Raw genomic sequence first — 55,818 nt, 5'->3', positions numbered from 1 at the left:
GCGCTATTGGTGTGGCATCATGAAACATAATCTTGCCCAGGATCTGGAACAATGTGCCCTTCCCGCCGCGCTGGAGGCGATGGGTGAGCGCTGGTCCTTCCTGATCCTGCGTGGCGCCCTGTCGGGCATCCGCCATTTCGAGGAGTTCCAGTCGACGTTGGGCATCGCCCGCAACATCCTGGCGAACCGGCTGTCGCGGCTGGTCGAAAACGGCATCATGCTGCGCCAGCCGATGCAGTGCGACCGGCGCAAGGTCGAATATCGGCTGACCGAAAAGGGCCAGGAGCTTGCCCCGGCGATGATCGCGCTGCGCCAGTGGGGCGAAAAATGGGGCTGTGCGCCGCCTTTCTGTCAGGTGCTGGCAGACAAGCGCGATGGTCAGCCGATCCGGCCGATCGCGGTGCTGGCGCATGACGGCCGCACGCTGGAGTTGAGCGATCTGGTCTGGCTGTGTCGTGACGAGGTCACGCCGATGACGCAAGAGCCGGCCGTGGCGGCCTGACGATCGGATCTGAACCGACGGGACGACTTCACCATGGCGCTGAAATCGCCTAGGTTGGCGGCAATGTCAGTCCATCCCCTTCAGCCCAAACCCTTTTTCGCGGACAAGAATCGCGCCTTCTGGAACCTCCAGTCGCTTGGCTGGGCCGGGGCCTTCCTGCTGCGCGGGTCGTCCACCATCGCCAATGGTCAGCCGCTGTCCAGCCTGATCCCGGTGCTGATCTCCACCGTTACCGGCTATTCGGCGACCCTGCTGATCGCAGTGGCCTTCCGATTCCTGCAGAAACAGCGGCCGATCCTCACCTGGGGCGCATCGATCGTCACCGTGGTCGCGGCTGCCGCGATGGTCGCCTTCATCGATGCCTGGGTCTTTTCGACCCAGAACAAGGGCAGCGACACGGCTGGGCTGCAACTGTTCCTGGGCGCCTTCTATCTGTCGATGACGCTGCTCGGCGCCTGGTCGGCGCTCTATTATGCGATCAATTTCTACCTGACGGTGGAGGAGCAGGCGGACCAGCTGCTGCATCTGGAGAATCAGGCGTCGAGCGCGCAACTCGCCATGCTGCGCTATCAGCTCAATCCGCATTTCCTGTTCAATACGCTCAACTCCATATCGACGCTGGTGCTGCTCAAGGAAACGACACGCGCCAATGCGATGCTGTCGCGGCTGTCCTCCTTCCTGCGCTACACGCTCATCAACGAGCCGACCGCCCAAGTGACGCTGGAGCAGGAGGTCGAGACGCTGAAACTCTATCTGGAGATCGAGAAGATGCGGTTCGAGGATCGGCTGCGGCCGGTGTTCGACATCGACCCGGCGGTGGCCCATGCCCGGTTGCCGTCGCTGCTGCTGCAGCCATTGGTGGAAAATGCGATCAAATATGCGGTGACGCCCAAGGAGGAAGGCGCCGAAATCTCTGTCATGGCGCAACCTGCCGGTGAAAATGTCCGGATCGTCGTATCGGACAGCGGGCCGGGATTGAACGACGGTGCGATGAAGCCACACATTCCCGTCAGCGAGGGGACGGGCGTCGGCCTGCCGAACATCCGGGACCGGTTAATTCAGGCCTTCGGGGAACGACAGAGGTTCGAAACGCGTTCCACGCAAAGCGGTTTTTCGGTCATCATCGAAATTCCGCTTAACATGGATGAAACATCGAAAGTGGCCGCATGACCATCAGAACAATCCTCGTCGACGACGAAAGCCTGGCTATCCAGGGTCTTAAGCTTCGTCTGCAAGCGCATGAGGATGTCGAAATCATCGAGACATGCACCAATGGCCGCGAAGCCATCCGTGCCATCAAGACGCACAAACCCGACCTCGTGTTCCTCGATATCCAGATGCCCGGTTTCGACGGCTTTTCCGTCGTCCAGGGCATGATGGAGGTCGAACCACCTTTGTTCATCTTCGTCACCGCCTATAGCGACCATGCGATCCGCGCCTTCGAGGCGCAGGCGGTCGACTATCTGATGAAGCCGGTGGATGAAGGCCGCCTGGCCGATGCGCTCGACCGGGTGCGGTTGCGCCTGTCGGACAAGAAGCAGGTGCAGGAAGCGGAAAAGCTGCGCGAGGTGCTGGCCGAGGTCGCCCCCCAGGCGATGAGCGATTTCTCCGCCGCCGGGGATGAGGATGCGCCGGCATCCAACCGTTTCGAAAAGCTCATCAACATCAAGGATCGCGGGCAGATTTTCCGCGTCGACGTGGATTCGATCGAGCGGATCGACGCGGCGGGCGACTATATGTGCATCTATACCGCCGACAACTCGCTGATCCTGCGCGAGACGATGAAGGATCTGGAAAAGCGGCTCGACCCGCGCAATTTCCAGCGCGTCCATCGCTCGACCATCGTCAACCTGAGCCAGGTGCGTCAGGTGAAGCCCCATACCAACGGCGAATGCTTCCTGGTGCTGGAATCCGGTGCCCAGGTGAAGGTCAGCCGTTCCTACCGCGACGTCGTCGCGCGTTTCGTCCACTGACGAAACGGCGCCGGCCGCCCGTGCAGGGGCGGCCGGCCGTTTGGTGCGGGATGGCTTGAGCCGATCCCGGAGTCTGTTTGGAAAAATCGCGAAAGAGCGATTTTTCGGTACGGTACCAGCCCGCTCCCCCGCCCAACCACCCGACAGGATGACACTGGATCGGGTGGTTGGGCGGGGGAGCGGGCTGGTACCGCCATTTCTCAAATGCCCTCTTCGTCAGTCCATCGTCCGCACCGGACGGACGATCAATTCATTCACATCGACATCGTCGGGCTGCTCCACTGCATAGGCGATGGCGCGGGCGATTGCGTCCGGCGTCAGGGCGATGGCGCGGAAATCCTCCATCGCGGCGGCGGCGCCCGCTTCGGTAATGGTGCTCGCCAGTTCGGATTCGACCACGCCGGGCGACACGATGGTGACGCGGATGTCGTCATGCTCCATCCGCAGCCCGTCGGAAATGGCGCGGACTGCATATTTGGTCGCCGAATAGACGCCGCAGGTCGGCCAGACGCGATAGCCGCCGATCGACGAGATATTGACGAAATGGCCGCTGCCCCGGGCCTTGAAGCGGGGCAGGGCAGCGGCGATGCCGTGCAGCACGCCGCGGATGTTGACGTCGATCATCCGGTCCCATTCCTCGACCTTCAGGCTGTCGAAGCGCGACAGCGGCATCAGTCCGGCATTGCTGACCAGCACGTCGATGCGGCCATATTCGGCCTCCGTCGCGGCAATGAAGGCCTCGACATCGGCGCGGTCGGTGACGTCGAGCGCGCGGAAGGCGACCTTGCCGCCGGCGGCGTTCAGTTCTGCGGCGAGTGCCGCCAAGCGGTCGGTGCGGCGGGCGCCCAGCATCAGCCAGGCGCCGCGCGCCGCCAGCAGCCGCGCCGTGCCCTCGCCAATGCCGCTGCTGGCGCCGGTGATCGCGATGACCTTATTCTCGATAGCCATGATTCAATCTCCATCCTTGGTTGGATCGAGGCTCGATCCGATAGAGGATTAATGCGCCTGTTCGGCCCCGGAGCGATAGAATGGTCCTGCGCCATGATTGCACGATATTCCGAATGGCTGATCTGGCGTGGTGATTATCGGCTTTGTGCGCTATTTGGATTGCCTGAAATTCCTGGAAGGTGGTGCGCATGAGCCATGAGCATCTGGGCGAGCAGATCGCCCGCCATATGGACGCGGACGGCATAGTCGACACGCGGATCCCGCGGCTGACGCTGGTGCGCTGGTCGCAGCCGGGCGAACCGGTGCACATGCTCCAGCGCCCGGCGCTGTGCATCATCGCGCAGGGCGCCAAGCAGGTGATGATGGGCGATGCGGTCATAGCCTATGGCCCGGCCAGCTATCTGGTCGCCTCGCTCGACCTGCCGATCACCGGCACGGTGACGCAGGCGGATGGGGATAGCCCCTATCTCTGTTTCTGCCTCTATCTCGACCCGGCGATGCTGTCCGACATCGCGCTGGCCCTGCCGGCTGCTGCGGCGGTGGAGGAGGGGCGTGCGCTCTCGCTCCACCCGATCACGCCCGAACTGCTGGACGCGGCGAGCCGGCTGACGGGCCTGCTCGGCCAGCCGGACAGCGCCGCGCTGCTGGCGCCCTTGGTCGAGCGGGAATTGCTGCTGCGGCTGATGATGGGACGGAGTGGCGGGCTGCTGCGGGCGATTGCCAGCGGCGACAGCCGCACCGGCCAGATCGCGCGCGCGATCCGCTGGCTCAAGGCCCATTATCGCGAGCCGTTCAGTGGCCCGGTGCTGGCCGATCTTGCCGGCATGAGCCTGTCGAGCTTCCACGATCATTTTCGCCGGGCGACGGCGATGACGCCGCTGCAATATCAAAAACAACTGCGGCTCCAGCAGGCGCGGCAGATGATGCTGGCACAGCGGATCGACGCGGCCGAGGCCGGCTATCAGGTCGGCTATGACAGCCCGTCCCAGTTCAGTCGCGAATATCGCCGCCTGTTCGGCGCGCCGCCCCAGCGCGACGTCGGCCGGTTGCGCGCCATGCCGAACCGGGCGCTGGCGATCTGAGGGAGGCTCTCGCGCCGTTGCGCTGGCCCACCCCCTTGATGGGAGTCACTTGCCTCCCATCAACCCCTCCCGCCAGCGGGAGAGGGAACTTGTCTTAGCGGAACACCCATTGGCGGTTGAGGCCGAACACCACAGCGGGGGTGACGAAGATCATCGCCGGGATCGGCGACCATTCGGGCCAGCGCATATGGGTGACGCACAGATAGACCCACAGGGCGTTCAGCGCATAGCTGACCAGCGAGACGGCAACGAAGCGGAAGCCGCGCGCGGCATGGCCCGACTGGCTGCCATGGCCGCGGAAGGTGAAGGCGTTGTGCAGCACATAGCCGATGGCCACGGCGCAGAGATAGCCGATGCCGTTGGCGACCTGAGGGTGGATGCCGACGGGCGCCGCCAGCGTCCAGTAGATCGCCGCCTGGCAGGCGGTGATGAACAGGCCGGTCACGCCATAGCGCAATATCTGCCAGAACAGCGCCCGGTGGGCGGGCGTCAATTGGTCGATGATTTTCATGGAGCCCCGTTGCGCTTTGATGCGGAGCGTCTAATCCACCGGCCATGAACTTGCAAAGCTGGCCTGTATTTCGCGCCCGCGCGTCCCATTGGTTCGCGATCCTTACCGCCTATGCCGATCGTCACTGGAAGTGGCTGACCTTCCTGATCTGGATCGCGATCCTGGTCGGCATGCTGGTCGACCGCTGGCCCGCGATCCACTGGCTGACGCTGAGCGATACGGACGACAATATCCGCTTCGTCCAGGTGAAGGACTGGCTGGCCGGGCAGGGCTGGTATGATCTGCGCCAATATCGGCTCGATCCGCCGGGCGGCGCCAATATCCACTGGTCGCGGCTGGTGGATATCCCGCTCGCCGGACTGATGCTGTTCTTCCGCGCCTTTGTCGAACAGGATCTGGCCGACCGGCTGGCCTGCGCGATCGCGCCGCTGCTGCCGCTGTTGCTGCTGATGCTGAGCCTGGGGTCGATCGCACGGCGGCTGGCGGGCGATGCTGTCGGCGCGCGCTGGGCCTGGCTGTTCGCGGTGCTGGCGCCGCTCGCCGCGCAGATGGGCCTGGGCATGTTCGCGCCGATGCGGATCGACCATCATGGCTGGCAACTGGCGCTGGCGCTGACGATGATGGCGGGCCTCATCGATCGCAACTGGCTGCGCGGCGGCGTGGTGGCGGGCGTGTCGAGCGCCCTGTCGGTGGCGATCGGCATGGAGATGATCGTCTATCTGGCCGCCGGTGGCGCGCTGGTGGCGCTGCGCTGGGTGTTCCGCGATGGGGCGGGGCGGCGGATGCTGCCCTATGGTCTCAGCCTCGCGGGGGCGACGTCGCTCTGCTATGTCATCTTCGCCAGCTACGACAATCGCCACATGGTGTGCGACGCCATCTCGCCCATCTGGGTCGCGGTGTTCGGTGCGGCGGGTGCGGGCATGGTGCTTTTGAGCCGCCTGCCGCTGCGGCTCTGGTGGCAGCGGCTGATCGCCGGCATGATCGTCGGCGGCGCGGTGGGCCTGTTCTTCTTCCTGAACTGGCCGCAATGCCTGACCCCCTATCAGATCTCGCCCGAACTGCAGCAGCTCTGGCTCGCCAATATCCGCGAGGCCAAGCCGATCACCGCGCAGGCGCAGAGCCTGGTCGTGCCTTTGATGGCGCTGCCGGCGGTGGGCCTCATCGGCCTGCTCTGGGCGCTATGGGAACTGCGGCGCGACAGCGACCGGCTCTGGGCCTTCGCGACGATCGGCCTGATGATGCTTTTCTCGACCGCTCTGCTCTTCTGGCAGTTGCGCGCCGGGCCGGCGGCGCAGTTGCTGGCGATCCCGCCTGCCGCCTGGGCCGGATGGCGGCTGGTGACGGCGATCTTCACCGGATCGCGCCGGGTGCGCATTCTGGCCGGGATCGGCGCGCTGCTGGTCGGCGCCATCGCCTGTGCCTATCCGCTCTATCCGCAGGTGATCGCGCTGTGGCAGCAGGCGACCGGCACCAAGCCCAAGCCCTGGCGCCCGTCCGCCATCGCCCGCACCGACGCGATCAAGAAGGCCAATGGCCGGTGCCGCACGCTGCCGGCGCTGGAGGTGCTGGACCAGCTGCCGCCGGCGACCATCTTCACCATGGTCGATCTGGGACCGCGCATCATCGCCACGACGCATCATAGCGCGGTGGCCGGCCCCTATCATCGCAATGGCGCGACGATCCTCGACATGCACCATGCCTATGACGGGCCGGCCGATGCCTTCCGCCCGATCGCGGCGAAGCATCATGCGACCTATTTGCTGGTCTGTCCGAATTTCCCGGAAGGGACCATCTATCAGTCGCGCAGTCCGCGCGGTTTCTATGCGGACCTGATGCGCGGCACGATTCCCACCTGGTTGCAGCCGGTGCAGCTCAAGACGGCGATGACGCTGCCCTACACGCTCTACAAGATTGATTATTCAGCGCCGGGCAGCAAAAAAGTCGCGCAGCAGCGCTGATCCTTCCGCCTCGGCCAGCCCGCCATAGATTTCGGGGCGGTGCAGGCATTGCGGCTGTGCGAAGAGGCGCGGCCCCTGTTCGACAGCGCCGCCCTTGGGGTCGGACACGGCATAATAGAGGCGGGCGACGCGCGCGTGGGAAATCGCGCCCGCGCACATCGGACAGGGTTCCAGCGTCACCCACAGGTCGCAGCCGGTCAGGCGAAAGTCGCCGATCCGGGCGGCGGCCGCGCGAATCGCGACCATTTCGGCATGGGCAGTGGGATCATTGTCGCGGCGGTTGCGATTCTCGCCCTCGCCGATGATGACGCCATCGCGCGTGACCACGGCGCCGATCGGCACCTCGCCCGCCGCTTCGGCTTCCCGCGCCAGCGCAAAGGCGCGGCGCATGGGTTCGGGCAAGGGGAAGGGCGAAGTCATGACCCCGCCTTAGTCTGAGAGGAAGGGCCGCACCAGCCCGCACCCCCACCCGGCCTCCCATTCCAGGATATGCTGTTGGGAGGCCGGGTGGGGGCGCGGGCTGGTGCCGTCCATGCGCCGGGAGGCGCATCAAAAGCCCGCGAATCGAATCAGGGTTTCTTCACGTCCACGGTCGGAACCTCGACCGTTTCGTTGCGGCTGCCCACTTCGACCTTCGCGACGCTCGCCTCATATTTGGGCAGGGCGCCCTGTTTTACGGAGACTTCGGGCAGGCGACCCTCCTTGGTCTTCTGCAGGTCGATGAATCCGGTTGCTATCCCGGCGCCGATGACGATAAGCGCGATCAGCAGCAATCCGCCGATGAAACGCATGGCACTCTCCTCTATTGAACGGGGGAATGAACGCGGGGCCCGGTGAAATGGTTGCGATAGTGCCACGAACCGAGCGGAAGGTTGACTGCGAGCGGGAATCCCGCTATCGGCGCCGCTTTCCGAACGAACCCGAATTTCAAAGGTTGATTGACTATGTCGCGCATTTGCGAGCTGACCGGTAAGGGTCGCCAGGTGGGTCACAATGTTTCCCACGCCAACAACAAGACCAAGCGCGTGTTCCTGCCGAACCTGCAGAACGTGTCGCTGATCTCCGAAACCCTGGAAACCACCGTCAAGCTGCGCGTGTCGACCCATGGTCTGCGCTCGGTCGAGCATAATGGCGGCCTCGACAACTGGCTGGTCAAGACCAGCGACGAGAAGCTGTCGCTCAAGGCCCGTCGCCTGAAGCGCGACATCGTCAAGAAGCAGGCTGCTGCAGCCGCCTGATTCGCTTCGATTCGTTTCGGCATAAGAAGCGGCCTGGCAACAGGCCGCTTTTTTGCGTTTTCTGATATTCCCTGCTGCGCGGGGAATGCGCCGCACCAGCCCGATCAATCCAATCCGAATTTCAGCAGCAAGGTGCGCTGGAAGAATTCGTGATTGTCGTCGGATGCGACCCACAGGATCGTCCGCCCCTGTTCCCGGCTGAGCGCAAGTCCTTCGAAATTGTCGGCCAGCAGGGGTGGCGCCAGCCGTGTCAGCGTCCGGGCGCGCAGTTCCGTATTAGGTGCGGGATTCTCCGGCAGCTCGATCATCGCGATCGTCGCGGTGAACAGTTCCTGCAGGGTCAGGCGCCGGTTCAGCACCAGCAGATGGCGATCGTCCAGCGCGACCATGTCGGTCGGACGATAGCCCTGCGGCGCGACATAATGGAGATGGATCGGATCGGCCGTGTCATGCTCGGCGGGATCGCCCGACCAGAGCAATGTGTCATGATGGCCGTCGGCGGTCATGCCCATCTCGCCGATCGCGATGAAGCGACCGTCGGGCAGGCGGGTGAAGGATTCGATTGATCCGGTCTTGGGCCAGGCGACGATTTCCGGCCAGGTCCGGCACGCCTCCACCCGCGCGAAGCCGGGGGAGTAGCGGCAGATCGCCTGGAGCAGTTCGAACCCCACCCAATAGCGGTCGCTGGCCGGGTCATGGGTCAGCGATTCCGAATCCCAGGACCACCAGGGCCGCTCCCTGTCCTGCGCACGCACCGGCAGCGGCGCGATGAACGGGCGCCGGCTGGCCCGGCCGGGGCCGACATGGAAGCCCATCAGCACGCCGGCATCGCTCAGCGCCAATATCTGGCCCGGTCCGTCGACCAGCAGCGAGGATATGCTGCCGAAGGCGGGATTGTCGCTGCCAAGCTGCCAGCCGCCCAGATAGGTGAGCGTGCCGACCCGCCGGCGATCGGGATCGCTGCTGTCGAGCGGCACCGCCCGCGCCGTCACCAGCAAGGTGCCCGGCCGCACGGCGGCGGGCTTGGTGGACGGCGGGGCAGGCAGCAGCAGGATCGCAAGAGCGAGAACGATCAGGATTCGACGCATCGCGCTCCGCCATAGGGGAAATGTCGGCGGGACGCAGCAGGGGAGTGGCGAAGCGTTGCCAGCTGAACGGTGGCTGTCACCGCCATTCAGGCTCCACTCAACGCGAATCAGGCATAAGGGCATCAATCCTGGTGATCGACCCGTCCGGTTCACCGCGGAAATGGCAATTTGAGGAGCAACGCCATGAAGATGAAGTATCTGATCAATCTGGGTGCTGCGCTCGCCATGGGCGCTGCCTCCCTCGCCGTCACCGCGACGCCCGCCATGGCGCGCGATGGCTGGGGCCGTGGCTATGAGCGCGGCGACTATTATCGGGGTGATCGCGGTTATCGTGGCGACCGTGGCTATCGGGGTGACCGTGGCTATCGCGGTTACCGCGGCGACGGCGGCTATCGCGGCAATTATTATCGCAATGATTATCGTGGTGGATATCGCGGCGGCTATCGCTGCCGGGACAATGGCACGGGCGGCACCATCATCGGTGCGATCGCCGGTGGTCTGCTGGGTAATGAAGTCGGCAAGGGCAGTGGCCGCTATAACCGTGGCGACGGCACCACGGGCGCCATCATCGGCGCAGGCGTCGGTGCGCTGGCCGGTCGCGCGATCGACCGCAACTGCTAAGCCGCATTTCTGAAGATGAAGAAAGGGCCGTCCCCGCCAAAGGGGGGCGGCCCTTTTGCTATCGGGCGGCGTTGCCCGTGGTCTGGCGGCGATCGGCGCGGGCGGCCGCGACGGCGGCGGGGTTGAGGCCGGCCTCCGGCGGCGATGCCGCGCCGGCGCGCGCATCCAGCTGCGCCGCGGCGGCATTGAGGGCGCTGGCTTCTGCGGCGGTCACGCTGCCGACACCGTCATCCTCGCTCGCATGGCAGGCCCCCAGCGCCAGCAGCAGCAGCAGGGCAGGTCGCTTGGTCAATCGCCGATCCTTTCGCGCATAAGAAAAGGGCCGCTCCCGTTTCCGGTGCGGCCCTTTTCCAAAAACTCTTCCCGAAAGGGAAATTACATCGCGTTGGCGACGTTGTTGGTCGCGTTCGAAGCAGCGTTCGCAGCGTTGTCGGCAGCGTTCAGCGCGGCGTTCATGGCGTTGTCGGCAGCGTTCGAAGCGTTCTCAGCAGCGTTGGCGGCGTTGTTGGCAGCATTTTCGGCGGTGTGGCCACCGCAAGCAGCCAGACCCAGCGAAGCGGCGAGAACGAGCGAAAGAGCAATCGACTTGGACATGGGCAAACCCCTCTCAGAGAAAAAAAGATGCAGACCACTCTCGGAGAAAAGCTCACCCCCCATTGCGCCTGCGCGCTGATTCGTAATGCTTTGGGCGGAGCAAGGCAATCCCATTCCTGTGCGGGAGGGTCTGATAAGGCGCGGTTTTTGTCGCAAGCGCCGCCAATTGACTGCCATTGACGTATATAAAGATTTCTTTATATGATGAACGAATGAGTGGCGCCCTCGACATTTTCCGGTCTCTTGGAGACCCGACGCGGCTGCGCATCGTCCACCTGTTGCGGGCGATGGAACTGGCGGTGGGCGAAGTGGCGCAGGTGGTCGACCAGAGCCAGCCACGCGTGTCGCGCCATATCCGGATACTGGTCGAGGCCGGCCTGGTTGAGCGGCGCAAGGAGGGCAATTGGGTCTTCCTGCGGCTGGTACAGGCGGAGCCGGTCCAGCCCTTCATCACCCTGTTCGACCAGTTGCAGCCCACGGCCGTCGAGGCCGCCTGGCAGAGCGCAGATCTCGCGCGGCTGGTGGCGGTGCGGGCCGAGCGCGCGCGCGCAGCCGAAGCCTATTTCGCCGAACATGCCGAGGAATGGGACGCGATCCGTTCGCTGCATGTCGCCGAGGTCGATGTCGAAGCGGCGATGCAAGCGTTGCTGGACGGGCAGGTTATCGGCCATCTGCTCGACATCGGCACCGGCACCGGGCGGATGATCGAATTGTTCGGCCCCGCCGCCGATCAGGTGACGGCGCTCGATCGCAGCCCCGATATGTTGCGACTGGCCCGCGCCAAGCTGCCCGAGGATGCCGGCGACAAATATGCGCTGCTGCTCGGCGATTTCGGTGCGCTGCCGATCGATCCGGCCAGCGTCGACACGGTGCTGCTGCATCAGGTGCTGCATTATGCACAGGCGCCTGAGCAGGTGGTTGCGCAGGCGGCGCAGGTGCTGCGGCCCGGCGGCCGGGTGCTGATCGTCGATTTTGCCGCCCATGAACGCGAGGAGCTGCGCACGCGCGACCAGCATGCGCGCCTGGGTTTTTCCGACATCCAGATCGAAAGCTGGTTCGCGCAGGCGGGCCTGGAGCTGGAACGGGTGGAAACGCTGCCCGGCCAGGAGTTGACGGTACAATTGTGGCTCGGGCGCCAGCGTGGCGCCGACATCCTGCCCATCGAAGAACGGATTTCCGCATGACCCAGATTGATCGCGCCCAACATCATTCCGAGGGGCCGCTCTATGCGGATCTGGCCGGCGACCTCAATGTAAGCTTCGAATTCTTCCCGCCCAAGACGGAGAAGATGGAGGAGCAGCTCTGGTCGGCGATCGAGACGCTGACGCCGCTGGCGCCCAAATTCGTGTCGGTGACCTACGGCGCGGGCGGCTCCACCCGCGAGCGCACCCATAATACGGTCGCCCGCATTGCCAGGGAAACGCCGCTGGCCGCCGCCGCACACCTGACCTGCGTGGCCGCCAGCAAGGCCGAGATCGACGAGGTCGCCGATGCCTATTGGGAGGCGGGCGTGCGCCATATCGTCGCGCTGCGGGGCGATCCGCCGGAGGCCGGCACGGCGTTCCAGCCGCACCCCGACGGTTACAAGGGCGCGGCCGAACTGGTCGAGGGGCTGCGCAAGCGCCATGATTTCGAGATTTCGGTCGCCGCCTATCCGGAAACCCACCCGGAAGCGCAGAGCGCGCAGAGCGACATCGACAATCTCAAGCGCAAGATCGACGCCGGCGCGACCCGCGCGATCACCCAATTCTTCTTCGAGGCGGATAGCTTCTTCCGCTTCCGTGACACGGTGGCCGCCGCCGGCATCGATGCGGAGATCATTCCGGGAATTATGCCGGTCAGCAATTTCGCCGCGGTCCAGCGCATGTCGGCGATGTGCAACACCGATGTCCCCGCCTGGATGGGCCGCCTGTTCGACGGGCTGGACCAGCATCCGGCCGCGCGCCAGCTCGTCTCCGCCACGCTGGCGGCCGAACTGTGCCGCAACCTCTATATGGGCGGCGTGCGCGACTTTCATTTCTATACGCTCAACCGGGCGGAACTAAGCTATGCGATCTGCCACCTGCTGGGCCTGCGCCCGCAGGTTGCGGCAGAGCTAATGGCATGACTTTTCTCTTCCCGTTCGCCCTGAGCTTGTCGAAGGGCTCTACCGACCGCAGGGAGGTGTCTTCGCCTCCGCTCAGACAAGGGCTTCGATTTCGCTCAGCCCGAACGGAGTTTTGACGATGAACGCTGAACAGAAATTGCGCGCCCTGGCGGCGGAAAAGATCCTGATCTTCGACGGTGGCTATGGCACGTCGATTCAGAAGCATGGCCTGACCGAGGCCGATTATCGCGGCGACCTGGACCTGGCCAAGGACCAGAAGGGCAATAACGACCTGCTCTGCCTGACCCGGCCGGACATCGTCGAGGGCATTCACACCGCCTATCTCGACAATGGCGCCGACATGATCGAGACCAACACGTTCAGCTCGACCAAGATCGCGATGGCCGATTATGGCTGCGAACATCTGGTGTGGGACATCAATGTCGCGGCCGCCAAGATCGCGCGGGCTGCATGCGAAAAGGCGACGGCCAAGGACGGCAAGCCCCGTTTCGTCTGTGGCTCGATCGGCCCGACCAACAAGACGCTCAGCATCTCGCCCGACGTCAACGACCCTGCCTATCGCGAGGTCGACTATGATACGCTCAAGGCCGACTATCGCGAACAGTGCGACGCGCTGATCGCCGGCGGCGTCGATTTCCTGCTGATCGAGACCTGCTTCGATACGCTGAACGCCAAGGCCGCAGGCATGGCCGCGCGCGAGGCGGAGGCAGCAGCCGGCCGTTCGGTGCCGGTGATGCTCAGCTTCACCATCACCGACATGTCCGGCCGGAATCTCTCGGGCCACACGATCAACGCCTTCTGGTATTCGCTGCGGCACCTGAAGCCGCTGACCATCGGCGTGAACTGCGCTTTTGGGGCGGACCTGCTGCGGCCCTATCTGTCGGAACTGTCGAAGAATGCCGACACGCTGATCCTGGCCTATCCCAATGCCGGCCTGCCCAATGAACTGGGGCAATATGACGAGTTGCCGGAAACCACCGCGAAGCTGATCCGCCAGTGGGTGGATGAAGGGCTGGTCAACATGGTCGGCGGCTGCTGCGGCACGACGCCGGCGCATATCGGCGCGGTGGCGAAGGCGCTGGCGGGGCATAAGCCGCGCCAGGTTCCGGAACTGCAGGTCGTGACCCGGCTCGCCGGTCTCGAACCGATGCACATCGCGGCCTAGTTTCATCCTCCCCTGAAGGGGAAGTGGCTGGCGAAGCCAGACGGAGGGGGATCACCCCCTCGATAGCGTGATACCCCTCCACCATGCCTGCGGCATGGTCCCCCTCCCCTAAGGGGGGAGGATTTTTGGAAGAAACCGATGACCCAGCAATCCACCGCAACCTTCGTCAACATCGGCGAGCGCACCAACGTCACCGGATCGGCCAAGTTCAAGAAGCTGATCATGGCGGGCGACTATGCCGCGGCGATCGACATCGCCCGCGAGCAGGTCGAAAATGGCGCGCAGATCGTCGACGTCAACATGGACGAAGGCCTGCTCGACGCGGTCGAGGCGATGACCACTTTCCTGAAGCTCATGACGTCGGAACCGGACATCAGCCGCGTGCCGGTGATGATCGACAGTTCCAAATGGGAAGTGATCGAGGCGGGTCTGAAATGCGTCTCCGGCAAGCCGGTGGTCAACTCGATCAGCATGAAGGAGGGCGAGGAAGCCTTCCTGCATCATGCCAGGCTCTGCATGGCCTATGGCGCGGCCGTGGTCGTCATGGCGTTCGACGAGACCGGCCAGGCCGATACCCAGGCCCGTAAGGTCGAGATTTGCGAGCGCGCCTACAAGCTGCTGATGACGATTGGCTTCCCGCCCGAGGACATCATCTTCGATCCCAATATCTTCGCCGTCGCGACCGGGATCGAGGAGCATAACAATTACGGCGTCGACTTCATCGAGGCGTGCCGGGAAATCAAGAAGCGCTGCCCGCACGTCCATATCTCGGGCGGCCTGTCCAACTTCTCCTTCTCCTTCCGTGGCAACGAACCGGTGCGCCGGGCGATGCACAGCGTGTTCCTGTACCATGCCATTCCGGCGGGGCTGGACATGGCGATCGTCAATGCCGGGCAGCTCGACGTCTATGACGCGATCGACCCGGCGCTGCGCCAGGCGTGCGAGGATGTCCTCCTCAACAGCGATCCCGAAGCCGGCGACCGCCTCGTCGCGCTCGCGGAAAGCTTCAAGGGCAAGGATGCCGCGTCGGAAAAGGCCGCGCAGGAATGGCGCGGCTGGCCCGTCGCCAAGCGCCTCGAACATGCGCTGGTCAAGGGCATCGACATGTATGTCGTGGAAGACACCGAGGAATGCCGTCTCGCCGCCGACAAGCCGATCCATGTGATCGAAGGGCCGTTGATGGACGGCATGAACGTCGTCGGCGACCTGTTCGGCGCGGGCAAGATGTTCCTGCCGCAGGTCGTGAAGTCCGCCCGCGTCATGAAAAAGGCGGTGGCGCATCTGCTGCCCTTCATCGAGGCGGCGAAGGAGCCCGGCGCCAAGGGCAAGGGCAAGATCATCATGGCGACGGTGAAGGGCGACGTTCATGATATCGGCAAGAATATCGTCGGCGTCGTGCTCCAGTGCAACGGCTTCGACGTGATCGACATGGGCGTGATGGTGCCCTGGCAGGACATCATCAAGGCCGCGAACGAGAATGACGCCGACATGATCGGCCTGTCCGGCCTCATCACCCCCTCGCTCGACGAGATGGTGACGGTGGCGCAGGAAATGCAGCGCGCCAATATGACGATGCCGCTGCTGATCGGCGGCGCGACCACCTCGCGCGTCCACACCGCACTGCGCATCGATCCCGCCTTCACCGGCCCGGTCGTCCATGTGCTCGACGCCAGCCGCGCTGTCGGCGTGGCGACGGCGCTCGTCTCCGAAACGCAGAAGGCCGATTTCGTCAGCAAGACCAAGGCCGATTATGAGCATGTCCGCGTCGCCCGCGCGAACAAGGGGCAGAGCCAGCTCCTGTCGATCGACGACGCCCGCGCCAACGGGTTCGAGATGGACGAGAGCCTGAAGGCACCGCGCCCGCGCCTGCCCGGCACCCACCGCTTCCCCGACTGGGATCTGAAGGATCTGGTCAACTATATCGACTGGACCCCTTTCTTCCGCGCCTGGGAACTGGCCGGCAATTATCCCGCCATCCTGGAGGACGAGATTGTCGGCGAAAGCGCCCGTAGCCTGTTCGCCGATGCGCAGAAGATGCTGGGCAAGATCATCGACGAGAAATGGCTGACCGCGCGCGGCGTCGCCGGCCTGTGGCCGTGCCGTCGTCAGGGCGACGACATCATCGTCCATGTCGAGGATGAGAAGCACTATACCCTGCCGATGCTGCGCCAGCAGATCGCCAAGCGCGAAGGCCGGGCGAACATGTGCCTCGCTGACTTCATCAGCCATGATGGCGACTGGATGGGCGGCTTTGCCGTGTCGATCCACGGCATCGAGCCGCACCTCGCCCGCTTCAAGAATGCGATCGACGATTATTCGGATATCCTGCTCAAGGCGCTGGCCGACCGTCTGGCCGAAGCCTTTGCCGAGCGGCTGCACCATTATGTCCGCACCGCCTTGTGGGGCTATGCCGAGGGCGAGCAGCTGACCAACGAGGCGCTGATCAAGGAAGAGTATCGCGGCATTCGCCCGGCGCCCGGCTATCCGGCCTGCCCGGAACATAGCCTCAAGCCGATCCTGTTCGAGATGCTGGACGCCCATCATGCGACCGGCGCGACCCTGACCGAAAGCTTCGCCATGCTGCCGACGGCGGCGGTCAGCGGCTTCTATTTCGGCCACCAGCAGGCCGAATATTTCGGCGTCGCCCGCGTCGGCCGCGACCAGCTGGAAGATTATGCCCAGCGGCGCGGCATCGATCTGGACACGGCGGAACGCTATCTGCGCCCGAACCTGGACTGAAGTCTGGTATCCCTTCTCCCTCCCGCTCGCGGGCGGGAGAAAGGGCAGGGTGCCACCCTATTTGCTGATAAGCTGAGCTTGTCAGACCCGTGGATCGTTCCGCCTGTAAGGTGGTTCCCCGTTGCGCTAAGGGGACGCGCACCACGCACAGGGGAGATTGATCGATGGCCTATACGCTCATCACCGCCAACCGGAATTATTCGAGCTGGTCGCTGCGGCCATGGCTGCTGATGAACGGGCTGGGGATCGATTTCGTCGATCGGATCGAGCCCTTTGCCGCGCCGGTCAATTACAGCGCCTTTCGCAGCTTTTCGCCGACGGGGCAGGTGCCCGCGCTGATCGATGGCGACCGGACGGTCTGGGATTCGCTCGGCATCCTTCTCTATCTGGCCGACCGGCATCAGGGCGTCTGGCCTGCCGACGCCGATGCGCGCGCCTTTGCCCAGTGCGCGGTGGCGGAAATGCACAGCGGCTTTTCCGCGCTGCGATCGACCTGCACGATGAATGTCGGGGTGCGGGTGGAGCTGAACCTGATCGAACCGGCGCTGAACAAGGATATCGCCCGGCTGCGCGAACTCTGGGAGCAGGGGCTGGGGCGCTTTGGCGGCCCCTATCTGGCGGGTGCGCAATTCAGCGCGCTCGATGCCTTCTATGCGCCGGTCGCCTTTCGGGTGCGCAGCTATGGCCTGGATGTCGGGCCGATCGCGCGCGGCTGGGTCGAAACCATGCTGGCCCATCCCGCGATGCGCGAATGGGAACAGGCGGCGCTGGCCGAAAGCTGGCGCGAGGAGGGCCATGAGGCGGAGCTGGCGGCGGTTGGCCGCGTGGTCGAGGATTATCGCGCGGCGTAACATTATTGCTTCAGCCTTGCGAAAAACGCACATTTTCCATCGCAAGCCCCGTTTCTCCCCCTTTCCCCTGGCGCCTTACGGGTCTAGGGGGAGGGGACCATGGTTAAGCCACGCACCCTCTATGAGAAGATCTGGGACGCGCATGTCGTTGAACGGCGTCCCGATGGAACCTGCCTGATCTATATTGATCGTCACCTCGTGCATGAAGTGACGAGCCCGCAGGCGTTTGAAGGCCTACGCCTTGCCGGGCGCAAGGTGCGCCGGCCCGACCTCACCCTTGCGGTGCCCGACCATAATCTGCCGACCACGCCGCGCCGCGACGCCGACGGGCATCGCATCCCGATCGCCGACCCGGAAAGCGCGCAGCAGCTTGCCGCGCTGGAACGCAATGCGCCGGAATTCGGCGTGCGCCTGATTGGCGACGCGGACCCGGAACAGGGCATCGTCCATGTCGTCGGCCCGGAACAGGGCTTCACCCTGCCGGGCACCACTTTGGTGTGCGGCGACAGCCATACCAGCTCGCATGGCGCGCTGGGTGCGCTGGCCTTCGGCATCGGCACGTCGGAGGTCGAGCATGTGCTGGCGACCCAGACGCTGCTGCTGAAACAGTCGAAGACCATGCAGGTCGTGGTCGAGGGCGAGCTGGGCTATGGCGTCACCCCCAAGGATGTGGCGCTGGCGATCTGCGGCACGATCGGCACCGCCGGCGGCACCGGCTATGTCATGGAATATCGCGGGTCGGTGTTCCGCGACATGTCGATCGAGGGCCGCCTGACCGTTGCCAACATGTCGATCGAGGCGGGCGCCCGGTCCGGCCTGTTCGCGCCGGACGAAAAGACCTTCGCCTATATCGAAGGCCGTCCGATGGCGCCCAAGGGCGCCGACTGGGATGCGGCCGTCGCCTGGTGGAAGACGCTGCACACGGATGAAGGCGCGACCTTCGACAAGACCGTCGTGATCGACGCGGCGGACATCGTGCCCAACGTCACCTGGGGCACCAGCCCCGAGGATGTCGTGCCGGTGACCGGCGTGGTGCCGGACCCGGAAAGCTTCGCCGATGCGTCTAAGCGCGCCGCCGCGCAGAAGTCGCTCGACTATATGGGCCTGTCCGCAGGGCAGAAGATGGAAGATGTCGCGATCGAGCATGTCTTCATCGGCAGCTGCACCAACAGCCGGATCGAGGATCTGCGCGCCGCCGCCGGCCTGCTGAAAGGGCGGCACATTGCCGCCGGCATCAAGCATGCGATGGTGGTGCCGGGATCGGGCCTGGTCAAGCGCATGGCCGAGGCCGAGGGGCTGGACCGCATCTTCCTCGACGCTGGTTTTGAATGGCGCGAGCCGGGCTGTTCGGCGTGCCTGGGCATGAACCCGGACAAGGTGCCGGCCGGCGAACGCTGCGCATCGACCAGCAATCGCAATTTCATGGGCCGTCAGGGTCCGGGATCGCGCACGCATCTGGTCTCGCCGGAAATGGCGGCGGCCGCCGCGCTGACCGGCCGGTTGACCGATGTGCGCGCATTGATGGGTGAAAAAGAGGGGATGGTCGCATGAAGAAGGTATTCTGGGTGCTGGCGCTGGGCGCGCTGGCCAGTGCGGCGATGGCCGCGACGCTGGGCCGCGCCGAGGACGGTCCCGCGGTGGAGGCGAAGCGGGCGCACTGATGGACAAGCTGACCACTGTCGACGGCCGGGCCTATCCGTTCGGGATGAAGAATGTCGACACCGACATCGTCATTCCGGCGCACTGGCTCAAGACGATTTCGCGCGCGGGCCTTGGGCGCGGCGCGTTCGAGGTGCTGCGCAAGGAACCGGGCAATGTCTTTGACGATCCCGAATATGCCGGCAGCCCGATCCTGATCGCGGGCGACAATTTTGGTTGCGGCTCCAGCCGTGAACATGCCGCCTGGGCGCTTGGCGATCTGGGCATCAAGGTGGTGATCGCGCCGAGCTTCTCCGACATCTTCTCGGGCAATGCGTTCAAGAACGGCATATTGACCGTGGTGCTGCCGCAGGACGCGATCGACCGGCTGATGGAAGTGGCGAAGAGCGATCCGATCCATGTCGATCTGGAGCAGCAGAGCGTCACCACCCAATATCAGGATCGTTTCCACTTCGAGATCGACCCCTTCCGCAAACATTGCCTGCTCGGCGGTCTCGACGAGATCGGCCTGACGTTGGACGAAGCCGATGTGATCGATGCCTTCGAGGCGAAGGATGCGGTCTCGCGCCCCTGGCTGGTTCCGGCCGTTGCCTAAAGGCGCGGTTCCGCCTATCTCCCGATCAGACAGACGTAATTCGACAGGGCTTCATCCATGACCACTTTCGACGACCGCGAGCGCGCATTTGAAAATATGTTCGCGCACGACCAGGAGATGCAGTTCCGCATCCAGGCGCGCCGCAACCGCCTGCTGGGCGAATGGGCGGCGGCGAAGATGGGCCTGACGCCTGAGGAAACCGACGCCTATGCCAAGGCCGTCGTGCAGGCCGATTTCGAGGAAGCGGGCGACGAGGACGTCATCCGCAAGCTGGTCGGCGACATGACCCAGGCGGGGCTGGATATCGACGAAGCCGGCGTGCGCGCAGCGCTTGACGAGCAGGCGGTGGTCGCCCGCCGCATGTTCATCGAAGCGCAGTAAGGCAGGTATCGCCATGCCGATGGCTGCAGACGATATTGCCGAGATGATCAAGTCCGCGATCCCGGATGCGGAGGTCGAGATTACCGACCTGGCCGGCGACGGCGATCATTATGCGGCCAAGGTCGTGTCCGAAAGCTTCCGGGGCATGACCCGAGTGGCGCAGCAGCGCGCAGTCTATGCGGCGCTGGGCGGACGCATGGGCGGAGTGCTTCATGCCTTGCAACTGACCACTGCCGTTCCCAACTAACCGCCATAGCGACATTCGCGTCCCGCCGCGCGGCGACGCCAGACAAGAGAATTGGACCCAGGAACATGACCGACGCCGTGCAGCAGCGGATCGCCGAGATCGTAAACGGCAATGACGTGGTGCTCTTCATGAAGGGCACGCCGCTCTTTCCCCAGTGCGGCTTTTCCAGCCGTGCGATCGCGATCCTGGAGCATCTGGCCGTCAATTACGAGACGGTCGACGTGCTGCAGGACCAGGCGATCCGCCAGGGCATCAAGAGCTTCTCCGATTGGCCGACCATTCCCCAGCTCTATGTGAAGGGCGAATTTGTCGGCGGCAGCGACATCATGATGGAAATGTATGAGGCTGGCGAACTGCAGCAGCTGATGACCGACCAGGGCGTCGCTGCGGCGAACTGATCGCAGCTTCAGGGCGAAAGATCATGGGGCGGTCCGCTGGTCGGGCCGTCCTTTTTTCTGGACTTAAGCGCGGCGAGCGATGGCGCGCAGCGCCGCGACCAGCGCGTCGAGTTCGGCGATCGACGTATAGAGTTGGGGCGTGACGCGCACGCCCTGCACCGTGCCGCGATCGATCGCGACGGTGTAGATGCCATATTGGTCCATCAGGGTCGCCGCGAGCTGCGCCGGGGCGATCCCCTCCACACCGACATTGGCGATGGCACAGGTGCGGGCAGGATCGGCCGGGGTATTGAGCCGGACGTTGGGCAGGGCGCTGACCTTGCCGGTCCAGTAGCTTTGCAGATGGCGCAGCCGGGCGAGCTTGCGCTGTGCGCCGATCGTCTCGTGAAAGGCGATGGCGGTCGCCAGCGTCAGGTCGCTATGGATCGGGTGGGTGCCGCGATGGTTGAGCTTGCGGATATCGTCGTCCGCCATGCTGGCGTCGCCGAACATCGGCCAGAGCGCGGGAATGCGATCGCGCCGGACCCAGAGCAGGCCAAGTCCCAGCGGCGCCGACAGCCATTTGTGCAGCGAGGCGCCGTAATAGTCGCAACCCAAGTCGGGAATGGCGAAGTCGAGATGGGCGAAGCTGTGGGCGCCGTCGACCATCACCGGCACGCCGCGTGCGTGCGCCATCGCGCAGATCGCCTTGACCGGCAGCACCTGCCCGGTGCCACCGACGATGTGCGAGACCATCAGCAGCCGGGTGCGATCGGTCAGCGCGGCGCGATAGACATCGACGATCTCGGTATCGCTATTGGGGTGGAGCGGCACTTCGACGATGCGGTTGATCATGCCATGGCGCCGCGCCTGCAGCGCGAACATATCGATCATCGACCCATAATCCTGGGTCGCCATCACCGCCTCGTCTCCCGGCTTCCAGTCGATGCCGTTGATGATGGTGTCGAGTGATTCCGTGGTGTTGCGGGTGACGACAAGTTCTTCGACCGGGCAGCCGGCGAGCCGCGCGACCCGACCGCGCACCTTCAGCACATCGGCGTCCAGCTTCGTGCGCATATAATGTGACGCCTCACCATTGATCGCGCGGATATTGGCGACCTGGGCGTCCAGGATCGTATCGGGCTGGAAACAGTAGAAGCCATTCTCCAGATTGATGAAGCGATTGTCGGTCCGGTAATGCGCACGGAGCGCTGCCCAGAAGGGCTCATCCTGGGCCAGTTCGGCCTGTGGACGGGCCAGGGCCTGCCCCATGGCGCTTTTGCCCAGTATCAGGCCGATCGCGGTCGTGGCACCTGTCTTCAGCATCTCTCGCTTGTTCAACCCAGCATCCCCTTCGCCACGCATAACGAACGAGATGGAGCGATCCGCGCGGCAAGGAAGAAGGAGAGAGGCCACCGGGTGGGGGATGCCTGCGGAGACCGTGCCGGCATCCCCCGGGTAGTTGAACGGTGGGAATGCGTAATGAGGAGCAATCGCCGTGCCAGATCGCAAGGGAGCAGGAAATGCGGCCTGTTGGAAGGTTAATGGCGAATCGGTGACGATGCGATCTGTAAAGCGAGCCGACATTATGGCGGTTGGGTGGTGACCTGCGGCCTGTCATCGCCCCTGACCGCATCGGCGCGGCTGCGCTGGCGTGCGCATAGTGTAGATTTTTCGATAATTGTGAAATTCAAATAATTATTCAGAAGATGCAGGGGCGTAACTTTTTCGACGAAAAATTTTACCAGTTTTTTGGAGTGTCGGTGAAGTTGCCTACCTCTCTTTAATAGGGCATTATCAAATAGGGGGTGATCCATGACAAGGCCGGGGCGGAGTCATGGTGGCAATGGGCGCCTCCGGCACGGTTGGGGTTCTGTGCGCTTGGCAATGGGAGCGAGCCGATTTGAGGGAGGGGGACGCCGCTGCTGGCGCGGCGCGGCGCTGCTTTTTGTCCTCGTCGGGGCGCATATGCCGTCATCGCGCGCGCAGGACCGGTTGGTGGTTCCGCCCAATGCCCATCCTTTTTCGGCCCCGGCGCAGAATGATCCGATATTGGCGCTGATTGACCAGGCAAGCAGTCATGCCCTGTTCCGATCAGAGGTGGCGGCAGCGGTCGAGCATAATGCGCTGGTCGCCGAAGGCCTGGCCGGCGAGCGGGAGGCGCAGGCGGGCCGCGTGCAGGCGCGATCGGCGCTGTTCCCGACGGTGGATATCAACATCGACGCCAATCGATCGCTGGCGCGCAATTTTTCCAACGATCCCGACAATGTGATCGAACGGTCGCGGCCGCAAGGGCGCACCGATGCGACCGCGTCGGTGCGTCAGCGCCTGCTGGATTTCGGTTCGGCGTCGAGCCGGATCAGCGCCGGCAATGCGCGGGTGGAGGCAGCGCGATCGACCACTCGGGGCTATGGCCAGGATGTGGCGATCCAGACGATCACGGCGTGGTATTCCATCCTTGCCCATCGCTGGATGGAGCAGGCAGCGATCGAATATATCGAACGGCAGAAGCGGTTTCGCGCGGCACTCGAAACCCGGATCGGACGGGGCTATTCGGCGCGGGGCGATTTGCCGCGGCTGGACAGTTCTATCGCCAGTGCGCAACTGCGCCTGGCCGGCTTCCGCCGCGACCGAGGCGGTGCCGAAGCGCAATTTCAGGCGCTGACCGGTCATGAAGTTCCAGCCGGGATTGGACGGGCGCCCTTGCCGCGGATCGATGTCGATGACTCCGACGCGCTGGAGGCGCTGGTGCTGCGGTCGCCAGCCGTATTGCGCGCCGATGCGCAGGCCCGTGCTGCACGACAGGACGCTCGCGCGGCGCGGGCGGAGCGATTGCCGACCATTGCCGCAGGCGTGGATGCAGGGCGTTATGGCGTGTTCGAGAATGCCGACGATTATGACGTCCGCGGTCGCATCATCGTGCGGGCACAACTGGGCGCCGGGATCAACGCCAAGGCGGATCAGGCGACTGCACGGGCCGACGCTGCCGATGCCTATGCTGCGCGTGTCCGGCAGGAGGCGCTGCGCGACGCGCAGATATCGCTGACCGATCTCAAGGGGCTGGAGGCGCAACTGCTGGCCGCCAAGGCCAGCTATCTGGCCAATAGGGATGCACGCGATGTCGTCGCGACCCGGTTCGAGGCGCTCGACGGCACCCTATATGACCTCATCTATACCGAAGACAGCTATTTTGCCGCGATCACGGCCTTCATCCAGACCCTGGCCGAGCGGGACGTGTCGCGCTTTTCGGTGCTGGCGAAGAATGGCCAGTTGCTGGCCGATCTGAACATCGACATCGATTCCGACCGGATGGTGCAACCGTGACCGACCAGCCTCTGCTTGTTGCTGCCAAGGAGCGTTTCGCGCCCTGGTTGATCGAACCGATGCTGCGCAATCGCCAAACCTATATCAAGGTGGCGATGGCCGCGGCGATGATCAATCTGTTCGCGCTGGTCTCGTCGCTCTTCACGATGACGGTCTATGACCGGGTCGTGCCCAATGATGCCTCCTCCTCGTTGGTCGGGTTGAGCATAGGCCTTGGCATCATCATCATCTTCGACTTCATCCTGCGCCTTCTCCGTGTCTATTTCGTCGATATAGCTGGTGCCAATATCGATTATGAGGTTGGCGACAGGCTGTTTGCCAAGATCGTGGCGCTGCGGCTCGACCAGCGTCGCGGCTCGACCGGCACGTTGACCGGCTTGATGCGCGAATTGGAGACGTTGCGCGATTTCTTCGCTTCGGCAACGCTGACCGCCTTCATCGATGTGCCCTTCATCCTTGTGACGCTTGGCGTGATCGCTATGCTGGGTGGTGTCCTGGTCCTGTTGCCATTGGCGATGATACCGCTCGTCATCCTGGCCGGTCTGTTGACCAACCCGGCGCTCGACCGGCTTTCGGCCCGGAGCCTGGGCGACGGGCTGGTCAAGCAATCGGTGCTCGTCGAAACCATCGGCAATCTCGAAACCGTCAAGGCCAGCGGGGCGGGGCCGATGCTCAACGAAAGGTGGCGGGAAGCGCTCAACCGCCATTCGCACAGCTCGCTGGGACAGCGCCTGTTGTCCTCGATCGCGGTTACGGTCGCCAGCAGTGCGAACACCATCGCCTATTGCGGCACGATCATCGTCGGCGTCGGGTTGCTGCGCAACCATATGATCACCACCGGTGCTCTGCTGGCCTGTTCGGTACTGTGCGGCCGGTCGATCGCGCCGCTGGCGCAGATCGCCACCCTGCTGTCGCGCCTGTCGGCGACGCGGGTCGCCTATCGCCAGATCAATGCGCTGATGCAGACGCCGAGCGAAGGGCCGGCCGGTGATGCGTTGAAGCCGGTGGTGCAAGGACGGATCGAATTGCGCAATATCGCCTTCCGCTATCCCGGCGCGTCGGAAAAGGCGCTGGATCAACTCAGCCTGACGATTGCGCCGGGGGAACATGTCGGCTTTCTGGGGCGGGTAGGATCGGGAAAATCCACCCTCGCCCGCATGGTCCTGGGCCTGTACGAGCCGACAGAGGGGGCGGTGCTGATCGATGGCATCGATGTGCGGCAGTTCGATCCCGCCCATCTGCGCCACCAGGTCGGCGCATCGATGCAGGATCATGCCCTGCTGGCCGGGTCGGTGCGCGAGAATATCTGCCTGCAGCGGGCACATGTCGATGTGGACGAGATGCTTCGGGTGGCGGAGATTAGCGGCACGCATCGCTTCATGGGGCAGATCACCAATGGCTATGATCTGCGGCTGGCGGACAGGGGGGATGGCCTGTCCGGTGGCCAGCGCCAGTCGATCTCGATCGCGCGCGCCCTGGCGGGGCGTCCGCCGGTCCTGGTCTTCGACGAACCCAGCAGCGCGATGGATGCGCAGACCGAAGCCGATCTGATCGGCCGGTTGCAGGAGGAAATCCAGGGCCGGACCTTCCTGCTGATCACCCATCGCACCCCCCTGCTGCGGCTGGTCGACCGGATCATCCTGTTGGAGCAGGGGCGCATCGCCGCCGATGGGCCGCGCGACGCCATGCTGCAGCGTCTGACGCGCGGGAAGGTGGCATGAGCATGAACCAGCAGGCGCAGGCGGCGGGCCATATTCGTCCCGCCATTCCGGCCAATATCTTCCTGTGGCTGATCGGCGCATTTCTGGTCATCTTCCTGTTGTGGGCCGGATTCACCGAAATCGATCGCACCATCCGTGCCGGCGGCAAGGTCATTCCCAGCGCGCAATTGCAGGTCATATCGAATCTGGAGGGCGGGATTATCGAGTCGATCCTGGTGCGCACTGGGCAGGAGGTGAAGCAGGGGGCGGCGCTGATCCGGCTCAATCCTACCCAGCCGGGGGCGGAATTGGCCGCGAACCAGGCCAGTAGCGATGCGTTGTCGTTCAAGATTCTTCGCTTGGAAGCGGAAATGGTGGGGCGGATTCCGGTCTTCCCGGCTGCTCGCAACGCTGCAATGGCCAGCCAGATTGCCGTCGAACAAAGTTTGCACCGATCGCGTATGGCGGAGTTTTCCAGCCTTGCCCTGGTTGGCGGAACGCGGGTCGACCAGGCGCAGCGTGCCGTGGCTGAGGCCGATGCGGCACAGATGGCGCGGATTTCCGCGCGCGACACGGCGCGCGCCGAACTGCAACTGGTCCGCCCCTTGGTGCAGGAGGGGATCGAGCCGCGCCGGTCGCTGTTGCAGGCGGAAAATGGCTATAATGTGGCGGCCGCAGACGCCGCCGCCGCTGCCGCTGCGCTGGGCCGATCCCATTCCGCGATGGCGGAGGCGCGGGCCAGCGTCGAACAGCAAAAGCGGGACTGGTTCGCCCGAACGGCCGATGAACTGACGGCGGCACGGGCCGAGGCGGCGACGCGCCAGGCGAGCTTGCCGGCCTATGCCTATAAACTGGAACGCACCATCGTTCGGGCACCGATGGATGGACGGATCAACCGGGTCTTTGTCACGACGATCGGGGGCAGCGTGCGACCGGGCGATCCGTTACTGGAAATGGTACCGGGCCGGGACAATCTGCTGGTCGAGATCATGGTCGATGCCAAGGATATCGCCTCTGTCCATATGAACCAGCGGGCCAAGATCGACATCACGGCCTATGACAGCGCGATCTATGGTTCGATGGATGGTCAGGTGGTTGCCATTTCCCCCGATGCAGTGGTCAATGAGCGGACCGGGGAAAGCCATTATCTGGTGCGGGTGCGGACCAGCCGCAATGCGATCACCGATCGCTATGGCCATCGGCTGCTGATCGGACCGGGCATGGGGGCCGAGGCGAAGCTGCTGGGCGACAAGCGGACGGTGCTGGCCTATATCCTGACGCCGCTGACACGCTTGCGGGAAACGGCGTTCCGTGAGTGATGGGGCGATAAGGGGGCAGCGTCCGGCCCTCTCCCAAAAAAGGGCGCCCGGTGAACGGACGCCCTTATTCAGCCCCTTTCCCTGAGCGTCAGACCACGACGAACTCGCTCGCCACCAGAGCAAGGCCGGTGCTGAGCGTCGCGAACTGGACGGCCGCGCCAGCGCCATTTCCGTCGGCATCGAACAGCAGCGCGCCGGTGCTGCTGTTGTAGATGATCCGGTCGGTCGAATCATGGGCTGCCGTGCCGATGTAGAAGGCGCCGGCGGACAGGGCGCCGAGTGCCAGGCCGGCAAAGACCGAATCGTCGAGCTGGATCGTGTCGTTGGCGACCGTATAATCGGTGATGGCATCAATATTGCCGCCGCCCAATGCGCTCGAAAAAGCGAACAGGTCGGAACCAGCGCCGCCGGTCAGCGTGTCGGCGCCCAGGCCACCGTTGATCGTGTCATTGCCGCCATTGCCCTGGATAACGTTGTTGCCGCCATTACCCGTCAGGATATTATCCTGATTATTGCCGGTGGCGCTGATGTTGCCCGATCCGGTGAGGGTCAGCGTTTCGACATAGGCGCCGGATAGGCTGAAGCTGACCGAACTGAACACCTTGTCACTGGTGCCGCCGGTCGAATATTCGACCACGACGTCACCGCTATTATCGACATAATAGGTATCGTTGCCCGTGCCACCGATCATGCGGTCGGCGCCCGCTTCGCCACGCAGGACATTGTTGCCGCTATTGCCGGTCAGCGTATCATCGAAGGCGGAACCGGTGAGGTTTTCGATATTGGACAATGTATCGCTACCGGCGCCGCCGGTTGCCTGCGCACCGGCGATCGCCAGACTGACGGTGACGGCAGCGGCGGCCGAGGCATAACTGGCGGTATCCGTACCGGTCCCGCCTTCCAGACTGTCATCCCCGAGGCCGCCTTCCAGCACGTCGTTGCCGGCACCGCCATCGAGAATATCATTGCCCCCCATGCCGAGCAGTGTGTTGATTGCGCCATTCCCGATCAGTGTGTTCACCTGGTTATTGCCGGTGGCATTGATGGCCAATGCTCCGGTCAGTGTCAGTGTTTCGACATAACGGCCCGACAGGCTGTAGCTGACCGAGGAGAAAATCCGGTCGCTGGCGCCACCTGTCGATGAGCTTTCGACGACATTGTCCCCGATATTGTCGACATAATAGGTGTCATTTCCATTGCCGCCGGTCATCGTGTCGGCGCCGATGCCGCCGTCCAGCACGTCATTGCCGTCGCCAGCGCTCAGGACGTCATCGCCACCCATGCCCAGGAGGGTGTTGGCGCCACTATTGCCGACCAGCGTGTTGACCTGATTATTGCCAGTTGCGTTGATGTTCGCAGATCCGGTCAGCGTCAGGGTTTCGACGTGTCGGCCCGACAGGCTGTAGCTGACCGAGGAGAAGATGCGGTCATTGGTTCCGCCCGTCGACGATCCTTCGACGACATTGTCACCGACATTGTCGACATAATAGGTATCGTTGTCATTGCCGCCGGTCATGACGTCGATACCGGCGCCGCCGTCGAGAATGTCATTGCCCGCACCGCCGTCGAGGCTGTCGTTGCCAGCCAGGCCATAGAGGGCATCATTGCCGCCATTGCCGGTAAGGGCATTGGCTTCGCCGGATCCGGTAATGTCGTCCGCTCCCGAGCCGCCAATCACATTTTCCACGCTGGCGAGCGAGATCGGGCCAAAGGCCGGGAAGTTGATGTCCCAGAATTCGCCATCTGTCAGGTTGACATGGGCGTCGAGGCCTGCGGTCCCGGAAAAGTCGAACGTATCGATCCCTGCGCCGCCGACGAATATTTCGCCATAGCCGCCATTCCAGCCATTGACGATCTTCAGCGTGTCGTTGCCACCTTCGCCATAGAAAATGTCCTGGCCGCTGCCACCGTCGAAGACATCATTGCCATCGCCGCCGCGAAGCTGGTCATTGCCGGCCCCGCCGCTGAGTATGTCGTTCCCGCCGCCGCCGACGAGCAGGTCGTTGCCGCCATTGCCGTTGAGGATATTGGCACCACTGTCGCCGGTGATCACGTCATCCAGTTGTGTGCCATTGACATTCTCGACGCCGGTGATCGTCCATGGGCCGCCATAAAGCGGATTATATTGCCAGGTTCCGCTGCTCAGATCGACGATCGCACCATAAGTGTTGCTGATCTGGCTGAGGTCGAGCAGATCGATCCCGGTGCCACCGTCCGTGTTGTCGCCATATTCGGTATCGGTGCTCGTCTGACGGATGACAAAGCTATCATCACCTGCTTCGCCATAGACGGTATCCGTGGTCCAGCTGCCATAGATGATGTCGTTGCCCGATCCGCCATAGATGAGATCAAAGCCATAGGAGCCATCGATGATGTCGTTGCCGGCCCCGCCGTAGAGCGTGTCATTGCCCTCGCCGCCAAACAGATAGTCGTTGCCGCCACCGCCGGTCAGCACATTGTCGAGATAATTGCCGACGATCGAATCGTCGCCCGAACCGCCGGTCGCATTCTCGATCATCGAGGCGCTGTTGCTCTGATAGAGCAGGGCGTTGAAGATATTGCCGCGCGCATAATTGCCGGCGCCAAGATAGGCGAGCTGGACATCGCTGAACACCGAATAGCCGCCCGGATTGAGGTCGAGCGTCAGGTCGGTGCTATAGTTGGACAGGTCATAGGTATCGATGCCGCCACCGTCCCAGATCGTCGCAAAGATACGGTTGCCGCCTGGATCGATCGCCAGCGACCCGTTGATATAGGTTTCGCCCGTGGTTGGGCTCCAGCTGTAGACCGTGTCGCCCGACTGGACCGAATAGTCCGCGCCATACATGGTTTGCAGCGCGGCGATGTCGAGCATCATGTAGGTCTGCGGCGCGCCCCATTGTTCATAGCTGTAGCCGCTGAGCGGTGCGCCGACATAGCTGCGATAGGTCATGACCGAAAATTCGACCGAATCCCAAGCATAGGGCAGGGCGACATTGGCGGGGCCGCCTGTTTCCTGGCCATGTTTCAGGCCGAGCGAATGGCCCAGTTCGTGCAACATCGTATGCCAGGCGTAATTGCCGGCGACCGGGTTCTTCAGCGTGTAGATCGAACTGTCATAGGCGTTGCCGAAGAATGTATCGCCGCCATAGATGCTGTTGTTGGGATAATAGGCATAGGCCGTGCCGGGGTCGCTGGAATTGGCGGCCCGGATCGTCGCGGTGCTGGCGCCGGCGCCAACATAGTCGATCGTCAGATTGGTGAAGCCTTCGATCGAAAAACCCCAGGCGGCCGCCAACTGCGTATAGGTTGCGTTGTTGAGCGCCGTATGCATGGCGAGGGTCTGCTGCGCGGTGAACTGGGAAAAGCCTTCATTCTGTGCGCTGATGCCGTCGTTATCGGCGTCGGAAAAATAGCCGGCCTGATAGTCTGCCGCCGCATCCGTATCGCTGTAGGTAATGCCTGCCGCCCATTTGACGCCGCTCAATATGCCGTCGATCTTGGCATCGCCGGTCGCGGCCTGGCTGACGGTCGTGGACAGGCTGCCATTTTCCTGTGGGGCGCCCGGATTGCCGGCGCTTGTGGTGTCCGGCGGCGTCATCACATCCTGCGGGTAGAGCAGTAAAACCTCGCTGCGGATCTGCGCCTCGCGCGATACAGCCCAAGTGACCGTATCGACACTGGTCGCATCATTGTCGGATGCGATCGGGGTGGAATAATCGGGGGTCAGCTTTGCTTTTGCCGGGCCTGTTCCAGTAACTTTGAACATACATCCTCCCAAGGGTTAGAGGCTGACACGTTCGCTGTGTCGGTCGGCGACCGTTTATTTTGACCAAGTAATGTCACTATTCATAATGGAATCCAAGCGAAGTGTTTCCCATCGAAAACATGGGCTTGGCCAATGTGTATCGTCATCATTATGAAAAGCTTCGGATTTTTAACGAAGGTTATTTTTCGATAAAATATATTTTTGTTTCATCGCATTGAAAAGTGACAGCTTTTATTTAAGCTGAAACGGGTTGGAAACAATCAGCCGGGCGTGGCTCGGGCGAGCGCGGCGGCCCGTCTGCTGGCTTCCTGTGCAAGCGGGTGCTGTGGGTGGCGCTGGACGAAAAGCAGGTAGGCGTCCCGCGTGCCGCGTTTCTCCATCGTCCTGAATTCCGATCGGATGGCTTCCTCGGCATCGCCCGGGGGCGCCATGATTCCTCCGGTGCCCGGGGGCGCTTTCGTCCCCGAGGGCAGGGCGGGCACCTGAGTGCCCTGCGGCGCTTCGTCCTTCGCGGCGGATGGCGCGGAGCCAAGGCACGCGATCAATGGGGCGGCGAGCAGGCCGGCACGATAGACGGGGGGCATCGGTATCTCCCAGATGTGCGCGATTGGCCAAGGGATCGATCCCGGGCCAATCGGAGAAACGGGCTGCAACCGCAGCGTCGCTGCGCGCGGCGATGCCCGTATCGGCGCCTATTTCATACCATGGCCAAACCAGGCCGGCAACGATCGGCCTGGGTCATATGCAAGCCTGTTGACTACATTCGTAATCGATGCGACTACATGTGTAGTTGGAGAGTCGAGGCAGGGTCGGGATCAGGCAGTGAGCGAGAAGATCAGCGAAGCGGAACTGGTGGTGATGGAAGCGCTGTGGGAACAGGCGCCGGCAACCGCCAATGATGTCGCCGATCGCGTCACAGCCGAACGCGACTGGAGCCTGCAGACGGTCAAGACATTGCTGTCGCGGCTGATGGCCAAGGAGGTGATCGCCGCCGACCAGGATGGCCGCCGCTTCCTCTATCGCCCGCTGGTGGCGCGCGAGGATTATGTGGCGAGCGAGTCCGGCCGGCTGGTCAATCGCCTGTTTGGCGGTCGCATCTCTCCCCTGGTCGCCCAGCTGGCGAGCCAGGACCAGTTGAGCGCAGATGATATCGCGGAGCTTGAGGAAATCCTGAAGGGGTTGAAATCATGAGCGTCTGGATGGCCGAAACGCTGATCGCCACGACCCTGCTGATGGCGATGGTGATGATGTTGCGACGCCCGGTGGCGCGCTGGCTGGGGGCAGGAGCGGCCTATTGGCTGTGGCTGTTGCCGCTGGCCCGCATGCTGTTGCCGACCTTGCCGCGCGAGGTTGCCGCGCCTTCGCCGCTGCATAATGTCGTGGACCAGGCGGGCCTGCCGGCGCTGCTGGAGATTGCGCCTTCGCCCGCGACACAGGCCGCAGCGACGAGCATCCCCTGGCTGGAAATGGCGATCGGCCTGTGGGCGCTGGGCGTCGTCCTGTTCCTGGTCGTACAGGTGATCGGCTATACCCGTTTCCGTCGCGACATATTGGCCGGGTCGACGCCGCTGGGCGAGGAGGGGCGGCTCCGCCTGATCACCAGTCCGCAGGCATCGGGGCCGCTCGCCTTCGGTATCTTCCGCCCCTATATTGTCCTGCCGGCCGATTTCGGGCTGCGCTATGACGCGCAGGAGCAGGATATGGCGATCGCCCATGAACGCGCCCATCATGAGCGCGGCGACCTGGCCGCCAATATGGTCGCCTTGCTGCTGCTAGCGCTGCACTGGTGCAATCCGGTCGCCTGGATCGCCTATCGCGCCTATCGCGCCGATCAGGAAACCGCCTGCGACGCGCGCGTCCTCTCGCTCTACGGCCAGGATCAGGCCCATGCCTATGGCCGCGCCATATTGAAGGCCGCCGGTGGTCGCCAATTTGCCGGCGCCTGCCATCTCACCCGCATCACCGCGCTCAAGGGGAGGCTGAAAATGCTTTCGAGCCATGACACATCGTTGAAGCGCATCAGCTGGGGCATGGCCGCCGTCGCCATGGTCGTCGCCACCGGCCTCGCCCTCACCGCATCGGGCAGCCGCGCCGCGCAGCAAATGGCGGCGATCACCGACAAGGTCGATCGGGCCGATTTCGCCAAGCTGACCGACCTGGTGTCGCAGCCCGTATCGGCGCGGGAGGCCCTGCCGCAGGCCGCGCCGGTTGCCGTCGCCGCGCCCATGCCGGCGGCTGCGCCCGCGCCGATCGCCCATGCGGACCGCGTGCCGCCCGCCCCGCCCGTGCCGCCGGTTCCGGCCGCCGACATCGTGCCCCCGGTTCCGCCGGTCCCGCCCGTGCCGCCGGTGACGGTGCGCAGCGAGCCGGGCCGGGTGATCGTCACCCATGCCAATGGCCGGGTCGAAACCCATCGCATCCCGACCGAGGCGGAGATCGCCCGCATGGTGCCGGTGGTGGATGTGCGCGAAGGCTGCGAGGGCGATAAGGTCACCAGCCACCGCGAATTTGTCGATGCCAATGGTCGCCGCAACATCCGGGTGCGCATCTGTCAGCGGGCGATCGAGGCGCAGGCCCGCAAGGCGGAGCGGATTGCGATGATCAGCGCTCGTGACGCCGAACGCATGGGTCGCGATGCCGAACGGGCGGGGCGCAATGCGGCACGCGCCGGGCTGAACGCTGCCCGTGCCCAGATCGCCGCCAGTCGCATGCCCGAGCGCGACCGGGACGACGCGCTGCGCGACATCGACCAGGAACTGGCCGACCTCGACCGCAATCAGGACTGATTTTTAGACGGCCACCACTTCGGGCAGGATCGCGTCGAGCAACAACATGCCCGCCGGGCTGACCTGAAGCCGGTTGCCGGTCCGCCAGACCAGCCCCAGGTCATTCATCCGGTCGACCGCCCGATCATCCACCAGCGCGCCGATCGGCAGGCCCGACAAGCCAGCGATCCGGGCCAGATCGACCCCTTCGCCCAGACGCAATCCCATCAGCAGCGCCTCGCGCGCCTTGTCCTCGGCCTGCAGCGGCACTTCCTGTTGCAGGCCGTTGCCGTTGCGATCGACCGCGCTCATCCAGTTTTCCGGCTTCTTGTGGCGCAATGTCGCCATGCCGCCGCGGCGACCATGGGCGCCCGGACCGATGCCGACATAGTCGCCATAGCGCCAGTAGATGAGGTTGTGGCGGCTTTCCTGCCCCGGCCGGGCATGGTTGCTGATCTCGTAGGAAGGAATGCCGGCCTGCGCCGTCATCGCCTGGGTCATCTCATAAAGGGTGGCGCCATGGTCCGGGTCGACCGGTGTCAGCTTGCCCTGCGCGGCCAGTGTGGCGAAGCGCGTGCCCGGCTCGATCGTTAACTGATAGAGCGACAAATGGCCGGTGCCGAAGGAAAGGGCGCGCGCCAGCTCCGCTTCCCAATCCGATTCGCTCTGGCCGGGACGCGCGTAGATGAGGTCGAAGCTCACCCGGTCAAAAATGCGACGAGCCGTGTCGAGTGCGCCCAGCCCCTCATCGACGTCATGGGCACGCCCAAGGAAGGCCAGGGCCTCATTGTCGAGCGCCTGCAGGCCGAGCGACACGCGGTTGATCCCGGCGGCCGCCAGATCGCCAAAACGCGCGGCTTCTACCGAGTTCGGGTTCGCTTCAAGCGTGATCTCTATGTCGTTGGAAAAGCCCCAATGTCTTTCCGCCGCCTCGATCAGGGAAGCGGCGATATGGGGCGGCATCAACGATGGCGTGCCGCCGCCGAAGAAGATCGAACGGAGCGGTCGCCGGCCGGTTTTTTCCGCCTCATGGGCAAGGTCCGCAAGCAGCGCCGCCTGCCACGCATCGGCATCGATCCGGTCGCGCACATGACTGTTAAAATCGCAGTAAGGACACTTCGAAACACAAAATGGCCAATGAACATATAGGCCAAGAGCCTCGGTGAAAGCCGGTGGGGCGAGAAGGACTTCGGGTGACATGAGTGGACATATCTTTAGACGCGTTCAGCGCGGGCCGCTAGCGGCTACGCTGCTGCTTTTCGGCGGGATGGTCGCAGGGGCGATCGCGCCGGCATCGGCCTCGGTCAATCGCGACGTGTGGAATTATTATAATATCCAGCCGGCGCCGCGCTCCGACGCGATGTTGCGGCAGGTCGTGATGGATGTGCATAATCGCGAGCGTCAGTCGCTGGGCGTGCCCGCGCTGGCCTGGGACGATGGCCTGGCCGCCGATGCCGCCGGCTATGCGCGGCAGATGGTGCATACGAACGCCTTCCGTCATTCGCACGGCGCCGAGCGCGACGAGGAGATTGGCGAAAATCTGTGGATGGGAACGCACCGGGCCTATGGCTATACCGCCATGCTCGACGCCTTCATGGACGAACGCCGTGCCTTCGTGTTCAAGGCCCGCTTTCCCGATGTCAGCACGACCGGCAACTGGGAAGATGTCGGCCACTATACCCAGATGATCTGGCGCGGCACCCGCCGGGTCGGCTGTGCGCTGGGCGAGGGCGCCCAATATGATTATCTGGTCTGCCGCTATTATCCGGCCGGCAATGTCTATGGCATGAGCCCGTTCGACCGCGACTTCGGCGGCTGGCAGGGCTGAAAGGCTTCATTCCAGGCGGATCATTTTTCCTCTCTGTCGATTATGCCCTGAAGCGCAGTCGGCAAAAGGGGGGAGGAAAAATGCAGCCCGTTTCAAGAGCAAGGCCATGGGCCTGCATGGGCACGGCGATCACGCTGCTTGCCCTTTCCGCGTGTGGTTCGCCGTCCCCGACGCCTAACAATCAGGGCGCTGCGCCTGCCGCGTCCGAACATTCCTCCGCCAATGAAATCCAGCCGGATAAAGCGCCGGCTTCCCAATCCAGCCGGGCCGACCGGTCGCCACTATCCTGCACCGCCGAGATCGGCGCTGCAGCGGCCGAGCGCCGCGTGAAGCTGTGCATCAGCGTGTCGCCCGCCACCCATCCACCCTGCAATGCCGCCAATAGCTGTGCGATGATCGAGGACGAGATTGCGCGCAGTTGCGCCCTGTTCGACGGTCAGGGCGAGCCGATGGCCGGATGCACGCCCGATCCCAAGAGCATGGCGGCCGCGGCGGCGGTGGTGCAGCGTTATTATGCGGCGATCAACGCGCGCGATTATGGCACCGCCTGGAGCCAATGGGGCGAGAATGGGCCGGCGGGGCAGACGATGGAGAGATTCCAGGCCGGCTTTGCCGCCACCCGCGCGACCCATGTGACGATCGGCCGGATGACGCCGGGCGATGCAGGGGCCGGCTCCATCTATCAGCCGGTGCCGGTCACGGTCGACGCGGAACTGGCGGATCGCACACGTCAGCATTTTGCCGGCACCTATGTCGTGCGGCGCGTCAATGATGTGGATGGGGCATCGGCCGCGCAGCGGCGCTGGCACATCGATTCGGCGAAGCTGCGACCCGTTTCATCGGAGTGACGTGGACAGGCAATCGCCTGTACCGAACTATTCATCCCTCCTTCACACGATCGGGCGTTTAGCCGCAGCATCGCGTTCCGAACCGGCCTGGCCGGGGGAGAGGCGCGGGCTATCGGGTCGAAAGAAAAAAGGCGATGCGCGGGTGGAAATGGGGGCTGGCCGTTGCGACGGCCGCCATGATGCTGGGGATTATCGTTGGCAAGGGGCAGGCGGCGCCGGCGCGGCGGGCGCCCAGCCCGGCCGAACAATATGGCATGGAAGAGGCCGATCGGGACGATGGGCTGCTGCAGGACGTGGTCCTGGGCATGCATAATGACGAACGCAGCCGCTGGGGCCTGAGCCCGCTCGCCTGGGACCGGACGCTGGCGGCCGATGCGGCGCGCTATGCGCGGCAGATGGCGCGGACCAATATCTTTGCCCACAGCCCGCGCGCGACCCGCGCGGTGCCGAGCGGCGAAAATCTGTGGATGGGGAGCCGGGGCCTCTATGATTATGAGGTGATGGTCGGCGCGTTCCTCAATGAACGACGCTATTTCCGCCGGGCGGCCAAGATGCCCAATTTCAGCACCACCGGCCGCTGGCAGGATGTCGCCCATTATACCCAGATCATCTGGCGCGGCACCCGATCTGTCGGCTGCGCGCTGGCCGAGGGGCGCAGCTTCGACTATCTCGTTTGCCGCTATTATCCCGCCGGTAACATGTTCGGCATGGGGCCGCTGGATGCGGCGCCGGTGCTTGCGGGCGGCGAGGAATAGGGGCGGCCGGGACCGCCCATATTCCGTTCAGAGCACCGCCTTCACCAGCTGGGCGAAGGCATCGGCGCGGTGGCTCATCGCGTGCTTGGCGTCCGGGTCCATCTCGCCGAAGCTGATGTCGTGGCCGAGCGGCTGGAACATCGCGTCATAGCCAAAGCCATTTGCCCCGCGCGGCGGCCAGACCAGCAGGCCGTCGACCCGGCCCTCGAACGCTTCGACATGGCCGTCGGGCCAGGCGAGGGCGAGGGCGCAGATGAAATGGGCGCCATGGCCGGCGTCCGGCCCCTTGGCCTGCACCCCGTCCCACACCTTCTGCATCGCGAGCCCAAAATCCTTGTCCGGCCCGGCCCAGCGGGCGGAAAACAGGCCCGGATCGCCGTTCAGCGCCTCGACGCAGAGGCCACTGTCATCAGCGAGCGCGGGCAGGCCGCTAAGGTCGGCGGCCTGCATCGCCTTCAGCTCCGCATTGGCGATGAAGGTGGTGCCGGTCTCCTCCGGCTCGGGCAGGTCGAGCGACGCGGCGGAGATCGGCTCGATCCCATAGGGGCCGAGCAGGGCTGCGATTTCGCGCACCTTGCCGGCATTGTGGCTGGCGATCACCAGCTTGCCGGGCTTCAGCTTGCGGATCGCCTGTTCCTGTCCGTAGTCGTCGCTCATCTGGCTCTACCCTGTGTCGTTCGTTTCAAGCGTAGTCGAGAAACGCATGAATGCGCTATCTGCTTCTCGACTTCGCTCGAAGCGAACGGATTTCAATTACCGACCCGTCGCGACATCCTGCGCGGCGAAGATCTTCGCGCAGCCGATGCGGGCGAGGCGGAGCAGGCGGAGCAGCTCTTCCTCGTCATAGGCAGCGCCTTCGGCCGTGGCCTGCACTTCGGCGAACTTGCCGTCGCCGGTCAGGATCAGGTTGGCGTCGGTTTCGGCATTGCTGTCCTCGGCATAGTCGAGGTCGAGCACCGGCGTGCCTTGATAGATGCCGCAGCTGATCGCCGCGACCTTCTGGATGATCGGGTCTTGCGCCAGCGCGCCCGAGGCGAGCAGCTTGTCGACGGCGATGCGCAGCGCAACCCAGCTGCCCGAGATCGCGGCGGTGCGGGTGCCGCCATCGGCCTGGATCACGTCGCAGTCGATCACGATCTGGCGCTCGCCGAGCTTCTTCAAGTCGACGACGGTGCGCAGCGAGCGGCCGATCAGGCGCTGGATTTCCTGGGTGCGGCCCGACTGCTTGCCCTTGGCCGCCTCGCGGCTGCCGCGGGTGTGGGTGGCGCGGGGCAGCATGCCATATTCGGCCGTGACCCAGCCCGATCCCTTGCCGCGCAGGAAGGGGGGCACCTTTTCCTCGATCGAGGCGGTGCAGAGGACGCGGGTGTCACCGAAGCTGACGAGGCACGAGCCTTCGGCATGGATGGTGAAGCCGGGTTCCATGGTGATGTCGCGCATCTGGTCGGGCGCGCGGCCGGAAGGACGCATAATATTCTACTCCGAAGCGGTCAGGTGGCGGGGGATAGCGCCGGGATGCGCGTCATGCCAGTGCCATCCGCCAAAAGTTGCGATAAGAGGGGCGCCATGAAGAGAGCGATGATGATGGGGCCGGTTGCGCTGTTGGCGCTGGCGGGATGCGTGACCGACCGGGAGAAGGTGGAGCTGGAGCCGCCGACGGCCGCCGGCGACACAATCCGCTTCACCGCCGGCCGCTGCTTTGGTGCCTGTCCTGCCTATAGGCTCACGGTGACGCCCGATGGATCGGGCCTGCTGGAGCCGGAGCGCTTCACCTCCGTCCCCGGTCCGACCCGCTTCACCGTCAGCGCCGCGCAATATCGCCAGCTGCGCACCGGCCTTGCCCCGTGGAAGCCGGCGACCGGCACGGCAAAGCGCATCGCCCAGGGCGAGAATTGCACCCGCTTCGCCACCGACATGCCCAGCTACACGATCGAATGGACGCGTGGTGACGCGAAGGGCGGGGGCAAGGGGGCGAAACCGACCCGGCTCGATTTCCAGTCGGGCTGCATGGACAGCCGCTATGCCAGGCTGCGCACGACCATTGGCGCCATCCCCAAGACGCTGGGCATCGAACCGATGCTGAAGCCCAAGCCAGCAAGCTGAACCACCGCCCCGCGACGCGACAGCCCGAAGTTCACAGTGTCGCAGGGGTAAATTGCGTCGATTCCGGCGAATTGCGCCTGCCACGCGCCAGCGAAGCGACAGGCACGTCACACGCGGGTCACGCCGACGCGACAGTCGCGCGCCTCTGACGCGACAGTGAGGCGACACTGAAACGACAGCGACGCGACAGGTTCGCGCGTGGGGCAGGGGTGTTAAGCGGGGCGTGAGAGCGGCCTGTTCCATCGCGCAGGGTAGATCAGAAGAGCCGCGAGTAGGAAAGAGAAGGCGGGGTTGCGCCCCTAGTTGGTCGTTCAGAGAGGCAGCCGCGATACCGAATGCGGACGTTCGTCCGGGTGTCACGACCATCTCTTCTGCCGGGGAAAGCGGTCGCGATATTTGTAGTCGGGTCGATTATTCGGCATTGCAAACCGGATTTTGCCGGGGCACATCGTCACTATGGCGGCCCAGGACAATGAGCTTTCAATCAGGTCGCGTTACGGGCTGTTGCGCGACTTGGTGCCAATCTACAGCCTTTATCAACTGCTTCCCAATCTGATTGCCGTCGGGCTTTTTCTTTGGCTGAACGATAGGCTGGGACATTTCCCGCCGATCCTCATTCTACTCCTGATGCTAGGGTGGGTGTTTCAGTTCGTCCTTAGACCCTCCTTGATGATCGTCTCGACGGATCAGGCAGCGTGGCTGGAGGCCGTGCTGGAGGCGCAGGGCTTTTTCGTCAAATCCGAAACCGATGCCCGCTGGCGCATTGTCGGAAAGGAGTGGTGGCAGCGGTGGCCGCATCAGTTCATCGAATTTGTCCCCGGCGACACTGTGACGGTGATCGCGCCGGGCGAAGTGATGGAGGCGCTACGTGGCAGCCTTGAACTGGTGGAAGAACATGGTGAACTGCTGTTCGCCTCGGATGCCCAGCCCTTCGCATTCGAACCGCCCGAACCCGAGCCCGAGCCCGAGCTATCTTGGCAAATGAAGGTGCCTGCGGTGGTGCTTGGTGCAGGCTGCGTGGTCTCGATGGTCTGGACAACATTCACCGGTGGACGGGAGGGCTTGCTCCGCTGGGGGCTGTCCGCCAAAGCGCTGTCCGAGGGACGATTCGAGACGATCTTCCTACACATGTTCGCGCATGGCAGCGCGATGCATCTGATGATGAATATGACCGCGCTGGCAGCAATCGGCCCCATGCTTACATCGCGGCTTGGACCCGTCCCGATCAACGGTCTGCGCTTCGGGCTATTATTCTTTCTCAGCGCATTGGCCGGGGCTACCACCTTTCTGGCGCTGCACCCTTTCGGCGCAGTGCCGATGCTCGGTGCGTCGGGCGGCCTGTACGGCCTTATCGGCCTGATGATCCGGACGCCTTCGGATGGGGGCGGCGTGCTGGCGGTCAGGTCAAAGCGGGTAAAGCGGATCGCCTTGGACTTGATAAAGCAGAATGCATTCCTCTTTTTGATGCTTGCGTTGATGGCATGGGAGAGCGGCACAGCCGGAGGTCTGGCGTGGGAGGCACATCTGGGCGGCTTCCTGTTCGGCTTGTGCATCGGCCCGAAGCTGCTGCCGCGCGCTGGGGCGACCATGCCCGATGAAGCACTGCCTCCTGAAACTTTCGTGCCTGCTAGATAAGCGTTGAGAGCCAGACCGGCAGCGATGGAAGTGGTCCGGTAAACTCCGTATCGGATCGGGTGCTAACATCAATTCCGCGTGCGGACGAACGGCCGGAATTCCTTGTTCCAGCTCTGAAAGCGGAAAGGCCGCAATCGGCCATTTGCAGGCATCACCACCTCGGCTTCGAGTTGCGGCCCCCCGCTGCTTTCCTGCTTGGGCCAAGAAAAGCGGGATGCCGGGTCGAGCCCGGCATGACGGATAGGGCGATCGGCCAATCTCCCCCGTTGAGCCCAACCCCAAAGCCGCCTACATCATCGCCATGGCCGCCACTGCCTCCATCGCCGAACTGAATGACCGCGCCCGTGACGTGTTTCGCATGGTGGTGGACTCCTATCTGGGCACCGGGCTGCCGGTGGGGTCGCGCACGATCAGCAAGATGGGGCTGAGCCTATCGGCCGCCTCGATCCGCAATGTGATGCAGGATCTGGAGGAGCTGGGCCTGCTCGCCGCGCCGCACACCTCTGCCGGGCGGATGCCGACCGAAACCGGGCTGCGGCTGTTCGTCGACGGGATGATGCAGGCGGCCGAGCCGTCGGTTGAGGAGCGCCGCGCGATCGAGGCGGGGCTGGCTGAAGTGGGGCTGGCCGAGGGCGGGCCGATCGAGGAGGCGCTGTCGGCGGCGACGGCGACGCTGTCGGGTCTGTCCGCCTGTGCCGGCATCGTCATGGTGCCCCGGCGCGAGCCGGTGCTGCGCCAGTTCGGTTTCGTGCCCTTGAACGATCGGCAGGCGCTGGCCGTGCTGGTCGGGCAGGACGGATCGATCGAGAATCGCGTGCTCGACCTGCCGCGCGGGGTGACGCCATCGATGCTGAACGAGGCGGCCAATTTCATGTCGGCGCGCTTTGGCGGGCTGACCCTGCGCCAGGCGGGCGACCTGCTGGCGCGCGAGATGGAAGCCGAGCGCTCCACGCTGGAGGGCGCGGCGCGTGAGCTGGTGGCGCGCGGCATCGCGATCTGGAGCCATGACGCCGATGACAGGCCCGTGCTGATCGTGCGGGGGCAGGCGCATCTGATCGACGATGGCACCGCTGCCGACCTCGACCGGGTGCGGCAATTGCTGGAGCAGCTGGAGGGCAAGCAGGAGATTTCGCGCCTGCTGGAGAGCGCGCTGGCGGGCAGCGCGACCAAAATCTTCATCGGTTCGGAAAACAAGCTCTTTTCCCTTTCCGGTTCATCGGTCATAGCCGCCCCCTATCGCGGCGGGGACGGCCGGGTCGTCGGCGTGGTCGGCGTGATCGGCCCCACGCGCTTGAACTATGCCCGAGTGATCCCCATGGTGGATTTCACCGCACAGACGCTGTCGAGATTGATGAGATGAGCGAAGACAAGCAGACTATCGAAAATACCGAAACCCTGGACCAGCTGCCCGAGGAGGAGACCCCCGTGGAGGCCCCTGTGAACGCCAATGCAGAGCGCATCGCCGCCCTGGAAGCCGAACTGGAAACGGCCAAGCAGGACATTCTCTATGCCCATGCCGACACGCAGAATGTGCGGCGCCGGCTGGAGAAGGAACTGGCCGACGCACGCGCCTATGCCGCGACCAGCTTTGCCCGCGACATGCTGTCGGTGGCCGACAATCTGGGCCGGGCGCTGGCCGCCATCCCCGCCGATCTGCGCGAGGACGACAAGTTCAAGGGGCTGGTGACCGGCCTGGAAGCCACCGGCCGCGAGCTGGAGGCGGTGTTCGGCCGCAATGGCATCACCAAGATCGAATCGGTCGGCCAGCCGCTCGACCCGAACAAGCATCAGGCAGTGATGGAACTGCCGTCGGCTGACGCCGAGCCGGGCACCGTGCTGGTGGAAATGCAGGCCGGCTACAGCATCAAGGACCGCTTGCTGCGTCCCGCCATGGTCAGTGTGGCGAAGAAGCCGGACTAAGCATGTTCCTCTTCCCGCAAGCGGGAGGGGATAGGGTGGGCTTGCGCAACGTTGCATATGCCCACCCCGCTGCGACTAACCTCGCCTTCGGCTCGGCAAGTCTCGCGCCCCTCCCGCTAGCGGGAGGGGGAGTCAGGAGGTTTACCTGACGGAGACTATGTTGATCCACGACCTCAATCTCACCACCGATCGTCCGACCTTTGTCACCCATCTCGAATGTTCGCTGACCGGCGAGCGATACGAGGCGGACCGGCTGCATGGGCTGTCGGCGGCGGGCAAGCCGCTGCTGGTGCGCTATGATCTGGACGGCGTGCGCGCCACGCTGACCAAGGAAGCGCTTAGCAGCCGGCCGATGGACCTGTGGCGCTGGCGCGAATTGCTGCCGGTGCGGCAGACGTCCAACATCGTGAGCCTGGGCGAGAATGCGACGCCGCTGATCCCGCTGCCGCGCACGGCAAAGCGGCTGGGCGGCGCGCATCTGCTCGCCAAGGATGAGGGGCGGTTGCCGACCGCATCGTTCAAGGCGCGCGGGCTGGTGATGGCGGTCTCCATGGCCAAGGAACTGGGCGTCACGCAGGTGGCGATGCCGACCAACGGCAATGCCGGCGCTGCGCTGGCCGCCTATGCGGCGGTGGCCGGCATGGAATCGGTGATCTTCTGCCCGGCCGACACGCCCGAAGTGAATGTGCGCGAGATCGCGGCGCAGGGCGCGCGGGTCTATCGCGTCAACGGCTATATCGACGATTGCGGCGCCATCGTCGGCCAGGGCGTCAAGGAGCGCGGCTGGTTCGATTTTTCGACGCTGAAGGAACCCTATCGGATCGAGGGCAAGAAGACGATGGGGCTGGAACTGGCCGAGCAATTGGGCTGGGAACTGCCGGATGCGATCTTCTATCCCACCGGCGGCGGCACCGGCCTCATCGGCATGTGGAAGGCGTTCGACGAGCTGGAGAAGATCGGTTTCATCGGCGCCAAGCGGCCCAAGATGTTCGCGGTCCAGGCCGAAGGCTGCGCGCCGATGGTCCGCGCGTTCGAACAGGGCGTGGAATTTGCCGAACGCTGGGAGGACGCCCAGACCATCGCCATGGGCATTCGCGTGCCAAAGGCGGTGGGCGACTTCCTGATCCTGCGCGCGGTGCGGGAAAGCAGCGGCGCGGCGCTGGCGGTGTCGGACGCGGCGATCGCGGCAGCGGTGCGCGACGTGGCGCGCGACGACGGGCTGCTGCTCTGCCCCGAAGGCGGGGCGACGCTGGCGGCCTATCAGCGGGCCTTGGATGAGGGGCTGATCGGCCGCGACGAGCGGGCGGTGCTGTTCAATTGTGCCAGCGGCCTCAAATATCCGCTGGAGGATCAGAGCCGCACGCTCGACCGGCACGCGCCGATCGATTTTGCGTCGCTTTGAAGAATGGGGAGGGCGGGTCTGCACCCGCCCGTTCACCCTTAGAAACGATAATCCCAGCCCAGGGTGAAGAGCCGCCCGCGACCGGCGAAGAAGGCCAGATTGTCGTTGGGCAGGCGCGTGTCGCTATTATAGTCGATATAGAATTTATCGAACAGATTCTGGACGCTGAGATAGACGCCACCCATGGATGCGGTGTCGTAGCGGAGATAGGCGTCGGTGACCGCATAGCCGCCGAAATTGTTGCGCCGGTCCGGGTTCGCCTTGCCATGGAAATTGCGCGACAGATAATATTGGGTCTGCAACCGCGCCGAGATGGCGCCATGGCGATAGTCGGCGGCGACGTTCAGGCGATCGGGCGAGATGTTGGTGCCGTCCAGATCGGTATCGACGATGCCGTCGGGATTGGCGCTGTCGCTGTCATAGCGGCCCTTGAGATGGGCATAGCCGGCGGAGAGCTTGAGGCCCGGCAGCGGCGTCTGCACGCCGAGGTTGATTTCCAGCCCCTCGATCTCGACCCGCTGGCGCTGGACGGTGAAGATGCCGTCGCCCTGTGCGATCAGGATCTGGCCCTTGTCGCTGGATGACCAGAAATAGGTGGCGCTGGCGTCGATCGGGCCGCGCTTCACTTCCAGCCCGATTTCGCGGTTGTTGGAAACGATCGGGCTGATGTCGAGATAATCGTCGAGGTCGACGCCCGCGACGCCGATCGACCGGGTCACGCGGCCGACATCAGGCATGGTGAAGCCTTCGGCATAGCTGGCATAGGCACGAATGCCCTCAAGCGGCTCGAAGATGAGGCCGCCATTCAGCAGCGCGTCGGAGAATTTGGGCTTGCCGCCGGCGACATCGACGCCGCCATAATTGGGCGCGGTGGTGGAGGCGAGGGTGTGGAAATCGTCGATCTTCACCTGCACATTTTCCCAGCGCACGCCGCCGGCGACGCGGACCAGCCCGTCGGCGATCTTGAGATTGGCCTGGGCGAAGGGGGCGATGGAACGGAAGTCGCTGGGCGGCACCCAAGTGCGGCCGGTGACCATCAACCGCTGTTCCGTCTTGTCGAACAGGACGTCGAGGCCGACCGTGGTGGTCAGCGCCTCGAAGCCGGGCAGCGCGCGTTCATAGCTGATCTTGCCGCCGATCTTGCGCGACCGGTTCTGCGACTGGTCGAACAGGGTGCCGACCGGGGCGATGGCGGGATCCTGGAAGGTCGCGATCGCGGCGAATTCGCCGCCGAAAATGTCGCGGCTGCGGTTGAAGAAAAGCTGGGTGACGAGGTTGCCGCCGGCAACATCGCTGTCGGTGTAGGAGAGGGACGCGCTTTCGGTGCGGTTCGATCCCGGCGTGCCGGGAGCGTCGCCCTTGATCGCGGTGGTCGGCAGGCCATTGGCGCGGCTGCCGGCGAGCGGGACATAATCGCCATCGCCTTTCAGTTCATAACGGTTGAGGATCAGGTCGAGCCGGCCGGTATCGCCCACGGCATAGCCCAGCCGCGCGAAGATATCGGTGGTCTGCGATGCCTGGGTCTCGCCCTGGGTCATGTTGATGCCGATGCGGCGGTTGCGCGCATCATAGAAGGCGCCGCGCTTTTCATAGGAGGCACCGACCGTGGCGTCGAAATCGCCCACCTTATACTGGACCAGCCCGGCCGCCTTGCCGCCGAAGCCGTCCCCGTCGAAATCGTCGCTGGCCGATCCCTGCAGCAGCACCCGGCCGCTGATGCCCTCTTGCTTGGGCGCGCCGACCGTCACCTGGTTGACGATGCCGCCGGTGCCACCAATCCCCTGCAGCGCGTTGGAGCCATAGATGAGTTCGACCCGGTCGATGAAGAAGCCGTCGATGGTGAAGCCGTCTCGGCTGCCGTCGCGCAGCGGGGTCGACTGGGGGATGCCGTTGATGGCGTAGAGCGGCGAGCGGCCGCGCAGCGTTTCGCCTGCGCCCGACAGCTTGCCGCGGGTCGGCGAGAAGCTGGGGGTGAGGGTGGAGATGGCATCGGTGACCGAGCCGGAAATCGCGATCTGCTGGTCCAGCATCTGCTTGTCGATCAGGTCGATCGTCAGCGGCAGCGCATTGGGTGGCAGGATCGAGCGGGCCGCGGTGACGACGATCGATTCGCTGTTCTTGTCAGCGTCGGCCTGCTGCGCCATGGCTGGCGATGCGAGGGCGATGGTCAGCGCCGCCAGCGCGATTGCAGAGTGACGAATTTCGATATGACGCATCATCGCGATCCCCTGATCTATGTTGGGCAGGGCTGCTAACGACAATCGATCGCAAGAACAATCCCATTCTGCATGATGCTTATACCATAGGGCGATAAGCCCGATTTTCCTGCGTTCCGGAAGGATGCTTCTATTATAAGATGCATAAAGATATATCGCATCTATTGACGCTGGTGATTTTTAAGATATATCACAATGCATCATGAAGCATTTTGAAAGAGAGAATATGCATTTTTCCCATTCCGATCGCGGCGCAGGCCGCCGGGGTTGCCGGCCAGGCCGGCACATGGATGACGCCATGGCCGATCGCGGTTTCGACCCGCGCGGTGCCGATCCGCGGGGCTTTGGCCATCGTGGCGGACGCGGCCATGGCCGCTTCTTCGGGCCGGGCGGCTTTGGCCCCGAGGGGTTCGGGCGCGGTTTCGGCGGTGGTCGGGGCGGTCCGTTCGGTGAGGACGGCTTTGGCGATGGTCCTTTCGGTGGCGGCCGGGGTGGTCGTGGCGGCGGACGCCGGCGCCTGTTCGGCAATGATGCGCTGAAGCTCATCCTGCTCAAGCTGATCGCCGATGCGCCGCGCCACGGCTACGACCTGATCCGCGAGATCGAGAGCCTATCGGGTTCGGTCTATGCGCCCAGTCCGGGCGTCGTCTATCCGACCCTGACGCTGCTGGCCGACATGGACCTGATCGCCGAGCAGCCCGGTGAAGGCAGCCGCAAGCTGTTCGCCATCACCGACGCGGGCACCGCCCATCTGGCCGAGCATGAAGCCGGCGTTGCCGAGGTGATGGAGAAGCTGGCGCATCTGGCCCGCAAAGCCGAACGCAATGATGCCGCGCCGGTGCGCCGCGCGCTGCAGAATATGCGGGTGGCGATCCAGCATCGGCTTGAAAAGGAAGGGGCCGATTCCCAAACCATGTTCGATGTCGCGGCCCTGATCGACGAGGCCGCCAGCAAGATCGAGAGGCTCTGATCCCATGACGCTGACCGCCACCGTGCCCACCACCCATGGCAGCCGTTACCTGCAGCAGCTCTGCAAGCATTGGAGCCACAAGTTCGAAACCAGCTTCGACGCGGACAAGGGCGAGATCGCCTTTCCGATGGGGCCGATCCACCTGAGTGCCGATGCCGAGCTGCTGACCGTGGTACTGGAGCCCAATGCGGACGCCGATGTCGAGAAGTTCAAGCAGGTGGTCGCCGACCATCTCGACCGCTTCGCCTTCCGCGAGGCGCCCTTGCCCTTCCACTGGGCCTGAAGGAATGCTTTCCGGCTGCTCGACTATCTTCCGTCATCCTGACGAAAGTCAGGATCCATTCGGCGCTACACCTGTAGGGAAGCGCTGAATGGATCCCGGATCAAGTCCGGGATGACGGCGGTGACTTGGGCGCGGGGGCGCAGGCGAAAGGGGTCGGGTCTGCACGGCCCGGCCCCTTCCCCGGTAAGCTCCATGAGGACCGGTAACCCCGGTCCTTCTTTGTGTCAGCTGTCGGTCTTGGCGCGCATCGCGGCCATGCGGGCGTTGGTCGCCTGCACGTCGGCGGCGGTGACGATGCCGTCCTTGTCGGCATCCTGCTCGGCAAAGGCGCGCGCGCCCGACGCGTCATATTCGGCCTGCGCCATCTTGCCGTCCTTGTCCTTGTCGAGGACGTTGAAGCGGACATGGGCCTGGCGGATCTGGCGCTGGCGTTCCTCGGTCTTCTTTTCTTCGGTCAGGCTCGACTGGGCGAGCTGCTGTTCGAGGCGGGCGGCATATTCGCCGACATATTCATCCTCCGACACCCAGCCGTCGCCATTGGCATCGGTTGCCTTGAAGCGTGTGACGCGCACTGCGTCGAATTCGGCGCGGCTGACCTGGCCGTCATGGTTGCTGTCATAGTCATGGACGAAGGCGCCGCCTTCATGCGGGGCGGCGAAGGCGGGCGTGCCGGCGGCGGCAACGACGGCGGCGATCAGGATGGAACGGGTCTTCATGATGTGTCTCCGGGATATCAGGCGGCGTCGAAGGCCAGCGTGTAGGTGTAGCTGCGATAGGGTGTTTCCGACCCGGCCGGCGCGGCGCCGCGATGGCGAACCAGGATCAGATAGGTGCCGGCGTCTTCCGGCTTCAGGCTGAAGCGGCCCTGTGCGTCGCTCTTCGTCTCGGTCGCGACCTTGCGGCCGTCATGCACGCCGGCGCTGCGGAACAGGGTGACCTGTGTCGCGGGCAGGGGCTTGCCGTCGAACAGCAGCACGAAGCTGGCATCGCTGCCCGACACGATGGCGTTGGGATGGGTGACCGGCTGGATTTCCAGGCCCGTGCCGACCGGCTTGAGCGCCGCCTGCGTCGCCTGGCCACGGGTGACATAGGCGTCGGCAAGCGTCATGCTCTGCACCTCGACCTCCTGCGTGCCGGGCTTGGGATCGCCGCCTTCGCCGCGCATCTGCCATGTGTCGCCGACGCGGAACATCTTGCCCTTGCGCCCGGCGCGCTGGCCGGTGGTGACGCGATAGGTGCCGTCCGCCTTCAGATCAGCCTCGAACACCGACAGGTCGCGCAGATAGGTGACCGGGCCGGTTGCGGCCTGGCTGCCGTCCGGCGCGACCAGGTGGAAGGGCGCGTCGCGCATCGCGACTTCGGGGACGAAGGCGTCCTCGGCAAAGGCTGATGTGACGGTGACATGATCGGCCTTTCCGGCGTCGAACAGGGTCGGCAGCACATAGGGCATATGCGCCTGGGCGGCGGTGCCGCCGGCCAATAGCAGCACGGGCAAGGCGGCGGCGAACAGGGCGTTCGCCGGGCGACGATGATTGGACAATGGGGTTCCCCTTGGTTTCGTTACGCCTCTCTATAGTGTATAGTGAGAATCACTTGCAATAGCATTTAATCGGAGTAGAGAGCGGCCCGACCCGGCGCGTGATGCGCCGCAACAATGATACGGGGGCATTTTTCATGACCAAGTCCAAGACTCTGCTGCTGCTGGGCACCGCGCTGATCGCACTGCCGCTGCCGGCGATGGCCCAGGAGCAGAGTGACGATATTGCGGTGGCAAGCGATTCGCAGTTCGCGCTCGACCGGATGATCATCTCCGCTGGCGTCGAGAAGGTTGCGCTGGACACGCCGCAGGCTGTGACCGCGCTGGACCAGGAGGATATCGACCAGCTGCAGGCGACGACGATCGGCGACCTGCTGGAAGGCATGCCGGGCGTCAATGTGCAGGGCGGCGTCGGCCAGCTCGGCCAGGGCTTCAACATTCGCGGCATGGGCACGGCGATCGGCGACAGCGACAACCGCATCCTGATGACGGTCGATGGCGTCACCAAATTCTACGAACAATATCGCATGGGGGCCTTCTTCAGCGAACCCGAACTCTACAAGCGGGTCGAGGTGCTGCGCGGCCCGGCATCCTCCACCCTCTATGGCGCGGGCGCGCTGGCGGGCGTGATCAACTTCACCACCAAGGATGCGTCGGACTTCCTGCGCGACGGCGACAAGCTGGCCGTGCGGTTGAAGGGCGCGACCGAAACCAATGCGCAGGGCCATACCCTGTCGGGCATCGTCGCGACCGAGCCGGTCGACGGCGTCGAACTGCTGGGCAGCTATAATTATCGCCGCACCGACGATTACAAGAGCGGCAATGGCGACACCGTCGCTGCCTCCGCCACCGAATCCGACAGCTGGCTGGTCAAGGGCCGGGTCGCGATCGGCGGCAACAAGAAGCATGCGATCTGGGCGTCCTACCAGGACTGGATCAGCGACGCGCCGCAGGTCTATGACCAGATTTCGGCCGCCACCGGCAGCTCGTTGATGCGCCGCCGGGTCCACGACAAGACCGCCGTGCTGGGCTATGTGAACGACTTTGACGGCAGCAAATTCTTCAATGTCGAGGCGCAGGTCGCCTATTCGCTGTCCAAGGTCCACCAGACCGAGACGACCTTCCTGGGTGCGAACCTGGAATATTCCGATTTCTCCTATGAAAGCTGGCAGGCGAAGGTCCAGAATACCAGCGAGTTCGCCATGGGCGGCGACTGGACGACCTTCCTGATCCTGGGCGGCCAGTGGAGCACGCAGGAACGGCGCAACCCGCGCGTCAATTTCGACGGCACGGTGACGCCGGGCGCGGGCACCCATCCCGAAGGCGACATGGACCGCTATGGCCTGTTCGGTCAGCTGGAGATCGTCTGGTCCGACAAGCTGACCATCATGCCGGGCGTGCGCGTCGACTGGACCCGGCTGACGCCGGGCGACACGGTGGTCGGCGGCACCGTCCTCACCGACAAGGTGAAGGATAGCGGCGTATCGCCCAAGCTCGCCGCGCTCTACAATATCACGCCCTGGTTCGGCCTGTTCGGGTCGGTCGCGCGCACCGTGCGCATGCCCAATATCGACGAAATCTTCACCCGCAGCGCGACCCGTCCGAACAATCCGGACCTGAAGCCGGAGAAGTCGGACAATTATGAAGCCGGCTTCACTTTGTCCTTCGACGATACCCTCGGGAAAGGCGACCGCTTCCGCGCGAAGACCACCCTGTTCCAGAACGACGTCAAGGATCTGATCGTCAATGTCTCGGCAGCGGCGGGCACGCCCTATTTCCAGAATATCAACCGGTCGCGCTTCAAGGGCATCGAGCTGGAGGCCGAATATGGCATTGCCGGCTTCTATGCGCGCGGCAATGCCAGCTTCATCGATGGCAAGAACCGCCTGACCGGCGATTATCTCAACACCATCCCGGCGAACGACTATCGCCTGACGCTGGGCTATAATGATGTGGCGAGCGGCCTGTCGGGCGGCTGGACCGGCGAATTTGCCGAGCGGCAGGACAAGGTGACGCCGGGCAGCTTTGCCTCGGCCGGGTCGGGCCTGGCGACGCCGGGCTACAGCGTCCACAACCTGTTCTTCGCCTTCAAGCCGCAGGGTGGCGTGGCCAAGGGCTTCGAATTCCGCATCGCCATGGATAATATCTTCGACAAGCAATATCGCCGCCATCTGTCCTCGCTGGCCGCTGAGGGGCAGAGCTTCCGCTTCACCGTGGCGAACAGCTTCTGACGCCATGACGGGCGTGCGGCGTCCCTTTCGTGTCACGGGGCCGGCGGCGGCCTCGCTCGGGATCAACGCGCTGCTGATCGCGGCGCTGCTGAACCTGGGCATGGGCCGCGCGCCGAAGCGCGAGGAGGGGGCTGCACTGACCGTCATGTCGCTGGCGGCGCTGAAGGGCGTGGAGCAGGGGGCGGAGCAGGCCGAGGCGGCGCAGGCGACGGCGCAGCCCGAAGCCCCGGTGCCGACGCAGGCGCCGCCCCCCACGCCGGTCAGCCCGCCGCAGCCGGTGCCGCCGCCGATGGTGGCGATCCCTTCCGCATTGTCGCTGCCCGTCGCGGTGGCGCCGGCTGCTCCGTCCACGCCGACGGCCGCAGCGGCGCCGTCAATGCAGCCCGCGGCGAGGGCGGCGCCGGTCATGGCCGCCAGCGCCGGCGCGCCGCCGGCCCGGCGCGGCATTGCCGACGGGCTGGACGCCAATGCCCCGGCCGGCAACAGCCGCGCCTATGCCGCGCGGGTGCGCTCCTGGCTCTATGCCCACAAAATTTATCCCCGCCGCGCCAGGATGCGGCATGAGGAAGGGGTGGTGAAGGTCCGCTTCGTGATCGACCGCGCCGGCATGCTGATCGAAGGGCGGGTGATCAGCAGTTCCGGCCGCGTCTCGCTCGACGAGGAAGCCGCCGCCATGCTGCACCGCGCCTCACCCTATCCCAAGGCCCCGGCCGACATATCCGGCGACCGCATCGAATTCACCGCGCCGGTGGAGTTCGTGCTGCCGGTGTAGGAAGGGGGTAGGTGGTCTGGGGGTGGCCAAGAGCGGCTGTAAATTCCTCCCCTGCAAGGGGAGGGGGACCACGAAGTGGTGGAGGGGTATCACCCTATCGAGAGGCGGACACCCCTCCGTCTGGCCTTTGGCCATCCACCTCCCCTTGCAGGGGAGGTGGATGGCCTGAGAGCGACCATTTGGAGACTGTTCCCCCTCCCGTAAACGGGAGGGGGTTAGGGGGTGGGCTGGACGTCGCACAAGCCCACCCCGCTGCGACTAATGCGCTTCGCGCCTAAGTCTCGCTACCCCTCCCGTTTACGGGAGGGGAATGGCGGGAAACAACCCATCCAAGCCATTGAGCGCAGAGCGACTGTGCATTCGCGCAACCGGGCGCGTAGGGAGGCTCAGCCCTTGGCCTTGGTGGCCGCGATATAGGCCTGGACCTGTTCGCCCAGCACGTCGAGCGGCAGGGCGCCATTGGCCAGCACCACTTCATGGAAGTCGCGAATGTCGAACCTCGCGCCGAGCGCCTGTTCGGCTTCCTTGCGCAGCTGGGCGATGCGGATCTGGCCGATCATGTAGCTGGTCGCCTGGCCCGGATTGTTGATGTAGCGATCGACTTCCTTGACGATGTCGCGTTCCGACAGGGGCGCATTGTCGCGGAAATAGTGGATCGCCTGTTCGCGCGTCCAGCGCTTGGCGTGCAGGCCGGTGTCGGTGACCAGCCGGATCGCGCGCCACATCTGCAGCGAGAGCATGCCGAATTCCGAATAGGGATCCTGATAGGCGCCCATTTCCTTGGCCAGGCGCTCGCTATAGAGGCCCCAGCCCTCGGTATAGGCGCCATAATAGCCGAAGCGGCGGAATTTGGGCAGGTCGGGCAGTTCCTGCGCACGCGCGATCTGGAAATGATGGCCCGGCGCGCCTTCATGATGGGCGATCGCCGCGACCTGGGGCTTTTGCACCTGGTTCATGTCGGCGAGGTTGACGTAGAAGATGCCGGGGCGCGATCCGTCGGGCGCGGGCTGGTTGTAGAAGGCGACCGAGGCGGTTTCCTGCCGCCAGGCCTCGACCGCGCGCACTTCCAGCTTCGCCTTGGGCAGGACGCGGAAGAAGCGCGGCGCGGCGTCCATGGTCTGGGCGATGGCGGCGCGGGCGTCCGCCAGATAGGCTTCGCGGCCGGCGGCATCATTGGGATATTTGAACTTGGGATCGGTGCGCAGCGCCTGGAAGAAATCGGTCAGCGATCCGGCAAAGCCGATCCGCGCCTTCACCGCCTCCATCTCCGCCCGGATCGCCTTCACCTGATCGAGGCCGATCTGGTGGATCTGGTCGGCATTGAGGCTGGTGGTGGTGTAGAAGGCGAGGCGGGCGTTATAATAGGCTTCGCCGCCCGGCAGGCTCCAGGCGCCGTCATTGCCCTTGGCCTTGGGCTCGATCGCATCGAGCGCGGCGAACAGGGTCTGGAAGCCCTTGGCGAAGGGGCCGGTCAGCGCCGCCTGTGCGTCCGTGATCAGCTTCGCCTTCTCCGCGTCCGATGCCTTGAGCGCGCCGACCTTCTTCTTGAAGTCGGCGAATAGGGTAGAGTCTGGCAGGGTCGAGTCCGGCCCCTGGTCGAAGGGCGCGCCGCTGATCACCTTCTTCGCGTCGGCACGGGCGGGGGCGAACACCATCTTGGGCGGGATGATGCCTTGCGCCGCCTGATCGCGCATCTTGGTCGCGACCTCGTTCATCACCCGCTCGCTGTCGCGCAGGCGGGCGATATAGGCCTGGGCATCCGCGACGCTGTCGACGCGATGCTCGTTGATCAGGAAGACGGGGATATTGCCCGCGGGGCTGCCATTGGTGGACACGGGGAAGGCATATTTGGCAAAGGGCGCCTGCTGCTTTGAGGTTGCCACCTGTGCCTCGAACAGGCGATAGCTAAGGCGCGCCGAGGGGCCGAGCCGTTCGGGCGAGAAGCGGCGATGCAGCTGTGCAAGCTGCTGTTCCTGCAGCGCCAGGCTGCGGGCGTCGGCCCGCTCGCTATAATCGTCCAGCTTGCCATAGTCGGTCTTGAGGCCAAGGCTGGTCATCGATTCCGGGCTGAGCGCGAGCTGCTGTTCGAACGCCTGGTCGAGGAAGGCGAGCAGCGCCTTGTCTTCCTGTGCGGTGGCAGCGGCGGGCGCCGCAGTGGGGGCCTGGGCCAGGATCGGGGCGGAGGCGCTAAGGGCAAGGAGCAGCGCGAGCGAGATACGGACGGTCATGGCAATTCCTGTCGCGAATAGGGATGGTGAGGGAGAGACAGGCGGGCGGGCGCCAAGTCAAGCCGGGCCTTGCCAAAGCGATCGCTTTTCCGGGGCTTGGGTCGCGACGATTGAAGCCTCTGGACAGGCCGTGCCTTTCTGCCATCTATTTTGCGGGCGACAACAGGGGGTAGCGCGATGGCGATCAGTCTCAAGGTCAATGGACAGACACGGTCGGTGGAGGCCGATCCGGCCAAGCCGCTGCTATGGGCATTGCGCGAGGATCTGGACATGGTCGGCACCAAGTTCGGCTGTGGCGCGGGGCTGTGCGGCGCCTGCACCGTGCATATCGACGGCAACCCGGCGCGCGCGTGCCAGACGCCGATCGGCGAGGCGCAGGGCATGGCGATCACCACGATCGAGGCAGTGGCGAAGAGCGATGCGGGCAAGCGGATATCCGATGCCTGGGTCAAGCTGGACGTGCCGCAATGCGGCTATTGCCAGGCCGGGCAGATCATGAGCGCGACCGCGCTGCTGGCGACCACGCCCGATCCCAGTGACGAGGACATCGATGCGGCGATGATGGGCAATCTGTGCCGCTGCTCCACCTATGTCCGCATTCGCGCCGCGATCAAGGATGCGGCCAGGGCGGGGGCGAAGGCATGAACGCGCCGATCCTGTCGCGCCGCCGTTTCCTTAGCGCCTCGCTGGTCGCGGGCGGCGGCTTGCTGTTCGACCTCAACATCCCGCTGGCGGGCGCGGCCGAGGGCGCGCCCCAGATATTGACCGCCTTCGTGCGCATCCTGCCCGACAATCGCGTCATCATCGGCGCGAAAAATGCCGAGATCGGGCAGGGCGCCAAGACCATGCTGCCGATGCTGATCGCCGAGGAACTGGATGTCGACTGGGCGCAGGTGACGATCGAGCAGACCCATGCCGACCAGAAGATATTCGGCGGGCAGACGGCCGGCGGCAGTCGCACGACGCCGCGCGAATGGCTTCCGACGCGCAAGGCCGGTGCCGCCGCGCGCGCGATGCTGGTCGCGGCGGCGGCGCAGATATGGGGCGTGGCGCCCGCGACATTGAAGACCGGCAGCGGCAAGGTCAGCGATCCCGCGTCGGGCAAGAGCATCAGCTATGCCGCGCTCGCCGCCGCCGCCGCGCAGCAGCCGGCGCCCGATCCGGCGACATTGACGCTGAAAGACCCCAGGGATTTCCGCATCATCGGCCAGTCCATCGGCGGCGTGGATACGCCCGCGATCGTCGCGGGCAAGCCATTGTTCGGGATCGATTTCAAGCTGCCCGGCATGCTCTATGCCGTGCTGGAAACCTGCCCGGCCTTTGGCGGCACCTTCAAATCGGCCAATCTGGACGAAGTGAAGGCGCTGCCGGGCGTGGCCCATGTGCTGACGATCAAGGGCGACGGCACGCCGGAATCGCTGTTCGACGGCGTCGCCATCCTGTCGACCAGCTGGTGGAGCGCCAACCAGGCGCGCGAGGCGCTGAAGGTCGAATGGGACATGGGCGCGGTCAGCGGCTTTTCGACCGAAGGCTATGCGGCGCAGGCGGCTCAGCGGCTGAAGGGCAAGGCGGATGGCGATATCGTCCGCGCCGGTGAC

General features: G+C 64.4%; 53 protein-coding genes (1 of these 53 cut by a window edge). 36 read left to right on the top strand and 17 right to left on the bottom strand.

The genetic code is table 11. The features are described 5' to 3' along the window. Nucleotides 1-19: 19 nt before the first annotated feature. The 3 genes from GGQ90_RS15510 to GGQ90_RS15500 all read left to right on the top strand — a co-directional run bounded on the left by GGQ90_RS15510 (nt 20) and on the right by GGQ90_RS15500 (nt 2,475). Nucleotides 20-502, top strand: coding sequence for a winged helix-turn-helix transcriptional regulator (locus GGQ90_RS15510; protein ID WP_188082984.1), 483 nt, complete (start codon nt 20-22; stop codon nt 500-502). Nucleotides 503-565: 63 nt separating this feature from the next. Next, nucleotides 566-1,672 (top strand): sensor histidine kinase, encoded by a 1,107-nt coding sequence (locus GGQ90_RS15505; RefSeq protein WP_188082983.1) that lies wholly within the window; start codon nt 566-568, stop codon nt 1,670-1,672. Further along, nucleotides 1,669-2,475: a LytR/AlgR family response regulator transcription factor gene (locus GGQ90_RS15500; protein WP_007713350.1), complete on the top strand. Its 807-nt coding sequence runs from the start codon at nt 1,669-1,671 to the stop codon at nt 2,473-2,475. The genes GGQ90_RS15505 and GGQ90_RS15500 overlap by 4 nt, the downstream gene beginning before the upstream one ends. 216 nt (nt 2,476-2,691) lie before the next feature. Here GGQ90_RS15500 and GGQ90_RS15495 read toward each other — a convergent pair whose 3' ends face one another. Beyond that, nucleotides 2,692-3,423 (bottom strand): SDR family oxidoreductase, encoded by a 732-nt coding sequence (locus GGQ90_RS15495; RefSeq protein ID WP_188082982.1) that lies wholly within the window; start codon nt 3,421-3,423, stop codon nt 2,692-2,694. A gap of 188 nt (nt 3,424-3,611) precedes the next feature. Here GGQ90_RS15495 and GGQ90_RS15490 point away from each other — a divergent pair, with 188 nt between their 5' ends. Beyond that, a complete protein-coding gene (locus GGQ90_RS15490; RefSeq protein WP_188082981.1) occupies nt 3,612-4,505 on the top strand; it encodes an AraC family transcriptional regulator in 894 nt (297 codons plus the stop codon). A gap of 94 nt (nt 4,506-4,599) precedes the next feature. Here GGQ90_RS15490 and GGQ90_RS15485 read toward each other — a convergent pair whose 3' ends face one another. Next, nucleotides 4,600-5,016 carry a GtrA family protein gene (locus GGQ90_RS15485; protein WP_188082980.1) on the bottom strand — a complete coding sequence of 139 codons (417 nt, stop codon included), beginning with the start codon at nt 5,014-5,016 and terminating at the stop codon, nt 4,600-4,602. 44 nt (nt 5,017-5,060) lie between these two features. Between GGQ90_RS15485 and GGQ90_RS15480 the strand changes: the two genes are divergently transcribed. Beyond that, the gene (locus GGQ90_RS15480; protein ID WP_188082979.1) at nt 5,061-6,974 is read left to right on the top strand and encodes a hypothetical protein; all 1,914 of its coding nucleotides are present in this window, start codon (nt 5,061-5,063) and stop codon (nt 6,972-6,974) included. Here GGQ90_RS15480 and GGQ90_RS15475 read toward each other — a convergent pair. After that, nucleotides 6,936-7,394, bottom strand: coding sequence for a nucleoside deaminase (locus GGQ90_RS15475; protein ID WP_188082978.1), 459 nt, complete (start codon nt 7,392-7,394; stop codon nt 6,936-6,938). The two genes, GGQ90_RS15480 and GGQ90_RS15475, sit on opposite strands and share 39 nt — an antisense overlap. 149 nt (nt 7,395-7,543) lie before the next feature. Beyond that, nucleotides 7,544-7,765 (bottom strand): hypothetical protein, encoded by a 222-nt coding sequence (locus GGQ90_RS15470; RefSeq protein WP_188082977.1) that lies wholly within the window; start codon nt 7,763-7,765, stop codon nt 7,544-7,546. Between the two features lie 153 nt (nt 7,766-7,918). Here GGQ90_RS15470 and rpmB point away from each other — a divergent pair, with 153 nt between their 5' ends. After that, a complete protein-coding gene (gene rpmB / locus GGQ90_RS15465; protein WP_188082976.1) occupies nt 7,919-8,212 on the top strand; it encodes a 50S ribosomal protein L28 in 294 nt (97 codons plus the stop codon). A 104-nt stretch (nt 8,213-8,316) separates the two neighbouring features. On the opposite strand, the gene GGQ90_RS15460 is transcribed toward rpmB, so the two are convergent. Then, nucleotides 8,317-9,300, bottom strand: a complete 984-nt coding sequence (locus GGQ90_RS15460) for an esterase-like activity of phytase family protein (protein WP_188082975.1) — start codon at nt 9,298-9,300, stop codon at nt 8,317-8,319. A gap of 183 nt (nt 9,301-9,483) precedes the next feature. On the opposite strand from GGQ90_RS15460, the gene GGQ90_RS15455 reads away from it, so the two are divergent. Then, a complete protein-coding gene (locus GGQ90_RS15455; RefSeq protein WP_188082974.1) occupies nt 9,484-9,921 on the top strand; it encodes a glycine zipper 2TM domain-containing protein in 438 nt (145 codons plus the stop codon). Between the two features lie 58 nt (nt 9,922-9,979). Here GGQ90_RS15455 and GGQ90_RS15450 read toward each other — a convergent pair whose 3' ends face one another. Together GGQ90_RS15450 and GGQ90_RS15445 are read right to left on the bottom strand one after the other, a co-directional pair. After that, entirely contained in the window at nt 9,980-10,213 is a 234-nt protein-coding gene (locus GGQ90_RS15450; protein WP_188082973.1) for a hypothetical protein, read from the bottom strand. A gap of 83 nt (nt 10,214-10,296) precedes the next feature. Further along, entirely contained in the window at nt 10,297-10,515 is a 219-nt protein-coding gene (locus tag GGQ90_RS15445; RefSeq protein ID WP_188082972.1) for a circumsporozoite protein, read from the bottom strand. Nucleotides 10,516-10,727: 212 nt separating this feature from the next. On the opposite strand from GGQ90_RS15445, the gene GGQ90_RS15440 reads away from it, so the two are divergent. The 10 genes from GGQ90_RS15440 (at nt 10,728) to grxD (ending at nt 20,657) form a co-directional block, all read left to right on the top strand. Continuing rightward, nucleotides 10,728-11,699 (top strand): ArsR/SmtB family transcription factor, encoded by a 972-nt coding sequence (locus GGQ90_RS15440; RefSeq protein WP_188082971.1) that lies wholly within the window; start codon nt 10,728-10,730, stop codon nt 11,697-11,699. Then, on the top strand, nt 11,696-12,622 hold the full coding sequence (gene metF, locus GGQ90_RS15435; RefSeq protein WP_188082970.1) for a methylenetetrahydrofolate reductase: 927 nt from the start codon (nt 11,696-11,698) through the stop codon (nt 12,620-12,622). The genes GGQ90_RS15440 and metF overlap by 4 nt, the downstream gene beginning before the upstream one ends. A gap of 118 nt (nt 12,623-12,740) precedes the next feature. Then, nucleotides 12,741-13,787 carry a homocysteine S-methyltransferase family protein gene (locus GGQ90_RS15430; protein ID WP_188082969.1) on the top strand — a complete coding sequence of 349 codons (1,047 nt, stop codon included), beginning with the start codon at nt 12,741-12,743 and terminating at the stop codon, nt 13,785-13,787. 138 nt (nt 13,788-13,925) lie between these two features. Continuing rightward, a complete protein-coding gene (gene metH, locus GGQ90_RS15425; RefSeq protein ID WP_188082968.1) occupies nt 13,926-16,526 on the top strand; it encodes a methionine synthase in 2,601 nt (866 codons plus the stop codon). A 164-nt stretch (nt 16,527-16,690) separates the two neighbouring features. Continuing rightward, entirely contained in the window at nt 16,691-17,377 is a 687-nt protein-coding gene (locus GGQ90_RS15420; RefSeq protein WP_188082967.1) for a glutathione S-transferase family protein, read from the top strand. 99 nt (nt 17,378-17,476) lie between these two features. Further along, entirely contained in the window at nt 17,477-18,928 is a 1,452-nt protein-coding gene (leuC, locus tag GGQ90_RS15415; RefSeq protein ID WP_188082966.1) for a 3-isopropylmalate dehydratase large subunit, read from the top strand. 109 nt (nt 18,929-19,037) lie between these two features. After that, nucleotides 19,038-19,631 (top strand): 3-isopropylmalate dehydratase small subunit, encoded by a 594-nt coding sequence (gene leuD, locus GGQ90_RS15410; protein ID WP_188082965.1) that lies wholly within the window; start codon nt 19,038-19,040, stop codon nt 19,629-19,631. Between the two features lie 57 nt (nt 19,632-19,688). After that, nucleotides 19,689-20,012, top strand: a complete 324-nt coding sequence (locus tag GGQ90_RS15405; protein WP_188082964.1) for a DUF1476 domain-containing protein — start codon at nt 19,689-19,691, stop codon at nt 20,010-20,012. Nucleotides 20,013-20,025: 13 nt separating this feature from the next. After that, nucleotides 20,026-20,259, top strand: coding sequence for a BolA/IbaG family iron-sulfur metabolism protein (locus GGQ90_RS15400; RefSeq protein WP_188082963.1), 234 nt, complete (start codon nt 20,026-20,028; stop codon nt 20,257-20,259). Between the two features lie 65 nt (nt 20,260-20,324). Next, complete coding sequence (gene grxD, locus GGQ90_RS15395; protein WP_188082962.1) at nt 20,325-20,657, top strand: Grx4 family monothiol glutaredoxin; 333 nt, start codon at nt 20,325-20,327, stop codon at nt 20,655-20,657. A gap of 63 nt (nt 20,658-20,720) precedes the next feature. On the opposite strand, the gene GGQ90_RS15390 is transcribed toward grxD, so the two are convergent. Next, a complete protein-coding gene (locus GGQ90_RS15390) occupies nt 20,721-21,962 on the bottom strand; it encodes an aminotransferase class V-fold PLP-dependent enzyme (protein WP_246428263.1) in 1,242 nt (413 codons plus the stop codon). 642 nt (nt 21,963-22,604) lie between these two features. On the opposite strand from GGQ90_RS15390, the gene GGQ90_RS15385 reads away from it, so the two are divergent. Genes GGQ90_RS15385 through GGQ90_RS15375 form a run of 3 tightly spaced genes read left to right on the top strand, consistent with a single transcriptional unit; the run spans nt 22,605 to nt 26,979 of the window. Beyond that, nucleotides 22,605-23,960, top strand: a complete 1,356-nt coding sequence (locus GGQ90_RS15385) for a TolC family protein (RefSeq protein WP_246428262.1) — start codon at nt 22,605-22,607, stop codon at nt 23,958-23,960. Continuing rightward, nucleotides 23,957-25,681: an ATP-binding cassette domain-containing protein gene (locus GGQ90_RS15380; protein ID WP_188082960.1), complete on the top strand. Its 1,725-nt coding sequence runs from the start codon at nt 23,957-23,959 to the stop codon at nt 25,679-25,681. Before GGQ90_RS15385 ends, GGQ90_RS15380 begins: the two co-directional genes overlap by 4 nt. After that, nucleotides 25,678-26,979, top strand: coding sequence for an HlyD family type I secretion periplasmic adaptor subunit (locus tag GGQ90_RS15375; RefSeq protein WP_188082959.1), 1,302 nt, complete (start codon nt 25,678-25,680; stop codon nt 26,977-26,979). The genes GGQ90_RS15380 and GGQ90_RS15375 overlap by 4 nt, the downstream gene beginning before the upstream one ends. Before the next feature lie 88 nt (nt 26,980-27,067). Here the strand turns inward: GGQ90_RS15375 and GGQ90_RS15370 are convergent, their stop codons facing one another. Beyond that, complete coding sequence (locus tag GGQ90_RS15370) at nt 27,068-30,727, bottom strand: M10 family metallopeptidase (RefSeq protein WP_188082958.1); 3,660 nt, start codon at nt 30,725-30,727, stop codon at nt 27,068-27,070. Between the two features lie 260 nt (nt 30,728-30,987). Then, nucleotides 30,988-31,311: a hypothetical protein gene (locus tag GGQ90_RS15365; protein WP_188083055.1), complete on the bottom strand. Its 324-nt coding sequence runs from the start codon at nt 31,309-31,311 to the stop codon at nt 30,988-30,990. Between the two features lie 238 nt (nt 31,312-31,549). On the opposite strand from GGQ90_RS15365, the gene GGQ90_RS15360 reads away from it, so the two are divergent. After that, nucleotides 31,550-31,918 (top strand): BlaI/MecI/CopY family transcriptional regulator, encoded by a 369-nt coding sequence (locus tag GGQ90_RS15360; protein ID WP_004210924.1) that lies wholly within the window; start codon nt 31,550-31,552, stop codon nt 31,916-31,918. Next, nucleotides 31,915-33,513, top strand: coding sequence for a M56 family metallopeptidase (locus GGQ90_RS15355; protein ID WP_188082957.1), 1,599 nt, complete (start codon nt 31,915-31,917; stop codon nt 33,511-33,513). Before GGQ90_RS15360 ends, GGQ90_RS15355 begins: the two co-directional genes overlap by 4 nt. Before the next feature lie 3 nt (nt 33,514-33,516). Here GGQ90_RS15355 and hemW read toward each other — a convergent pair whose 3' ends face one another. Further along, nucleotides 33,517-34,692, bottom strand: coding sequence for a radical SAM family heme chaperone HemW (gene hemW, locus GGQ90_RS15350; RefSeq protein ID WP_188082956.1), 1,176 nt, complete (start codon nt 34,690-34,692; stop codon nt 33,517-33,519). On the opposite strand from hemW, the gene GGQ90_RS15345 reads away from it, so the two are divergent. From GGQ90_RS15345 to GGQ90_RS15335, 3 genes are all read left to right on the top strand, one after another. After that, the gene (locus GGQ90_RS15345; RefSeq protein ID WP_246428261.1) at nt 34,691-35,320 is read left to right on the top strand and encodes a CAP domain-containing protein; all 630 of its coding nucleotides are present in this window, start codon (nt 34,691-34,693) and stop codon (nt 35,318-35,320) included. The genes hemW and GGQ90_RS15345 overlap by 2 nt on opposite strands. Nucleotides 35,321-35,436: 116 nt before the next feature. Further along, nucleotides 35,437-36,168 (top strand): hypothetical protein, encoded by a 732-nt coding sequence (locus GGQ90_RS15340; RefSeq protein WP_246428260.1) that lies wholly within the window; start codon nt 35,437-35,439, stop codon nt 36,166-36,168. Between the two features lie 134 nt (nt 36,169-36,302). Further along, nucleotides 36,303-36,923, top strand: coding sequence for a CAP domain-containing protein (locus GGQ90_RS15335; RefSeq protein WP_188082954.1), 621 nt, complete (start codon nt 36,303-36,305; stop codon nt 36,921-36,923). A 27-nt stretch (nt 36,924-36,950) separates the two neighbouring features. Here GGQ90_RS15335 and rdgB read toward each other — a convergent pair whose 3' ends face one another. Continuing rightward, entirely contained in the window at nt 36,951-37,580 is a 630-nt protein-coding gene (gene rdgB / locus GGQ90_RS15330; RefSeq protein ID WP_188082953.1) for an RdgB/HAM1 family non-canonical purine NTP pyrophosphatase, read from the bottom strand. 96 nt (nt 37,581-37,676) lie between these two features. Next, nucleotides 37,677-38,393 (bottom strand): ribonuclease PH, encoded by a 717-nt coding sequence (gene rph / locus GGQ90_RS15325; RefSeq protein WP_188082952.1) that lies wholly within the window; start codon nt 38,391-38,393, stop codon nt 37,677-37,679. Nucleotides 38,394-38,489: 96 nt separating this feature from the next. Here rph and GGQ90_RS15320 point away from each other — a divergent pair, with 96 nt between their 5' ends. The 5 genes from GGQ90_RS15320 to GGQ90_RS15300 all read left to right on the top strand — a co-directional run bounded on the left by GGQ90_RS15320 (nt 38,490) and on the right by GGQ90_RS15300 (nt 43,983). Further along, nucleotides 38,490-39,026, top strand: a complete 537-nt coding sequence (locus GGQ90_RS15320) for a DUF6438 domain-containing protein (RefSeq protein WP_223178275.1) — start codon at nt 38,490-38,492, stop codon at nt 39,024-39,026. Between the two features lie 456 nt (nt 39,027-39,482). Beyond that, nucleotides 39,483-40,661, top strand: a complete 1,179-nt coding sequence (locus GGQ90_RS15315) for a rhomboid family intramembrane serine protease (protein ID WP_246428259.1) — start codon at nt 39,483-39,485, stop codon at nt 40,659-40,661. Between the two features lie 301 nt (nt 40,662-40,962). After that, nucleotides 40,963-42,021, top strand: coding sequence for a heat-inducible transcriptional repressor HrcA (gene hrcA, locus GGQ90_RS15310; RefSeq protein WP_188082950.1), 1,059 nt, complete (start codon nt 40,963-40,965; stop codon nt 42,019-42,021). Beyond that, on the top strand, nt 42,018-42,581 hold the full coding sequence (gene grpE, locus GGQ90_RS15305) for a nucleotide exchange factor GrpE (RefSeq protein ID WP_188082949.1): 564 nt from the start codon (nt 42,018-42,020) through the stop codon (nt 42,579-42,581). Before hrcA ends, grpE begins: the two co-directional genes overlap by 4 nt. Before the next feature lie 157 nt (nt 42,582-42,738). After that, entirely contained in the window at nt 42,739-43,983 is a 1,245-nt protein-coding gene (locus tag GGQ90_RS15300; RefSeq protein WP_223178274.1) for a threonine synthase, read from the top strand. 38 nt (nt 43,984-44,021) lie between these two features. Here GGQ90_RS15300 and GGQ90_RS15295 read toward each other — a convergent pair whose 3' ends face one another. Continuing rightward, nucleotides 44,022-46,202, bottom strand: coding sequence for a TonB-dependent receptor (locus GGQ90_RS15295; RefSeq protein ID WP_188082948.1), 2,181 nt, complete (start codon nt 46,200-46,202; stop codon nt 44,022-44,024). Between the two features lie 283 nt (nt 46,203-46,485). Between GGQ90_RS15295 and GGQ90_RS15290 the strand changes: the two genes are divergently transcribed. Together GGQ90_RS15290 and GGQ90_RS15285 are read left to right on the top strand one after the other, a co-directional pair. Then, nucleotides 46,486-47,169 carry a PadR family transcriptional regulator gene (locus GGQ90_RS15290; RefSeq protein ID WP_380814476.1) on the top strand — a complete coding sequence of 228 codons (684 nt, stop codon included), beginning with the start codon at nt 46,486-46,488 and terminating at the stop codon, nt 47,167-47,169. A gap of 4 nt (nt 47,170-47,173) precedes the next feature. Next, nucleotides 47,174-47,452 (top strand): DUF2218 domain-containing protein, encoded by a 279-nt coding sequence (locus GGQ90_RS15285; RefSeq protein ID WP_188082947.1) that lies wholly within the window; start codon nt 47,174-47,176, stop codon nt 47,450-47,452. Nucleotides 47,453-47,676: 224 nt separating this feature from the next. Here the strand turns inward: GGQ90_RS15285 and GGQ90_RS15280 are convergent, their stop codons facing one another. Then, nucleotides 47,677-48,168, bottom strand: coding sequence for an EF-hand domain-containing protein (locus GGQ90_RS15280; protein WP_188082946.1), 492 nt, complete (start codon nt 48,166-48,168; stop codon nt 47,677-47,679). 17 nt (nt 48,169-48,185) lie between these two features. Next, on the bottom strand, nt 48,186-48,992 hold the full coding sequence (locus GGQ90_RS15275) for a DUF4198 domain-containing protein (RefSeq protein WP_188082945.1): 807 nt from the start codon (nt 48,990-48,992) through the stop codon (nt 48,186-48,188). 134 nt (nt 48,993-49,126) lie between these two features. On the opposite strand from GGQ90_RS15275, the gene GGQ90_RS15270 reads away from it, so the two are divergent. Both GGQ90_RS15270 and GGQ90_RS15265 read left to right on the top strand, forming a co-directional pair. Further along, a complete protein-coding gene (locus tag GGQ90_RS15270; RefSeq protein ID WP_246428258.1) occupies nt 49,127-51,220 on the top strand; it encodes a TonB-dependent receptor domain-containing protein in 2,094 nt (697 codons plus the stop codon). Between the two features lie 4 nt (nt 51,221-51,224). Continuing rightward, nucleotides 51,225-51,992, top strand: a complete 768-nt coding sequence (locus tag GGQ90_RS15265) for an energy transducer TonB (protein ID WP_188082943.1) — start codon at nt 51,225-51,227, stop codon at nt 51,990-51,992. Between the two features lie 386 nt (nt 51,993-52,378). Here the strand turns inward: GGQ90_RS15265 and GGQ90_RS15260 are convergent, their stop codons facing one another. Beyond that, a complete protein-coding gene (locus GGQ90_RS15260; RefSeq protein WP_188082942.1) occupies nt 52,379-54,220 on the bottom strand; it encodes a DUF885 domain-containing protein in 1,842 nt (613 codons plus the stop codon). Nucleotides 54,221-54,397: 177 nt separating this feature from the next. Here GGQ90_RS15260 and GGQ90_RS15255 point away from each other — a divergent pair, with 177 nt between their 5' ends. Together GGQ90_RS15255 and GGQ90_RS15250 are read left to right on the top strand one after the other, a co-directional pair. Further along, entirely contained in the window at nt 54,398-54,865 is a 468-nt protein-coding gene (locus GGQ90_RS15255; protein WP_188082941.1) for a (2Fe-2S)-binding protein, read from the top strand. Then, nucleotides 54,862-55,818, top strand: the beginning of a protein-coding gene (locus GGQ90_RS15250) for a xanthine dehydrogenase family protein molybdopterin-binding subunit (RefSeq protein ID WP_188082940.1). It continues 1,227 nt past the right edge of the window; 957 of the gene's 2,184 nt are visible here — the first part of the coding sequence; it begins with the start codon at nt 54,862-54,864; its stop codon lies off the right edge, out of view. Before GGQ90_RS15255 ends, GGQ90_RS15250 begins: the two co-directional genes overlap by 4 nt.

The organism is Sphingobium scionense, assembly GCF_014197035.1.
GTDB lineage: Bacteria > Pseudomonadota > Alphaproteobacteria > Sphingomonadales > Sphingomonadaceae > Sphingobium > Sphingobium scionense.
This window is presented reverse-complemented; position numbering and strand designations above follow the sequence as displayed.

What these genes read in the sequence shown, in the direction of transcription:
- GGQ90_RS15510 (WP_188082984.1), top strand. Translation starts at nt 20, where the DNA reads ATGAAACATAATCTTGCCCAGGATCTGGAACAATGTGCCCTTCCCGCC.
- GGQ90_RS15460 (WP_188082975.1), bottom strand. Translation starts at nt 9,300, where the DNA reads ATGCGTCGAATCCTGATCGTTCTCGCTCTTGCGATCCTGCTGCTGCCT.
- GGQ90_RS15495 (WP_188082982.1), bottom strand. Translation starts at nt 3,423, where the DNA reads ATGGCTATCGAGAATAAGGTCATCGCGATCACCGGCGCCAGCAGCGGC.
- GGQ90_RS15475 (WP_188082978.1), bottom strand. Translation starts at nt 7,394, where the DNA reads ATGACTTCGCCCTTCCCCTTGCCCGAACCCATGCGCCGCGCCTTTGCG.
- leuC (WP_188082966.1), top strand. Translation starts at nt 17,477, where the DNA reads ATGGTTAAGCCACGCACCCTCTATGAGAAGATCTGGGACGCGCATGTC.
- GGQ90_RS15385 (WP_246428262.1), top strand. Translation starts at nt 22,605, where the DNA reads ATGCCGTCATCGCGCGCGCAGGACCGGTTGGTGGTTCCGCCCAATGCC.
- leuD (WP_188082965.1), top strand. Translation starts at nt 19,038, where the DNA reads ATGGACAAGCTGACCACTGTCGACGGCCGGGCCTATCCGTTCGGGATG.
- GGQ90_RS15255 (WP_188082941.1), top strand. Translation starts at nt 54,398, where the DNA reads ATGGCGATCAGTCTCAAGGTCAATGGACAGACACGGTCGGTGGAGGCC.
- GGQ90_RS15505 (WP_188082983.1), top strand. Translation starts at nt 566, where the DNA reads ATGTCAGTCCATCCCCTTCAGCCCAAACCCTTTTTCGCGGACAAGAAT.
- GGQ90_RS15265 (WP_188082943.1), top strand. Translation starts at nt 51,225, where the DNA reads ATGACGGGCGTGCGGCGTCCCTTTCGTGTCACGGGGCCGGCGGCGGCC.
- hemW (WP_188082956.1), bottom strand. Translation starts at nt 34,692, where the DNA reads ATGTCACCCGAAGTCCTTCTCGCCCCACCGGCTTTCACCGAGGCTCTT.
- GGQ90_RS15375 (WP_188082959.1), top strand. Translation starts at nt 25,678, where the DNA reads ATGAGCATGAACCAGCAGGCGCAGGCGGCGGGCCATATTCGTCCCGCC.
- GGQ90_RS15290 (WP_380814476.1), top strand. Translation starts at nt 46,486, where the DNA reads ATGGATGACGCCATGGCCGATCGCGGTTTCGACCCGCGCGGTGCCGAT.
- metH (WP_188082968.1), top strand. Translation starts at nt 13,926, where the DNA reads ATGACCCAGCAATCCACCGCAACCTTCGTCAACATCGGCGAGCGCACC.
- GGQ90_RS15260 (WP_188082942.1), bottom strand. Translation starts at nt 54,220, where the DNA reads ATGACCGTCCGTATCTCGCTCGCGCTGCTCCTTGCCCTTAGCGCCTCC.
- GGQ90_RS15480 (WP_188082979.1), top strand. Translation starts at nt 5,061, where the DNA reads ATGAACTTGCAAAGCTGGCCTGTATTTCGCGCCCGCGCGTCCCATTGG.
- GGQ90_RS15445 (WP_188082972.1), bottom strand. Translation starts at nt 10,515, where the DNA reads ATGTCCAAGTCGATTGCTCTTTCGCTCGTTCTCGCCGCTTCGCTGGGT.
- GGQ90_RS15405 (WP_188082964.1), top strand. Translation starts at nt 19,689, where the DNA reads ATGACCACTTTCGACGACCGCGAGCGCGCATTTGAAAATATGTTCGCG.
- GGQ90_RS15320 (WP_223178275.1), top strand. Translation starts at nt 38,490, where the DNA reads ATGAAGAGAGCGATGATGATGGGGCCGGTTGCGCTGTTGGCGCTGGCG.
- grxD (WP_188082962.1), top strand. Translation starts at nt 20,325, where the DNA reads ATGACCGACGCCGTGCAGCAGCGGATCGCCGAGATCGTAAACGGCAAT.
- GGQ90_RS15340 (WP_246428260.1), top strand. Translation starts at nt 35,437, where the DNA reads ATGGGCACGGCGATCACGCTGCTTGCCCTTTCCGCGTGTGGTTCGCCG.
- GGQ90_RS15470 (WP_188082977.1), bottom strand. Translation starts at nt 7,765, where the DNA reads ATGCGTTTCATCGGCGGATTGCTGCTGATCGCGCTTATCGTCATCGGC.
- GGQ90_RS15455 (WP_188082974.1), top strand. Translation starts at nt 9,484, where the DNA reads ATGAAGATGAAGTATCTGATCAATCTGGGTGCTGCGCTCGCCATGGGC.
- rph (WP_188082952.1), bottom strand. Translation starts at nt 38,393, where the DNA reads ATGCGTCCTTCCGGCCGCGCGCCCGACCAGATGCGCGACATCACCATG.
- GGQ90_RS15355 (WP_188082957.1), top strand. Translation starts at nt 31,915, where the DNA reads ATGAGCGTCTGGATGGCCGAAACGCTGATCGCCACGACCCTGCTGATG.
- hrcA (WP_188082950.1), top strand. Translation starts at nt 40,963, where the DNA reads ATGGCCGCCACTGCCTCCATCGCCGAACTGAATGACCGCGCCCGTGAC.
- GGQ90_RS15270 (WP_246428258.1), top strand. Translation starts at nt 49,127, where the DNA reads ATGACCAAGTCCAAGACTCTGCTGCTGCTGGGCACCGCGCTGATCGCA.
- rdgB (WP_188082953.1), bottom strand. Translation starts at nt 37,580, where the DNA reads ATGAGCGACGACTACGGACAGGAACAGGCGATCCGCAAGCTGAAGCCC.
- GGQ90_RS15335 (WP_188082954.1), top strand. Translation starts at nt 36,303, where the DNA reads ATGCGCGGGTGGAAATGGGGGCTGGCCGTTGCGACGGCCGCCATGATG.
- GGQ90_RS15490 (WP_188082981.1), top strand. Translation starts at nt 3,612, where the DNA reads ATGAGCCATGAGCATCTGGGCGAGCAGATCGCCCGCCATATGGACGCG.
- GGQ90_RS15500 (WP_007713350.1), top strand. Translation starts at nt 1,669, where the DNA reads ATGACCATCAGAACAATCCTCGTCGACGACGAAAGCCTGGCTATCCAG.
- metF (WP_188082970.1), top strand. Translation starts at nt 11,696, where the DNA reads ATGACCCAGATTGATCGCGCCCAACATCATTCCGAGGGGCCGCTCTAT.
- GGQ90_RS15390 (WP_246428263.1), bottom strand. Translation starts at nt 21,962, where the DNA reads ATGCTGAAGACAGGTGCCACGACCGCGATCGGCCTGATACTGGGCAAA.
- GGQ90_RS15300 (WP_223178274.1), top strand. Translation starts at nt 42,739, where the DNA reads ATGTTGATCCACGACCTCAATCTCACCACCGATCGTCCGACCTTTGTC.
- GGQ90_RS15430 (WP_188082969.1), top strand. Translation starts at nt 12,741, where the DNA reads ATGAACGCTGAACAGAAATTGCGCGCCCTGGCGGCGGAAAAGATCCTG.
- GGQ90_RS15315 (WP_246428259.1), top strand. Translation starts at nt 39,483, where the DNA reads ATGGCGGCCCAGGACAATGAGCTTTCAATCAGGTCGCGTTACGGGCTG.
- GGQ90_RS15370 (WP_188082958.1), bottom strand. Translation starts at nt 30,727, where the DNA reads ATGTTCAAAGTTACTGGAACAGGCCCGGCAAAAGCAAAGCTGACCCCC.
- GGQ90_RS15345 (WP_246428261.1), top strand. Translation starts at nt 34,691, where the DNA reads ATGAGTGGACATATCTTTAGACGCGTTCAGCGCGGGCCGCTAGCGGCT.
- grpE (WP_188082949.1), top strand. Translation starts at nt 42,018, where the DNA reads ATGAGCGAAGACAAGCAGACTATCGAAAATACCGAAACCCTGGACCAG.
- GGQ90_RS15400 (WP_188082963.1), top strand. Translation starts at nt 20,026, where the DNA reads ATGCCGATGGCTGCAGACGATATTGCCGAGATGATCAAGTCCGCGATC.
- GGQ90_RS15365 (WP_188083055.1), bottom strand. Translation starts at nt 31,311, where the DNA reads ATGCCCCCCGTCTATCGTGCCGGCCTGCTCGCCGCCCCATTGATCGCG.
- GGQ90_RS15420 (WP_188082967.1), top strand. Translation starts at nt 16,691, where the DNA reads ATGGCCTATACGCTCATCACCGCCAACCGGAATTATTCGAGCTGGTCG.
- rpmB (WP_188082976.1), top strand. Translation starts at nt 7,919, where the DNA reads ATGTCGCGCATTTGCGAGCTGACCGGTAAGGGTCGCCAGGTGGGTCAC.
- GGQ90_RS15295 (WP_188082948.1), bottom strand. Translation starts at nt 46,202, where the DNA reads ATGATGCGTCATATCGAAATTCGTCACTCTGCAATCGCGCTGGCGGCG.
- GGQ90_RS15285 (WP_188082947.1), top strand. Translation starts at nt 47,174, where the DNA reads ATGACGCTGACCGCCACCGTGCCCACCACCCATGGCAGCCGTTACCTG.
- GGQ90_RS15440 (WP_188082971.1), top strand. Translation starts at nt 10,728, where the DNA reads ATGAGTGGCGCCCTCGACATTTTCCGGTCTCTTGGAGACCCGACGCGG.
- GGQ90_RS15485 (WP_188082980.1), bottom strand. Translation starts at nt 5,016, where the DNA reads ATGAAAATCATCGACCAATTGACGCCCGCCCACCGGGCGCTGTTCTGG.
- GGQ90_RS15280 (WP_188082946.1), bottom strand. Translation starts at nt 48,168, where the DNA reads ATGAAGACCCGTTCCATCCTGATCGCCGCCGTCGTTGCCGCCGCCGGC.